Here is a 42,729-nt window from a genome sequence, read left to right as displayed (position 1 = left end):
AAAAGAAATTTGATTAGCTCAAATTGTTTTGCTGGCATCAATTTTGATGTCCAAAATTTTGTTTTGTTCACTAGCTAAGCTAGTTACTTAAAACTTTATTGATTACGTTTTGCTTGTTCAGTTTTCAAGGTTCATGTTGTTTGTTTCACTGTCACCTCTTGGCGACTTATACATAATAACATCGATTATTCATGAAAGTCAACACTAAATCATAAGTTTTTTTAAAGAGACTTATTTTTTATTTAAAATAATAGAAATGAGGTTATTATTATGATCCGTAAAACGTTGATTTCACTGCTTCTAATCGGAATTCTCTTTGTTTTTCTAAAGCCTATAAATTCTACAATGATTTCTGTATTTAATATTGCGAACGCACCAGTTGTCGTTACAAAAGGTCATTACGGCACATCTCTTGTTGTCGAGGTTTCATTCTCTGATGAGTCTCTAATGGATTGGCTTAAAACGGTAAAAGAGCCTTATCCGCTTCTTCTTCTAGATACAGATTGGATCAAGCGTTCCCCAGACCATATAAAAATTATTCAAGAACGGAAATTACCTACAGGACTACTTGGACCAGAGGATTCAATAGAAGAACCTATTAACATTAAGCTTGTACAAAAGGATATAGATATTTATGAACAATATTTCAAGGAAAAGCCACTTTGGTTTGCTACTCGGAATCACCAGTATTCACAAGACTTACAAAAATCTCTGTTTCAGCAACAAATGAATTTGCTATCTCCATCCCTTATTTGGCAGGGTGAGAAAACACCAAAACTCCAAAAAGGGGACTTTGTCTTTGTTCCATTACACCAAGATAGCTCAATTACTTTTAAAGAACTTAATACTTTAATACAGCAACATAAGTTTATGTCAATTGAGGAAAATATATTTGGCTATAAAGTACAAACTAAAAAATCTCCATAAAAAAAATTGCCTCTATTTTGTAGGAGGCAATTTTTTTGCATTTAAGCATTTTTTGCTTGTTCTTGGCGCGCTTTGCGACGTGCTTCTAATTTTTGACGATCCTCATCGGATTTTGCATTATATTTTGGCAATACTAGTAATTGATATGCATTAACCGCCAATAACGGGAATAATAATAACGCGACGTATTCATTGATATTTTCATCACGACCCATTAATGCAATTGTCCATTCCAGAGTTGTAATGACAATCATGAAGAACAGAGCAGAAATGAATACATGTTTTTTCCCTGTTAACTTTACTTTTTGAACGGCCGTAGCTATGGCTCCAAAAATGAGGACGATTAATAATCCAACATAAAACAACCAGCTTTGTCCATCCTTTACACCAGGTACAAAACGGAAGAAAATAATATCAAAAATAGTAATTGCAATGAGTAAAAGCTGCACCCAATTCCACAATGTAAGTGTTCTAAAGATATTTACACCTACTTGATGGAGTGTTAAATAAGCGAAAAAGCCAGCCTGTGCAATAACACTCATTGTAAATCCTAAGAAGACCATCCATAACAGTCCAGCGAAAAATTCTCCCCAATGACCGTTTGCTATGTATGGTTGGAAGAAATCCCAGCGAATAAATAAACTAAAAACTCCGTTGACTCCCCCACCAACGAGCATTGCAAAGAAGAAAAACTTTGCCCAATTTCGTATCGTCACAACTAAAAGTCCCCCAATTTCTCAATATATCTGTCCTTATTTTATCAATGCATTGTTAAAAAAGCTATTTCTCATCTTTCCCAATACATAAAGTCATCAGAAATGTGAACAATAATTGAAAGAGTCTATCTATAGAAAGGACTGATTGTTGATGCGAAAATTCACCTTATTACTGATTCTAATGCTATTTCTTTCTGCCTGTTCACAAGATAAATCCTCTACTATGTCCTATGATGAAATAAAAAAAATTATGATTGACTCTTTACAAACAGAGGACGGTAAAAAGGCATTGCGACAGCTTTTAGAAGAGCCAAGTTTCCGTGAGCTGTTGATTTTAGAGCATGATGAAGTGAAAAAAGCTACTGAGGAAACATTACTTTCCAAGGAAGCTGAAGACTTTTGGAAGAAAACCTTTGAAGATCCAAAGTTTAAGGAAACCGTTGCAAAAAGTATGCAAAAACAGCAACAGGATATTATGAAGGATTTAATAAAAGATCCAACTTTCCAAAAGGATATGGAAGCCTTTTTTGGACAGCCTGATATGCAGAAACAGCTAGAGACTATCCTTAAATCATCCAATATGCGAAAGCAAATGGAGGAAGTAGTGAAGGAAACGATCGAAAGCCCATTAATGCAATCAAAATGGCAAGAGTTAATTAAAAAGAGTGGCGAAACAACTTCATCTGGAAGTGGCGATAAGAAAGAAGCAAGTGGTGGAAGCGGTGGCAGCACTGATAAGGAGCAAAAAGGCACTGAATAACTGTGGATTAAAAAAACGGATTTCCTCCAAAAGGATGGAAATCCGTTTTTTATTATTTATTTAATTTTTCAATGATTGTCGTCGCGATGTCTAAATAAATTTGTCCGGTAGTATGGTTTTCAGCATATACAGATGGTGCAAAATCAGCATCAGTCCAATCTGGTTGACCAAGTGGAATTTGGCCAAGTAGTTCCGTACGAAGCTCTTCTGCTAGTTTAGGACCTCCGCCTTGCCCAAAGACAAACTCTTTTTCACCTGATTTCGATTGGAACCAAGCCATGTTTTCAATAACACCTAAAATTTCATGGTCCGTTTGTAGAGCCATGGCACCTGCACGGGCTGCAACAAATGCTGCTGTTGGGTGAGGCGTTGTGACTACAATCTCTTTTGATGAAGGTAACATTTGATGAATATCTAATGCAACATCGCCTGTGCCAGGTGGTAAATCTAATAATAGGTAGTCAAGCTCTCCCCACTCTACATCACGGAAGAATTGATCTAATACTTTACCTAGCATCGGGCCACGCCATACAATAGGAGCATTATTTTCTACAAAGAAGCCCATTGAAATCATTTTTACACCAAAGCGATCTACTGGGAAAATACGATTATCGACTACTTTAGGCATATCCGTTACACCCATCATATCGGGCACACTAAAACCGTAAATATCTGCATCGATTAAGCCCACTTTTTTGCCTAGACGAGCTAGGGCAACAGCTAAGTTAACCGAAACTGTAGATTTACCTACTCCACCTTTACCCGAAGCAATTGAAATCACTTGAACTGTGCTAAGCGGTGATAAAATATCCTGTGCTTCAGATTCTGTTGCTGTGCCACGGAAGCTTTGAAGCTTTTCTGCTGATAGCTCTTCAAAACGAATACCAACCGTATTTACACCCGCTTCTTTTAACAACTCAACAATCTTCATTTGTAGTTGTAATTGTTCAGGTGTATTCAATTTAGCAATCGCAACTTTTACACTGACATGATTTTTTTCTTCTTTTATTGCTACGTTTGTAATTCCATCTGTTTCTGCAAGCGATTTATGTAAAAATGGATCTTGTAGTTGTCCTAGTATTTCTCGTACTTGTTGTTCAGTAATCACGACGAACACTCCCCTTATATTGTCTCCATGTTAGTATATCATAAATGATTTAATTTACGTTGTGATGTTGCTCTACTCAACTTTGGCTAATAGATACTCTTCTATACCTTCAACAATTGCATCTGCCATTTTTTCTTGGTAGTTCTTATCTGTTAATAATGCTCGCTCTTCATCATTACTAATAAATCCTGTCTCTACTAATGCCGCAGGTACTTCTGCTTTTTTCAGTAAATAAATCTGCTTAATAGACAATGCTTCTCGGTCTGTATTTTTTAAATTAGTACGAATCGACTCTTGAATACTTTTTGCAAGTATCTCACCGTCAGCATGTCCTTCCTTATGATAAAACACCTGTGCGCCACGCCATTTTGTTTCCGGAATAGCATTGGCATGAATGGTAATAAACACATCTGGTTTTTCTTTCTCTACAATATCCTTTCTTAAAAAGATATCTTGTTTTTTACGCTCTCTTAACGTTCCATATTTTTCTGATGGCGCGTGTTCATCAATAACATCACCACTTTTTGTTCTTGTCATGATGACTGTTGCGCCTTTCTTCTTCAATTTCTTCTCCACATGCTGAGAAATTGCAAGTGTAATATCCTTTTCAATAACTTCGCCCTTTGAAGCTCCTCCATCCTCTCCACCATGCCCTGCATCAATGACAATTTTTATGCCACCAAGTGGGTCTGGTAAAAAGAAGTTACGGTCCGAAGCATTTGTTTCATATGCCACGAACACTATACTCATAAGCATAATTACTCCTAGTGCCAGCCAGCGCTTCACCCATATCCACCACCCTTTTACATTTAGTGTACGAAGTTAGTGGATAAACTATGCCAGAAAGAAAAAAAAACTCACAAGTATTCAACTTGAGAGTTTTTAATTTATTTTATATAGAGGGAGGATAAACAATTTTATTGCAGTGTAAATTCTGGTTTAAATTCCCCTTCATATGGTTCATGCTCAACAAACACAGTTATCTCATTTCCATCTTTATCTTTACCTGTTCGTTTATACGTAAACTTCTTCTCATTCATTTCAGTAATTTCTAGAGCCACACCATATTTATTATCACCAAGTGAAACGTGAGCTCTGATTTTATTGTCATGAATGACGTCAAAGTAGCCATAGTCGCCGCGACTCTCGCCTGTTTCAGGGTTAAAGAATTCATATTTATTCGTTTCTGCATCGTATTTTGCAATACTAATGAAATTTGAATTAAATTCCGTTACATCATTACCATCTTCATCTAAAGCAACTGTGCCCTGCCACAATGTATTCGCTAAAATTTCATCACCATCTACATCAGTTACGATATCGCCTGTAGTCGCATTAAGAGTTTTGTCTGGATCTGTAAATGTAAGCTCTTTTTCCTGATAAGGGATATGCTCTACAAAGACTTCTACATCGTTTCCAGCAGCATCTTTGCCCATTCGTTTATAAGTGAAAATATCTTTGTTTAATTCTGTGATCTCTACAAGTGCTTGATAATTTTTGGACTCAGAAATTAAGATTCTTTGTTTTCCATCATTTGTAATGAAAAATGTTCCCTTATCATCACGACTTTCACCAGTAGTAGCATCAAAGAATTCGTAATGACCTGTCTTCACATCATATTTAGCCAAGCCAATAAAGTTTGAGTTTTCCTCAGTTAAATCATTGTTATCTTTATCGTATACTTTTGTACCTTGCCAGTTTGTAGCACTAAGAATAGTAGCCATTTCTTGACCCTTTGTTAGTTCCTCCTGTGCTTGTTCTTTCGTTGTATTATCTGTAGCTGCACTTTCCGTTTTTGTTTCCTCACTATTTGTAGTGTTGCCTTTCGCAGGCTCCTTATCTTGACATGCTGCAAGTAGTGCCATTGCTGCAACAGATATAATCAATAATTTTTTCATACCTACTTACCTCCATTTTTGCTTTATTTTTTTAGTTACACCAGCCTATCTCTTGAAAGGCTTGCTGTAGCTTTCATAATTTATATTAAAATGAATTGTTAAACTCCCTCTAAATAATTTCTTAAAAAAGCATAAACTTATCCGAAAATATTTTTAATAATTTTAAATCTGTGCAGAATTAACAATTATTATGCTAAGAAGACTATTTAAACGTTTTATAAATATACTAAAGAACGTGTTCTACTATATGTAAAAGCTAAGCGTAGTATATTTTTTTCATATTATTCGGGCAAGATGTTACGTGTTACCATATTTTTATAATATGGAAAGAGAAGGTGATAGAGATGAGCGATCATTTGGTTATTGCCGCTGCGAATGGAGAAACTGATAAAGTCCTAACACTTCTACAAGAAGGGGCCGATATCAATGCCACCGATCAATTAGGCAGAACAGCGGTATTAGCAGCCACTTATTATAATCAGGTGGAAACAGTAAGGGCTCTTATTCAGCATGATGCGGACATAAATATTCAAGATAATCATCTAGAAAATGTACTCCTTCATGCAGGGGCATCAGGTTTTCTAGAAATCGTGAAACTAGCCATCGCTGCTGGTGCCAATACGAAATTGACGAATCGCTTCGGAGGAGTGGCCATTATCCCCGCTGCAGAACGGGGTCATGTAGAAGTAGTTCGTGTCCTTTTGAACCATTCAGATATTGATGTCAATCATATTAACAATTTACATTGGACAGCTTTAATGGAGGCCGTCATTTTAGGGAATGGCGGTGAGAGACATCAAGAAATCGTTCAACTATTAGTGGATTATGGGGCAAATTTGAATATTACTGATAGAGATGGAGTCACACCGTTACAGCATGCAAAACAATTAGGTTTTCATAAAATAGAGTTAATTTTAAAAGAGGCTGAGTCATAAAGTTCTAGGAAGAGTTAATATAAGCTGCGAATGGGGAGGTGTTAGCCGAAGATCGAAATCATGTGTCTGGTGGCGACCATACGCAACATCCTGAGTTTGCATTAGCACGTTGGGCAGCTAAACATATGTCCGCTAAGGAAAGAAGTATCACAACGGTTTATACTTCCGGTGAGCACTGCCCTATGTGTGCAGCGCACATGGTTGGGTTGGGTTGTTTTAGGGAGAATTGTTTATGCTTGCTCGTCCAAACAACTTGCACAATGGTTGAAAGATATGGGCATCACTACTGCATCACGTGTTCGTCATTTATCTATTCAAGAAGTGATTCGAGATACACCTATTGATGGTCCAGCTCCTGAACTAGCTGAACGGGTACATCAGCTCCATCGACAATTTCATCAGAAATAATATTGAGCAATCTTCGGACAACAACTCCAAAGATTGCTTTTTATAATGGCTACTCTTTTCATACAAAAAGACCCTTTCCACAAAAGTAGAAAGAGTCTTTGATAGAAAAATTTGAAATTAACGTTTTGAGAACTGAGGTGCACGACGAGCGCCGCGTAGACCTGGTTTTTTACGTTCTTTCATGCGTGAATCACGAGTAAGTAATCCAGCTGATTTTAATGCAGCACGGAAATCTGGGTCTACTTGAAGTAGAGCACGAGCGATACCGTGACGAACAGCACCAGCTTGACCAGTGTATCCACCACCGTTAACGTTTACGTGGATATCATAGCTTCCTGTAGTTTCAGTAGCTACTAATGGTTGTTTAATTACTTCACGTAATGCAGCGAATGGTACGTATTCTTCGATTTCACGTTTGTTGATAACAATTTTACCTGTACCTGGTACTAAACGTACGCGAGCTACAGAGCTTTTACGGCGACCAGTGCCGATGTATTGAACTTGTGCCAAAGTAATATCCTCCTCTTAATTTATATTATCCGCGAAGCTCGTATGCTTCTGGTTTTTGTGCAGCATGTGGATGCTCTGTTCCAGTGTAAACATTAAGTTTAGTGAACATTTTACGACCTAAAGAGTTTTTAGGAAGCATTCCTTTAACTGCTAATTCGATCATTCTTGTTGGGTACTTGTCTAGCATTTCACCAGCAGTACGAGTTTTTAAACCACCTGCGAATTGAGTGTGGTGACGGTAAAGTTTACCTTCTAATTTGTTACCAGTTAAATGGATTTTGTCAGCGTTGATGATGATTACGTGATCACCTGTGTCAACGTTTGGTGTGAATGTTGGTTTATGTTTACCACGTAAGATTGCAGCTACTTCAGAAGCTAAACGTCCAAGAGTTTGGCCTTCTGCATCAACTACTAACCATTTACGGTCTACTTCGTGACCTTTAGCCATGAATGTTGTACGCATGTATATATCCTCCTAATCGATTCGATTACCGTTATTTTTCATTAAACTACACTATAAGTTTTCGGGGCTTATTTGTGGTGGTAATGAAAATACCATCTGTTATCATATAATGAATGACTTTTAAAGTCAAGCAATTTCATTAAACACCTGGTAAAGTTGTTTCGAGGTTGAAAGTGACACTAATAGAACACTTTTTCTAAGTACAAACCTTGTGGTGGCGCGGTTTTTCCAGCTTTATCCCGATCTTCTGAAGCAACTACCAGTGCTATATTTTCAATCGTCCGGCGATCAATACCAACTTCCCACAATGTACCTGCAATAATTCGCACCATATTATATAAGAAGCCACTGCCTTCAATAACCATATGAAGCTCTTCCCCATGCCACTCAAATTGTAGTGAGGTTACTGTCCTTACTTTATCCTGAACACTTGTATTGGATGCGCAGAAGCATGAAAAGTCATGTGTCCCAATGATAGCTTGAGCAGCCTTCTGCATGGCAACTACATCCGGTTTGACCCCGTTTGTCTCAACTGTATAATGTCTCCTAAATGGATTTTGAATAGGCTCACAGGACCAAATATAACGGTATCGCTTCCCAGTTACACTATAGCGTGCATGAAAATCATGTTCTACTTCTTCTACAGACATTACGCGAATATCTCTAGGGAGCTGCACATTCAAAGCTTTGCGATACTTGTCAGCTGGAATGGCTAGTGGTGTATCAAAATGCAATGTTTGCCCTGTTGCATGAACCCTAGCATCTGTACGTCCACTTGCGGTTACCTTCACCTTTTCCTCTTTATGCATAATGGCTAATACACGTTCTATTTCTGCCTGCACGGTGCGTTCCCCAGGCTGTACTTGATAGCCTGAGAAAAGTGTGCCGTCATAGCTAATAATTACTTTTAATCGTCGCATAAAGCATACTCCTTTAGCTTCTATAGAAGAATAGCAATACACCTATTGCTACTAATAATACAAGCGCAAATGTATCACCCATATCCCATTTTAGCCTACGATATCTAGTACGCCCTTCCCCTCCGCGATAGCCTCTTACTTCCATCGCTGTGGCTAAATCTTCAGCCCGTTTAAATGCACTGACAAAAAGAGGTACTAGTAATGGCACTACAGCTTTAATACGGTCTTTTATTGGGCCTGAGGATAGATCAGAGCCTCGTGCCATTTGTGCTTTCATAATCTTATCTGTTTCATCCATTAAAGTTGGAATGAAGCGTAAAGAAATCGACATCATTAAAGCTAATTCATGGACAGGTACTTTCAATACCTTCAGAGGATTTAAAAGGACTTCAATACCGTCTGTAATGGAAATCGGTGACGTTGTTAAAGTTAAGATAGATGTTATAAATACTAATACTAGAAAACGTACTGAAATATAAATCCCCCGTCTAATCCCCTCATCGTATATGGTAATATACTTCGAGTCAAAAACGGGAACGCCTTCCTTCGTCATAAAAATATGAAGCAAGAAGGTAAAGGCCATTAAAAAGAGAACCGGTTTAAGACCATTTATCAAAAAATACAAGCGAATTCGTGATATTAATACAACAAGAAGCGTGAATGCCAAGAGCATAGCATACGTCACTGTATTATTGGCCAAAAATACTATAATAATAAAAGCAAAAACAAAGATTAGCTTAGAGCGTGGATCCAGTTTATGAACGGGAGAATCTCCAGGTAAGTAGCGTCCAAAAATCATTTTTTCCATCATGATTCCGCACGCTCCTCTCCTAGCACTTGAGCAATTTCAGCTGCAAGTTCTTCTTCGGTTAAGCAAACTTTTGATAAGGGTTTCCCCATCATTTGCTCTATCTTTTGTTGAAAGCGTACAATGCGTGGTGGCTCTAAGCGGAAGCTCTTTAATGTATCAACATCCTTAAATATATCTCGCGGTGTTCCACTTAAAACATTTTTACCTTCATGCATAATCACAATATTATCAGCATATCGAGCAGCATCTTCCATGCTATGCGTCACTAGAATTGTTGTCAGGTGACGTTCCTGATGAAGCTGATAAAACATATCCATAATTTCTTTCTGACCACGTGGATCTAAGCCTGCGGTAGGTTCATCCAACACAATTACTTCAGGCTCCATCGCTAAAACACCTGCTATCGCTACTCGACGCATTTGACCTCCCGATAAATCAAACGGAGATTTATCTAGAACGTCTTCTGGTAACCCCACTAAGCTGACAAGTTCTCGTGCCCGATCTTCGGCTTCCTTTTCTGGTACGCCAAAGTTCATGGGACCAAACATAATATCCTTTAACACCGTTTCTTCGAATAATTGATGCTCAGGGAATTGAAAGACGATGCCGACCTTTTGTCGTACAGCTTTTAAATCCTTTGCTTTTTTTCCGGCTACAACTACACGATCCCCGATATGTACTTCTCCTGAAGTAGGTTTTAGAAGCGCATTAAAATGCTGGAGAATAGTTGATTTACCGGAACCCGTATGACCAATAATTGCTTGATAGGTGTGTGATGGGATATCGAATTTTACATCGAATAGTGCCCGTTTTTCAAAAGGCGTCCCTTGTGCATAAGCATAGCTTACTTGTTGAAGTTTGATGTCCATAAATCATTCACCAACTCTTCTTCTGTCATATGTTGTCCCATTAATGGAACACCTTCCTTTTGCAATAGCTTTGATAACTTTAGTGCAAATGGCAAGTCTAGTCCAAATTCCACTAGCTTGTCCCCAAGAGCAAATATTTCAGCAGGGATACCTTCTGCAAACTTCTTCCCATCATTCATAAAGAGTACACGATCTGCTAGCATCGCCTCTTCTAAATCATGGGTGATGGATAGGACAGTAAGTCCTGTTTCAGCACGTAAAGTTTGAACAGTTTGTAATACCTCTCCACGTCCCTGCGGATCTAGCATAGAAGTAGCTTCATCTAATATAAGAAGCTTCGGCTTTAACGCAAGTGCTCCTGCAATCGCGACACGTTGCTTTTGCCCTCCCGATAAATGGTGTGGCTCATGATCTAAAAAGTGGCTCATTTTTACTTGTTCCAGTGCCGCATGAACACGCTGTACCATTTCTTCAAAAGGCACGCCGTTGTTTTCCAATGCAAACGCAACATCATCCTGTACGGTTGCACCGACGAATTGATTGTCTGGGTTTTGAAAAACCATACCCATGAGAGAACGGGACTCCCAAAGGTTTTCTTCACTTAATGGTTCTCGTAAAATGCGGACATCTCCTTTTTGAGGAAATAGCAAACCATTCATCAACTTTGCTATGGTCGATTTTCCAGAACCATTATGTCCTACTATAGCAATCCATTCTCCCTCTTCAACGGCGAAGCTAACATTTTCGACAGCATTACGACTAGTTGGTTCTTCTGGTGTATATGAAAAAGTCACATTATTTAAAGATAAAATTTCAGGCATTTCTAGAACTCCTCTCTACATGCTCAGCTCTACTAACTAACTTACACTTTTTTATGTATGAATTCTACTACAATCCTTATGTCGATAAAAGTAAAATACTAAAATAATGAAACGATCTCGTCATGCTGTGATTGGGGAAAACACGAAACCCATATATTAAAAAAAGCACCACAAATTGGCGCTATCCTTAGTAATAAAAAAGCGCGCACCTCATTCAATAGAAATGCGCTAGTCGTTACATTTTCAAGAAATAAGGGTGCTCAAGCCCTTATCTCTCCTGAATGAGGTGCGGAGAGCTAAACGAGACGCCACACCTTAGTGTCCGCTCATCATAACGCTCAGCTTAATTATTTGTCGTATAAATCATTTATAAAGAAAGAGGGTGGTGATTCCCACCCTCTTCACCACAAGTTTTCTCTTATGATTAAACTAGTTCAATCACAACTACAGGTGCACCGTCACCACGACGAGGACCTACTTTAAGAATACGAGTGTAACCACCTTGACGCTCCGCATAACGTGGTGCAACATCATCAAATAACTTTTGAAGTGCAAATGATGTTGATTCGTTACCTTCTGCATCAGTCGTTGTTACTAGTTCACGACGGATGAATGCAGCAGCTTGACGGCGTGCATGTAAATCTCCGCGCTTACCTAAAGTAATCATTTTTTCAACAGCTTTACGTACTTCTTTAGCGCGAGCCTCAGTAGTTTCGATACGCTCGTTGATGATTAAATCAGTAGCTAAGTCACGTAACATCGCTTTACGTTGAGAACTTGTACGACCAAGTTTTCTGTAACCCATGGATGTTTCCCTCCTTTATAGAAAAAAATCTGACCTTGTTAGTTTTGTTTAAATCGCTTAGTCTTCTTTGCGTAATCCTAAACCAAGCTCTTCTAACTTCGCTTTTACTTCTTCTAGTGACTTACGTCCAAGGTTACGAACTTTCATCATGTCATCTTCTGACTTATTCGCAAGTTCTAGTACTGTGTTAATACCAGCGCGTTTTAAGCAGTTATAAGAACGAACAGAAAGGTCAAGTTCTTCGATAGTCATCTCTAAAACTTTTTCTTTTTGATCTTCTTCTTTTTCAACCATGATTTCAGCAGTTTGTGCCTCATCTGTCATGCCAACGAAGATGTTAAGATGCTCGGTTAAAATTTTTGCTCCGAGCGAAATCGCCTCTTTCGGACCGATGCTGCCATCTGTCCACACATCAAGAGAAAGTTTATCGTAGTCAGAAGACTGACCTACACGAGTATTTTCCACTTGGAAATTGACGCGTGATACTGGAGTGTAAATAGAGTCGATCGGGATCACGCCGATAGGAAGATCCTCACGTTTGTTTTGATCAGCAGGAGTGTAACCACGGCCGCGTTGTGCGTACATACGCATACGTAAATGACCGTTTTTAGCGATTGTTGCAATATATAGATCAGGGTTTAAAATTTCTACATCACTGTCATGTGTAATGTCAGCAGCCGTAACTGTACCATCGCCTTTTACATCAATCTCAATAACTTTTTCTTCGTCAGAGTAGATTTTAAGAGCTAGTTTTTTCACGTTCAAAATGATTGAAGCTACATCTTCTACTACGCCTTCTACAGTTGAGAATTCGTGAAGAACGCCATCAATTTGAATGGACGTGACAGCAGCTCCTGGTAATGAAGACAGAAGGATACGACGTAAAGAATTACCCAAAGTGTTTCCATATCCGCGTTCAAGCGGTTCTACAACAAACTTTCCATACTTGGAATCTTCGCTGATCTCCACCGTTTCAATCTTTGGTTTTTCAATTTCGATCATTTTATTTACCCTCCTTCAAAACATCGAATGTATAGGTTCTTTCCATCATAGATTCGATCGTCAATGACGTATCGTTTATTATCTGCACAAGACAGTCTGTACAAAAAATGATGTTCTCATACAATATGAGACGCACCCATTACACGCGACGACGTTTTGGCGGACGGCAACCATTATGAGGAACTGGAGTAACGTCTTTAATAGCAGTTACTTCTAAACCAGCAGCTTGAAGTGCACGGATTGCAGCTTCACGACCAGCACCAGGACCTTTAACAGTTACTTCCAACGTTTTCAGACCATGTTCAAGGGATGTTTTAGCAGCAGTTTCTGCAGCCATTTGAGCAGCGAATGGTGTAGATTTACGTGAACCACGGAAACCAAGAGCACCAGCACTTGACCAAGATACAGCGTTACCTTGCATATCTGTAATCGTTACGATTGTATTGTTAAATGTAGAACGAATGTGTGCGATACCAGATTCGATATTCTTTTTCACACGACGTTTACGAGTTTGTTGTTTACGAGCCATGTTAAGAAGGAACCTCCTTTACCAATTATTTTTTCTTGTTCGCTACAGTTTTACGAGGACCTTTACGCGTACGCGCATTGTTCTTCGTATTTTGGCCACGAACAGGTAAGCCACGACGGTGACGGATACCACGGAATGAACCGATTTCCATCAGACGTTTAATATTTAATGAAGTTTCGCGACGTAAGTCACCTTCAAGTTTGTAAGAATCTAATTGTTCACGGATTTTGTTTAACTCATCTTCAGTTAAGTCGCGTACGCGTGTATCTTCTGAAATACCTGCGTCAGCTAGTACTTTCTGAGCTGTAGTTTTACCAATACCGAAAATGTACGTTAATGAAATTACCACGCGTTTGTCGCGAGGAATATCAACACCAGCAATACGTGCCATGTACGTTGTGCACCTCCTTTAGAATTAACCTTGTTTTTGTTTATGTTTAGGATTTTCACAGATTACCATTACTTTACCGCGTCGGCGAATTACTTTACATTTTTCGCAGATCGGTTTCACAGATGGTCTCACTTTCATCTAACCTAACCTCCTTAGTAGTCCGGAGCGCAAAAGATTATTTAAAACGGTATGTGATACGACCGCGAGTTAAATCATAAGGAGATAACTCGATAGTAACCTTATCTCCAGGTAGAATACGGATAAAGTGCATACGAATCTTACCAGATACGTGTGCTAGAATCACATGTCCATTTTCTAATTCTACCTTAAACATCGCGTTTGGCAAAGTCTCAACAACTGTCCCTTCGACTTCAATTACATCATCTTTCGCCATCTACTCTGTCTCCTCTCTATATGCAAATTAAAGTTCTCATCGTTACATCAAACGGATATCTGCTGCAACTATAGAAGCAACCTCGTTTCAACATATGTTTGGATTGTATGAGAGATGTTTGAAAGACGCTCGTCTGGTTTCGCTTCACACAATCCACGGAATATCCAGAACCTATAAGGGCACTGTAACTCCCATGTTTACACGAATACCGGAATGTCTTTGATGAGATATTCATACCCGTTACACAGATGCTTCCACGAAACCCATTATACTCCTCCAAAAGATATGTTGCACTTTTTAGAAGAAATATATACCGGGCACAATATGCTTTTGCAACTCTCAAAAAAATTATGTTTCGTTGTTGCTCCCGCATGCCTCCCGCGGAAGCAGTATTCTGCGCCCGGAGCCGGGTATCAGCTGCGGCTGCCCTGTAAAAGAGCATCAAGATCAGCAAACACTTTGTTTATATCTTGCTGTCCATCTATATTAGTTAACACACCTTTTAATTGATAGAAATCAAGTAAAGGTTGTGCTTGTTTCATATTAACTTCCAGACGGTTCGCAACCGTTTCAGGATTATCATCGGCACGTGTGTAAAGCTCGCCACCATCTTTATCACATTTTCCTTCCTCAGCTGGAGGATTGAAAACTAAATGATAGGATGCGCCACAAGTTTTACAAATGCGTCGACCTGAAAGACGAGCAATTAACTCATCCTTTTCAACTTGAATGTTTAAAGTATGTTCTATTGCCTTACCAAGATCAGCAAGAATGCTATCTAAAGCTTCAGCTTGAGGAACAGTACGTGGGAAACCATCTAATAGGAAGCCCTTTTCACAATCAGGTTTAGCAAGTCGCTCACGAACAATACCAATCGTTACTTCATCCGGTACTAGAGCACCTTGATCCATAAACGACTTAGCTTGTAAGCCAAGTTCTGTACCTTCTTTAATAGCAGCACGGAACATATCGCCTGTAGAAATATGAGGAATCGCGTACTTCTCAACAATTTTATCTGCCTGAGTACCTTTACCAGCACCTGGCAGACCCATTAAAACGATATTCATTAGGAAATATTCCTCCCACCAAAGGTTTGCTGATTTAAGGAAACGATGGAACGTTCCCTAAAAACCAACATTATTTCATAAAGCCTTTGTAGTGACGTTTAACAAGTTGAGATTCTAGCTGTTTCATCGTTTCCAGCGCTACGCCGACTACGATAATAATACTAGTACCACCGATTTGCACTGAGGCAGGTAAATTCATAAAGTTAATGAATAAAATCGGCATTACAGCAATAACAGTTAAGAATATCGCACCAACAAATGTTAGACGATATAACACGCTTGTTAAATACGCTTGAGTGTTTTCACCAGGACGAATACCCGGAATATAAGCACCTTGTTTTTTCAAGTTGTCTGCCACATTTTCAGGATTCACTTGTACGAATGCATAGAAATATGTGAACGCGACGATCAATGCAACGTAAATAATCATTCCAACAGGTTTCGTATAATCAAACGTGTTTTCAATGAAAGTTGTTACGTCATTTTGACCAAAGAACGTAGCTAACGTACGTGGTGTAACAATAAACGCTACTGAAAAGATTACCGGAATAACCCCTGCAGCATTTACTTTTAAAGGTAAATGTGTTTGTTGACCACCAGTTTGTTGATTACGTCCAGTAACTCGTTTTGCATATTGAATTGGAATTTTACGAAGTGCTTGTTGCACGTATATAACTCCAACTACAACTGCGAGTAAAACCAATACAAGCAATGCAAGGACTACAATATTGATAAATAATTTATCACCAGCACCCTCGATTTGCTGTGCAAAGATTTGGTTCATTCCTGTAGGCAATGCTGCGACGATACCTGCGAAGATTACAACAGATATACCATTACCAACACCATGTGCAGTAATTTGCTCTGCAAGCCATACAAGGAAAGCTGTCCCCGCTGTCAATACAATGGCGATTGTAACATATGTTAGAATCCCTTCTTCTTTAATCAATGATCCGCCATACATTCTATTAAAACCGAATGACATTGCGAATGATTGGATGAAAGCAAGAATAATAGTAAAGTAGCGAGTGAATTGTGCAAGTTTACGTCTTCCGACTTCACCTTGCTTTGCCCATTCAGCAAACTTCGGTACTACGTCCATTTGCAATAACTGAACAATAATTGAGGCTGTGATGTAAGGCATAATTCCCATCGCGAAGATAGAGAAGTTCTTTAAAGCACCACCGCCAAAAGTATTCAGGAAACCAACGAGGTTAAACTCATCAGTTGCCTTTAATACATTTGCGTCAACGTTAGGCACTGGAATGAATGTTCCAATACGGAAAACGATTAACATTAAAAGTGTGAAAATGATTTTATTTCTTATATCTCGAACACGCATAAAGTTAGAGATTGTCTGAAACATTAAATCACCTCAGTAGTTCCGCCGGCATTCTCGATTGCTTCTTTAGCTGAAGCTGAGAATTTATGAGCTTTTACAGTAAGCTTTTTGTTAAGAGTTCCGTTGCCAAGAACTTTAATTCCAGCTTTTTCATTACTCACAAGACCAGTTTCAAGTAATAATGCAGTTGTTACCTCTGCACCGTCTTCGAAACGGTTTAAAGCATCAAGGTTAACGATCGCGTATTCTTTACGGTTAATGTTCGTAAAGCCACGTTTTGGTAAACGACGGAATAATGGGTTTTGACCGCCTTCAAAGCCTGGGCGTACACCGCCACCAGAACGAGCGTTTTGACCTTTATGACCTTTACCTGCTGTTTTACCGTTACCAGAACCGATACCACGACCAACGCGGTTGCGTTGCTTACGAGAACCTTCTGCTGGTTTTAACTCATGCAGTTTCATAGTGGGTGGCACCTCCTTGTTCATTAATTAGAAATTAAATTTCTTTTACAGTAACTAAGTGAGCTACTTTATCAAGCATACCGCGAGTAGCTGCGTTATCAGCTTTCTCTACAGTTTGGTGTAATTTACGTAAACCTAGAGCTTCAACAGTTTTGCGTTGAGCAGGTTTAGTACCAATCACAGATTTAGTAAGGGTGATTTCTAATTTGTTAGCCATATTATCTTTCCCCCCTTATCCTAATATTTCTTCCACTGATTTACCACGTAATTTTGCTACGTCCTCTACGCGTTTTAATTCAGTTAAACCTTGAACAGTTGCACGCACCATGTTGATTGGTGTGTTAGATCCAAGAGATTTTGAAAGAATATCAGTAATACCAGCAAGTTCTAGTACTGCACGTACTGGACCACCAGCGATAACCCCTGTACCAGGAGCAGCAGGTTTAATTAGGATTTCTCCTGCACCGAAGCGACCAAGCACTAGGTGTGGAGTTGTTCCACCAACACGTGGCACTTCTACTAAGTTTTTCTTCGCATCTTCAACAGCTTTACGGATAGCATCTGGAACCTCTTGAGCTTTACCAGTACCGAAACCTACATGACCGTTTCTATCGCCAACAACAACAAGTGCTGTGAAGCGGAAGCGACGTCCACCTTTAACAACTTTAGCAACACGGTTAATAGTAACTACGCGTTCTTCAAGTTCTCCAAGTTTGTTTGCGTCAATTCGACTCATGAAATGTGTCCCTCCTTCTTATTAAAATTCTAAACCATTCTCACGTGCAGCTTCAGCTAAAGCTTTCACGCGTCCATGATATAAGTAACCACCACGGTCAAAAACTACAGCAGTAATATTTTTTTCCGCAGCGCGTTTCGCGATTGTTTCACCGATTTTTGATGCAGTTTCAACATTGCTACCAGCACCTTCAAAACCTTTTTCTTGAGAAGATGCGCTAACAATTGTTACGCCTGCTACGTCATCGATAAGTTGAGCGTAGATGTTCTTGTTAGAACGGAATACGTTTAAGCGTGGACGCTCAGCAGTACCCGAAATTTTAGAACGTACTCGCGCATGACGTTTTTTACGAACTTGATTTTTATCCTGTTTCGTAATCACAAGGGTCACTCCTTTCTAATGCTTAAGCAGCATTATTTACCTGTTTTACCTTCTTTACGACGAACGTATTCGCCTTCGTAACGGATACCTTTACCTTTATATGGCTCTGGTGGACGAACGTCACGGATGTTAGATGCTAGAGCACCAACGCGCTCTTTGCTAATACCTTTAATGATGATTTTAGTGTTAGAAGGAACTTCAATTTCAAGACCATCTTCAGGTGTGAACTCTACTGGGTGAGAGTAACCTACGTTAAGTACAAGTTTTTTGCCTTGTAATTGCGCACGGTAACCAACACCGATAAGTTCTAAAGCTTTTTCGAAACCTGCAGAAACTCCAGTAACCATGTTCGCTAGAAGCGCACGAGTAGTACCGTGGTTTGTGCGGTGTTCTTTTGATTCAGAAGGACGTGATACTGAGATTACGTTACCTTCTTGCTCAATTTTCATATCTTGGTGGAAAGAACGAACAAGTTCGCCTTTAGGACCTTTAACAGTAACAGTGTTGTCAGCTGCAACAGTAACAGTTACGTTAGCTGGTACCTCGATAATTTTTTTACCTACACGAGACATTTAGTTGCACCTCCATTCATTTATTGCTAATTACCAAACGTATGCTAGAACTTCGCCGCCAACTTGTTTAGCGCGAGCTTCTTTATCTGTTAATAAACCTTGTGAAGTTGACACTAAAGCGATACCAAGACCGTTCAGTACTTTAGGAACTTCATTTGTTTTTGCGTATACGCGTAGACCAGGTTTAGAAATACGTTTTAAGCCAGTGATAACACGCTCGTTATCTTTACCATATTTTAAGAAGATACGGATAATACCTTGCTTGTTGTCTTCCACGTATTCTACGTCACGTACGAAACCTTCACGCTTTAAAATTTCAGCGATTTCTTTTTTCACGTTGGAAGCTGGTACTTCTAACTTCTCGTGACGAACCATGTTCGCATTACGAATGCGAGTAAGCATATCTGCAATCGGATCAGTCATTGTCATTACATTTACCTCCTTCCCAAATTAGGGGATTACCAGCTGGCTTTTTTCACGCCAGGAATTTGTCCCTTATATGCAAGTTCTCGGAAACAAATACGGCAAAGTTTGAATTTGCGATATACAGAGTGTGGACGGCCACAGCGTTCACAACGTGTATATTCTTGCACTTTAAACTTTTGCTTACGTTGTTGTTTAACGATCATAGATTTTTTAGCCACGTTTTCGCCCTCCTTGTTTGATTACTTTTGGAACGGCATACCGAATTGTGTCAATAACTCGCGAGCTTCTTCGTCAGAGTTCGCTGTCGTTACGATCACGATGTCCATACCGCGTACTTTTGAAACTTTATCGTAATCGATTTCTGGGAAAATTAATTGCTCTTTAACACCTAGAGTGTAGTTACCGCGACCATCGAATGCTTTTTTAGAAACACCACGGAAGTCACGTACACGAGGAAGTGAAATTGAGATTAATTTGTCCAAGAATTCATACATACGCTCACCGCGTAATGTAACTTTAGCACCGATAGGCATACCTTCACGTAAACGGAAACCAGCGATCGATTTTTTCGCTTTAGTTACTACTGGTTTTTGACCAGTGATAATTGTTAATTCTTCTACAGCTGCATCTAATGCTTTAGAGTTTTGAACAGCATCACCAACACCCATGTTGATAACGATTTTGTCAACTTTCGGCAATTGCATAACTGATTTATATCCAAATTTGCTCATAAGAGCAGGAGAAACTTCGTTTAAATACTTTTCTTTTAGGCGGCTCATGTGTGTACCTCCCTTCTTTTATTTACTAATTAGTCGATTACTGCACCTGATTTTTTTGCAACACGAACTTTTTTACCGTTTTCGATTTTATAACCTACACGAGTCGGCTCGCCAGATTTAGGATCGATTAGCATTACGTTCGAAACGTGAATTGCAGCCTCTTGGCTTACAATCCCACCTTGTGGATTCAATTGGTTAGGTTTAACGTGTTTTTTCACGATATTAACACCTTCAACAAGAACGCGATCTTGTTTAGGGAAAGCAGCTAGGATTACTCCTTCTTTGCCTTTGTCCTTACCAGTGATAACCTTAACCTTGTCACCTTTTTTTACATGCATGCTGTCGCACCTCCTTGATTGGCACTATCATGAAATTAAAGAACTTCTGGAGCTAGAGAAACGATTTTCATGAAGTTGCTGTCACGTAATTCACGTGCAACAGGTCCGAAAATACGAGTTCCGCGTGGTGATTTATCATCACGAATAATTACACAAGCATTTTCATCAAATTTGATGTACGTACCGTCTTTACGACGAACGCCTGATTTAGTACGAACGATAACAGCTTTAACAACGTCACCCTTCTTGACAACGCCACCTGGTGTTGCTTTCTTAACTGTACAAACAACGATATCACCGATGTTAGCAGTTTTACGGCCAGAGCCACCAAGCACTTTAATTGTAAGAACTTCACGTGCACCTGAGTTGTCAGCAACTTTCATACGACTTTCTTGTTGGATCACTTAGGTTACCTCCCTTCGGAAATGGTTGTTCCGAAATAGTTATTAAATAATAACCGCTTTTTCTACAACTTCAACTAGACGGAAACGTTTAGTAGCTGATAGCGGGCGAGTCTCCATGATACGTACGATATCACCGATTTTCGCTTGGTTTTGCTCATCATGAGCTTTAAACTTTTTAGAGTATTTTACACGTTTACCGTAAAGCTTGTGCTTTTTGTGAGTTTCAACTAAAACAGTAACAGTTTTGTCCATTTTATCTGAAACAACGCGGCCCGTGTAAACTTTGCGTTGGTTACGCTCAGTCATACTTGAAAACCTCCTTTATCAGTTATTTGCACTGATTTCTCTTTCACGAATAACAGTTTTCATACGCGCGATTGCTTTACGCACTTCACGAATACGAGCTGTGTTTTCTAATTGACCAGTCGCCAATTGGAAGCGAAGGTTGAAAAGCTCTTCTTTCAGTGATTTCACTTTTAATTCAATTTCAGAAGTGGCAAGGTCACGGATTTCATTAGCTTTCATTAGATTCACCACCAGTTTCTTGACGTTTTACGATCTTACATTTAACAGGAAGCTTATGTGATGCTAAACGAAGTGCTTCGCGTGCGATCTCTTCAGATACACCAGCAATTTCGAACATAATTTTTCCTGGTTTTACTACTGCTACCCAACCTTCAGGAGAACCTTTACCAGAACCCATGCGGACTTCTAGAGGTTTTTTAGTGTAAGGTTTATGTGGGAAGATTTTAATCCAAACTTTACCGCCACGTTTCATGTAACGAGTCATCGCGATACGTGCAGATTCGATTTGACGGTTAGTAATCCAGCTAGCTGTTTGAGCTTGTAAGCCCCATTCGCCGAAAGATACTTCCTTGCCGCCTTTCGCTTCGCCACGCATGTTTCCGCGGTGTTCACGACGGTATTTTACGCGTTTAGGCAATAACATATTATTTGCCTCCTTCCACAGATTTCTTCGTAGGAAGAACTTCACCACGGTAGATCCATACTTTAACGCCTAATTTACCGTAAGTAGTGTCAGCTTCTGCGTGTGCATAATCAATGTCAGCACGTAGAGTATGAAGTGGAACAGTTCCTTCACTATAGTGTTCAGCACGCGCGATATCAGCGCCACCTAAACGACCAGATACTTGTGTTTTAATTCCTTTTGCACCAGCACGGATTGTGCGTTGGATCGCTTGCTTTTGCGCACGACGGAATGATACACGGTTTTCTAATTGACGAGCGATGTTTTCAGCTACTAGACGAGCGTCAAGATCTGCACGTTTAATTTCAATGATGTTGATGTGTACACGTTTACCAGTTAACTCGCTAAGGTATTTACGAAGATTTTCAACTTCAGTACCACCTTTACCGATTACCATACCTGGTTTCGCAGTGTGAATTGTAATGTTTACACGGTTTGCAGCACGTTCGATTTCCACTTTAGAAACAGAAGCGTCTTTAAGAGCCGTTTCAATATATTTACGCACTTTGATGTCTTCGTGAAGTAGAGTTGCATAGTCTTTTTCAGCGTACCATTTTGACTCCCAGTCACGAATAATACCAACGCGTAGTCCTATTGGATGTACTTTTTGACCCACGGATTAACCCTCCTTCTTCTCAGATACCACTAGAGTGATGTGGCTTGTGCGTTTGTTAATTGCGCTTGCACGTCCTTGCGCACGTGGACGGAAACGTTTTAAAGTTGGACCTTCATCAACGAACACTTCAGAAACTACTAAAGAGTTGATGTCAAGATCGTAGTTGTGCTCAGCATTAGCAACTGCAGATTTTAATACTTTCTCAACGACTGGAGACGCCGCTTTTGGAGTATGACGTAAAATTGCAACTGCCTCACCAACTTGCTTGCCTCGGATTAAGTCTACAACTAGACGTACTTTGCGAGGAGCAATGCGTACTGTACGAGCGATAGCTTTAGCTTGTGTCATTAGGATTTACCTCCTCTCAAAATTAGCGTCTTGTTTTCTTGTCGTCTGCACCGTGACCTTTGTAAGTACGTGTCGGTGCGAACTCACCAAGTTTATGGCCTACCATATCTTCTGTTACGTATACAGGAACATGTTTACGTCCATCATATACAGCAATCGTTAAACCGATAAAGTTCGGAAAGATTGTAGAACGGCGTGACCAAGTTTTGATAACTTGTTTTTTCTCAGAAGCCTCTTGTACTTCCACTTTTTTTATTAAGTGGTCATCGACAAAAGGTCCTTTTTTCAAGCTGCGACCCATGTAGGAACCTCCCTCTGTGATTCCACCACGGCTCTCACATAGAACCGTAGTTTAACCACTTTATTTTTTACGACCACGGATGATAAATTTATCCGATTTGTTTTTCTTCTTGCGAGTTTTGTAACCAAGTGCTGGTTTACCCCAAGGAGTCATTGGTGATTTACGTCCGATTGGAGAACGTCCTTCACCACCACCGTGTGGGTGATCGTTAGGGTTCATTACAGAACCACGAACTTCTGGGCGTTTACCTAACCAACGGCTACGACCTGCTTTACCGATGTGTACAAGTTCGTGTTGTTCATTACCAACTTGACCGATTGTAGCGCGGCAAGTAGCTAACACTAAACGTACTTCACCAGATTGAAGACGAACGATTACGTACTTTCCTTCACGACCAAGTACTTGAGCAGAAGTACCAGCAGAACGTACTAATTGTCCACCTTTACCAGGTTTTAACTCGATGTTATGGATTGTAGTACCCATTGGAATGTTTGCTAATGGTAAAGCGTTACCTACTTTAATATCAGCATCCGGACCAGAAACGATTGTTTGACCAACCTCTAGACCTTTAGGTGCTAAGATATAAGCTTTTGCTCCATCAGCGTAATTGATTAATGCGATATTCGCAGAACGGTTTGGATCATATTCAATAGTAGCAACTTTTGCCGGAATGCTATCTTTAACACGTTTGAAATCGATAACACGGTATTGCTTCTTATGACCACCACCATGATGACGAACAGTGATTTTACCTTGGTTGTTACGACCAGCTTTGCGTTTAGTTGGTTCAAGCAATGATTTCTCAGGCTTGTTAGTTGTAATTTCCGCAAAGTCTAATGACGTCATGTTACGACGACCATTAGAGGTAGGTTTATACTTTTTAATCGCCATTGTGTTTTCCCTCCTTCTTGAGTGTTCAAATCATAAATCCACTAGGGATTACATTTCGAATAATTCGATTTCTTTGCTATCAGCAGTTAATTTAACAATCGCTTTACGACGTTTGTTAGTGTAACCACCGTAACGGCCAACGCGTTTGAATTTACCTTTGTAGTTAAGAACGTTTACTTTCTCAACATTTACACCAAAGATTTCTTCTACAGCGTCTTTTACTTGAGTTTTATTAGCGCGAGTGTCTACTTCGAAAGTATACTTTTTCTCTGCCATAAGTTCTGAAGAACGCTCAGTAATGACCGGACGTTTTAAAATATCACGTGCTTCCATTATCCAAGCACCTCCTCAACTTTTTCTACTGCAGATTTAGTGAATACAACTTTTTCGTGACCTAAAAGATCAAGAACGTTGATTCCATTTGCAGTTAAAACTGTTACACCAGGGATGTTACGAGCAGATAATGCTACGTTTTCATCTAGGTCAGCAGTTACGAATAAAGATTTTTTCTCTAAAGAAAGATCTTTAAGGATTTTTGTGAATTCTTTTGTTTTTGGTGCTGCTAGAGTTAGAGCATCAAGAACTAAGAAGTTTTGTTCTACTACTTTAGCTGATAAAGCAGATTTAAGAGCTAAGCGACGAACTTTTTTAGGTAATTTATAAGAATAGCTACGTGGAGTAGGACCGAATACGATACCACCGCCGCGCCATTGTGGAGAACGGATAGAACCTTGTCGAGCACGACCAGTTCCTTTTTGACGCCATGGCTTACGACCACCACCAGCAACTTCAGAACGGTTTTTAACCTTGTGATTACCTTGACGTAGAGAAGCGCGTTGAGCTACTACTGCGTCGAATAATACTGCTTCATTTGGCTCGATTCCGAAGATCGCATCGTTTAATTCGATTTCACCAACTGAAGCACCTGTTTGACTAAGTACAGATACTTTTGTCATTCCTGTTTCCTCCTTTCCTTAAATGATTACTTAGCTTTAATTGCAGTTTTTACTGTAACTAGAGCTTTTTTAGAACCAGGAACATTACCTTTAACAAGTAGTAAGTTACGATCTGTATCAACTTTCACGACTTCTAAGTTTTGGATTGTAACTACATTGCCACCCATTTGACCAGGTAATTTCTTTTGTTTAAATACGCGGTTCGGAGCAACTGGACCCATTGAACCAGGACGACGGTGGTAACGAGAACCGTGGGCCATAGGACCACGAGATTGTCCGTGGCGTTTAATTACACCTTGGAAACCTTTACCCTTAGTAACACCTGTTACATCGATTACATCGCCTTCTGCGAAAATTTCTACTTTGACTTCTTGACCAACTTCGTACTCTTCCACGTTCACGTTGCGGAATTCACGAATGAAGCGCTTAGGAGCAGTGTTCGCTTTTGCTACGTGACCTTGTTGTGGTTTGTTAGAAAGCTTAACGCGCTTATCTTCGAAACCAACTTGAATTGCTTCGTAGCCGTCTGTTTCAACAGTTTTCTTTTGAAGTACTACGTTTGGAGTAGCTTCGATAACTGTTACCGGGATTAAATCGCCGTTTTCAGCGAAAACTTGTGTCATACCAATTTTTCTACCTAAGATTCCTTTAGCCATTTGTCACACCTCCTGTAAGTTTTAAAAAGTTATATTGTTTTTACCATTAAAGTTTGATTTCGATATCAACGCCAGATGGTAAATCAAGTTTCATTAACGCATCAACAGTTTGTGGTGTTGGGTTAACGATATCGATCAGACGTTTATGCGTACGCATTTCGAATTGTTCACGAGAATCTTTGTACTTGTGAACAGCACGAAGAATTGTGTACACAGACTTCTCAGTTGGAAGTGGAATCGGACCTGATACACTTGCACCTGAACGTTTTGCAGTTTCCACAATTTTCTCAGCAGATTGATCTAAAATACGGTGATCATACGCTTTTAAACGAATACGAATCTTTTGTTTTGCCATTATTTTCCCTCCTTCTCGCCTATTTTCTAGACATTCTCCACGAAAATTTTCCCACACACCGCCATGGCAAAGCGGCCGGGTGTGTCGGCAACCTCTCGCTTCATCGCAGTCAAAGACCAACATTCAACATTATATACAATAAAAAAAGAATAAGCAAGTCTTTTCGCTAAATTCTTTTAAATGTTGCAGATATTCTTAGTACTACTATTACTTCGCTTTGTTAAGCCGTTTATTAGTATATAAAATTTCACTACATATTGCAACACCTAAGGTTATCAAGCAACAATGTCGAACATTTCAAATAACTATGAAGTCTTTTTAAATAGTAGTACCCCTTTAGTACCCCTTCTTACTTCTATAGAAAGAACACACATGCAATCCAACCAAATAGAATTAGTGGAATGTTAATGAATATAAAAGTAGGAACACAGGTGTCCCAAATATGATGATGTTGTCCATCTACATTTAATCCTGCTGTTGGACCTAATGTAGAATCTGATGCTGGAGAGCCTGCGTCGCCTAAAGCTCCTGCTGTACCTATTAAACAGAGGATCGCTAATGGGCTCATTCCTAACCCTTGTGCAAGAGGAACAAATAGTGTCGCGATAATTGGCACTGTTGCAAAGGAAGAACCAATCCCCATTGTCACAACTAATCCTATGACTAACATAATAAATACCGCTAAACTTCTATTTCCTTTTAAAATAGTTATAGAGCTTGTAATTAAGCTATCCACATGTCCAGTAGCATTAATGACCGCAGCAAAGCCATTTGCGGCAATCATAACAAATCCTATAAAGGCCATCATCTTCATTCCTTCAGATAGAATGTCATCTGCCTCTTTCCATTTCAGCGCCCCTGTAAAATACATAACCATAATACCTGCAAAGGAACCAACAATCATAGAATCTGTTAACACTTGAGCACATAATGATACGACTAATGCAAAGGCTGTGGAAAACATCACAAATTTGCTGACATTAACATGAAGAGAATCAGCCTCTATTTCATTATTTTTATAATGCCTTGGCTTACGATATACAATAAAGGCTGTAAATAATCCAACCAACATACCTAGCACTGGAATCGCCATTGCCACAGGAACATCACGTGAGGATACTACCATCCCAGCCTCAGACACCTGTGTAGCAACGATATCTTGAAAGATCGCTCCAAAGCCAGCTGGTACAAAGCTATAAGTACCGATTAAGCCCACTGCAATTAAGGTTGCCACTAGACGTCGATCGACCTCTAGCATATTTAAAATTTTTAAAACAGGAGGAATCAATAGTGGAATAAAGGCGATATGAATAGGTATGACATTTTGAGATAAAATGGACATCAAGAAAATAAGGAAAAAAATTAAGACCTTTACTAAACCTTTGCGATTGCTTTCACTATTTAAAATCTTTAGCATCCCTGTAATCATCAATTCAGGTATCCCTGTTTTGGCAATGGCGATGGCAAAGGCGCCAAGTAAGCCATAGCTTAATGCTATCGTTGCACCTGCCCCTAACCCTTCTGTAAATGATTCTACTGTTGCCTCAATGCTCATTCCGCTTGTAAGGCCGCCTACAAACGCTCCTAGCACTAAAGAAAGAACGACATTGATGCGAAGTAGGCTTAATATTAACATAACGGCTACCGCCACTATTACTGCATTCATTGTTACACTCACTTTCATACACTAAATTACTAACATGTTAAAGATTATTATTCTGATAATTGAAAGTCAAGGTTTTTCATCGTTCGAAGCAATAAAAAAAACAGTATGATCTATTTAGCATCACACTGTTTCTAAGTTTTACTTATTTAATTGTTACAATGATTCTCGAACGACTTTTTTATAATAGCCTACCGACAGAATGGCAAAAATCGTATACAACGCTATATAACAGCACATTGCAATCCACAAGGGTGCCGTTAACTCTGTACCAAATAAAAACCATCCTGATTTAACAGCAAAATAACTATGCAATAGTCCAATTATTAAAGGGACTCCAAAATTAAAGGCTTGTTTCATATATATGCCTCTCATAATATCTTTTTCTGCAAAGCCAATTTTTCTGAGGATTGTATAGGAACCACGCTCTTCCTCTGCCTCAGACATTTGTTTGAAGTACAGAATGCTACCAGTTGTCATTAAGAAGGCTAATCCTAAAAAGGCAGTTGTAAAAATAGTGAGACCTAATGATTCAATATTATCTTTACGCTTCTCTTCATATGAAGATTGAGTATATTGCTGTGTTTTACCTTCATGATCTTTAGTTATAATCACCCCGGCATTTGTCTGTACATATAATTTTTCTGCCATTACTAAGTCTTCTTTTGAATTAATAGTAATAGATGATTGTTGATGCCAAGGGTAATGCTCTGATTGCGTAGTTAGACTTTTAAACATGTCATCTGTTATAACAAAGATGGGCCCGCCACCTCCAGCTGTAACAATACCACTAATAATACTTTTATCGTGTACATCTACAACATGAAAAGTTTCTTCAAACTCCCCTGCAGAAACTACTACATCACGATCTTTCTCTAATGGGAACATCTCAGCCATATACCCGCCATAGTTTGTTAAAATCACTTCATTTCCTGATAGTGAGGCTTCAGGAACACTCTTCTTGTAATCAGAAAGTGGAATCGTATAAATTGTTCCTTCCATATCATATAAAGGATTATCCTGCTGCTTTTTAGACATTAATTGTCCTACGGAAGCTGTTACTCCCTGCAAACGATAAACTATCTTATCGTAGACTATGTTATTTTCCTCTAACGCATGTAAGAAAGACATCCCCTGCTCTTCTAGCAAGATAAAATCACCTGGTACTTGGCTATATGCTGATGCTTCTGAGGAATAGTAGGAGATATAGGATAATGTCGTCACACCTAGAGATACACCTGTTAATACGGTTATAAGCGTTAATGACTTAGCATTGCTCTTCATACGATGCATAATAGGCGTTAATGCCAATACATCCTGAATGGAAAGATGCCCTTTTTTCTTTAAGCGAATTGTGTTCATAATAAACGCTACAGAGAATCGAAAGACCAGAAATGTTCCACCAATTGTAGTAGCTAGAATAATAATCATATTAATAAATAGGTTACCGGCTGATTCAATATCAAACAGCTTTGTTGAAGCATAGTAGCCATAAACAATTAAAACTAGCCCCATAAAGCCTATGGCCATTTGTAATGCACTAAAACGTCTTACACGTTCATCTGCTTGTTTAGCTGCGGTAAATAGTGATAGTAAAGAAACGCGATGGATCATCCAGGCCATTTGTATAAGGACAATCAACAAAAGTATAGTAAATACAATCATGGATTGCTGTAATGCCTGCGTACTAAATGTCATGGTTACAAGAGCTTCTTTCTCAAGTACACGCAATAAAATCATTGCAAACACACGTGAACTAAAGAAACCGGCCAGCATACCTAAAATTACAGCTCCTACAAATAGTAGAATATTTTCGATTGCTAATAGGCGTACAATCAATCCCTTGGTCATGCCAATCAATTGGTACAAGCCTATTTCCTTACTACGACGCTTCATAAATAAATGATTGGCGTACAAGACGAAGAACAAGACGATAAAATATAAAATATAAGTTGCTGCTTTAAATCCAGCTGTCGCCGTTCCACTCATTTGAACAGCATCCCATACTGCAGAATTATTTTGTAATGTTACAAAGGAAAAATATAAAGTAACGCTAAAAATAAGCGCAAAGAAATATAAATAGTAGTGCTTCATATTTTTCTTCATGCTTCTTAACACTAGCTTACTAAGACTCATAACCATCACCGCCTAGCACACTTTGCGTATGCATGATTTCCTGGAAAAAAGCCTGTCTTGATTTATCCCCTTTATAAAGCTCACTATAAATAAGACCATCCTTTAAAAATAAAACACGTGTACAGAAACTTGCAGCTACTGCATCATGCGTAACCATCATGATTGTCGCTTCTTTTGTCTCATTAATATTTTGTAGATTTTGAAGCAAGGCTGTTGCTGATTTGGAATCTAATGCACCAGTAGGCTCATCTGCAAATACCAATGATGGATTTGTAATAAGTGCACGCGCAGCGGAAGTACGCTGTTTTTGCCCTCCGGATATTTCATTGGGATATTTATTTAAAATTTCTGTTATGCCTAGTAAGGATGTTAACTCCTTTACACGGCTTTCAGCAACTGCTCTAGGCAATTTACTGATTGCTAAGGGGAGAAGAATATTTTCCTTTACAGTTAATGTATCTAATAAATTATAATCTTGAAATATGAAACCTAATTGCTCTCTACGGAAGTTGGCCAAAGCCTTTTCCTTCATTCCCCGTAAATTATGACCGTTTATTTCAATGACTCCTTCTGTTGCAAAGTCGATTGAACATAAGACATTTAAAAGTGTTGTTTTTCCTGATCCAGAAGGTCCCATAATACCTACAAATTCACCTTTACTTACTTCCAAATCAATACCCTTTAACACTTCCTGAGCCGTTGATTTCTTTCCATAAACTTTTTTTATTTTACGACCAATTAACACTGTCACTGATAAACGCCCCCTCTCTATATTCCAAGTGTACCCTGTTGCACCTATTCATTCGTGCGTTTTACATGACAATATAAAAAGGTAGGTGACATTTTCGTCATCTACCTGTTAGTTTGACATATTCATTTTGTAATGGGAACCGTAGCGTAAATAATGAACCCTCACCTACATTCGATTGAACATTTATACGGATACCTATTTTTTGCGCCACATTATATGATAAGTAAAGACCCATACCAGTAGACTGAGTAGATTCTCTCCCTACGTTACCTGTATATGACTTTTGAAAAATTCTAGGTAAATCCTCCGAAGGTATGCCAATACCCATATCTTTAATATGTAATAAAGTCGCACCTGCTGGGTCAAGTTCAGTAAAAATCGTTACCTCTGAATTGGCTGAACTATATTTTATGGCGTTCGAGAGAATTTGACGTACAATAAATGCTAGCCATTTACCATCTGTCATCACCTTTTCAGTCAGTTCATCTATTTCAAAACCAATTCCCTTTTCTATACACCAGGCTTGCATAGCTCGAATCTCTTTATAAACAATTGGTTTCAACTCAATTTCAGTTAAATAATTGTCCTTTTCTATAGAAGTAAGTCTAGTTTGGTGCAGCTGTTGATCGACTAACAGATGTAGTCTTAACCATTCATTTTCTAATTTTCGACGTGTGGATAAATCCTCCACATGGTCTAACATTAGATTAATAGTTGTTAAAGGTCCTTTTACTTCATGAACCCATGCCAGCAACTCATCTGAATACTCTTGGAGCTGCACTTTGGCCTGATTCAATTCCATATTCTTTTCATGAAAGACATCCTCCATTTTTCGAAAGCCCACTTCTTGAAAAGGTGATAATGATAAGCTACTTTTATGGGCTTCATCAAGATGACTATCCATATTTCCCAGGAAATCATTTAATTTCCCAACTTCAGCGATAAAGCGCCATACGAAAAAGAGTGCGAAACTAACAAGCAAACTAACATTTACATACCAAATAGACACACTATTTAAACCAACATCTAAAGAAAATAGCACGTTTAATAGTACCATTATAAATGCAAAAAAACCGATCCATGCAAAGCGCTCTTTTATAAATAATAGTAACAAATTAGTTCACGTCCCTTGGGTTACTGCTATATAGCCAAGTCCCTTTTTGGTTAGAATCACTTCATGTAGGCCAATATCCTCTAGCTTTGCACGTAAACGGTTAACATTCACCGATAAAGTATTATCGTTTACAAAACGTTCATCATCCCACAGTTTTCGCATTAATTCATCTCTTGAGACGATATGATTAGCCTGTTCCACTAAAATGCGCAATATAAAGAGTTCATTTTTTGTTAAGGAAGCTATAGCTCCATCACACATAATTTCACTCCTTGCATAATCAATAACGGCTTCGTTAAAGCGTGTAACATCCATCTTTGCTTCAACATAGTCATATGTTCTTCGTAAAATAGCCTGTGCTTTAGCGAGTAATACTTCCATATGAAAGGGTTTTTGTATAAAATCATCTGCTCCCATTTGCATGGCCATCACCATATCCATTGGATGATCTCTCGAGGATAGAAAAAGGATTGGCACATTGGAGAGATGACGAATTTCTCGACACCAATGAAAGCCATCATAGGCAGGCAACTGAATATCAATTAGCACAAGATGTGGCTTCACTTCTATAAAATCATCCATCACCTTTTGAAAATTTTTAGGTCCAACAACTTGTAATGACCATTGTGCAAAACGTTCTTCAATCATACTAAATATCGACGGATCATCTTCTATCAGTAAAATTTTCATCTCCATATTCAAATCCCTTTCTGCTTAATTATTTAACCTAGATGACATGCTGGCTGTTATGTATTCATACACTAATTAAAACCTTAATTACTTTTATTTTAACATAAAAAACCAATCTGTAAGCGTCCCTACAGATTGGTTTGACTATTAGCGAAAGCTAAAATTATTTTTGGATAGAAGCAACTACGCCAGCGCCTACAGTACGGCCACCCTCACGGATAGAGAATTTAGTACCTTCTTCAAGAGCGATTGGAGCGATAAGTTCAACTGTCATTTCGATGTTATCACCAGGCATTACCATTTCAACGCCTTCTGGTAAGTTACAGATACCTGTTACGTCAGTTGTACGGAAGTAGAACTGAGGACGGTAGTTAGAGAAGAATGGAGTATGACGGCCACCCTCTTCTTTTGATAAAACATAAACTTCAGCTTTGAAGTTAGTGTGTGGAGTAATTGAACCTGGTTTAGCTAATACTTGACCACGTTGGATTTCTTCACGAGCAACACCACGAAGTAAAGCACCGATGTTGTCACCAGCTTCAGCATAGTCTAATAATTTACGGAACATTTCTACACCTGTTACAGTAGTAGATTTAGCTTCTTCAGCGATACCGATGATTTCAATTACGTCACCAACTTTAACTTGACCACGTTCAACACGGCCAGTTGCAACTGTACCACGACCAGTGATAGAGAATACGTCCTCTACTGGCATCATGAATGGTTTGTCAGTTTGACGTTCTGGAGTTGGGATGTAAGAATCTACAGCGTCCATTAATTCAACGATTTTTTCTTCCCATTCTGCTTCGCCTTCAAGAGCTTTAAGAGCAGAACCTTTGATTACAGGAATATCATCACCTGGGAAGTCATATTCAGATAGTAGGTCACGGATTTCCATTTCTACTAATTCTAATAATTCTTCGTCATCAACCATATCACATTTGTTCATGAATACTACTAAGTATGGAACACCTACTTGACGAGATAAAAGGATGTGTTCACGAGTTTGTGGCATTGGGCCATCAGCAGCAGATACTACTAAGATACCGCCGTCCATTTGTGCAGCACCAGTGATCATGTTTTTAACATAGTCAGCGTGTCCTGGGCAGTCAACGTGTGCATAGTGACGAGTTTCTGTTTCGTATTCTACGTGAGAAGTATTGATTGTGATACCACGCTCTTTTTCTTCAGGAGCGTTATCGATGTCAGCGTATGATTTAGCTGTACCACCCATTTTTTTAGAAAGAACTGTAGCGATTGCAGCAGTTAAAGTAGTTTTACCATGGTCAACGTGTCCGATTGTACCAATGTTAGCATGCGTTTTAGAACGGTCAAATTTTTCTTTAGCCATTAGAGATTGCCTCCTCAAAATTATATGTTTTATTTTTGAAATTTATAGAATGAATGCTGATAGAGAACGGGCCCATCCCCTATCCTGCAATCATAGCTTACAAATTAGTTATACTTTATGCAAGATGAAAATTCAATTATTCACCTTTATTTTTTTTGATGATTTCAGCAGCAATTGATTTTGGTACTTCTTCATAATGATCGAATGTCATTGAGAATACACCACGACCTTGCGTTGCAGAACGAAGAGTCGTTGCATAACCAAACATTTCTGCTAAAGGAACCATTGCACGAACAACTTGTGAGTTACCGCGAGCATCCATACCCTCAACGCGACCGCGACGAGAAGTAATGTTACCCATGATATCACCAAGGTATTCTTCTGGAATTACAACTTCTACTTTCATCATTGGTTCTAAGATAACAGCATCACATTGTTTAGATGCTTCTTTAAGAGCCATAGATGCAGCAATTTTGAACGCCATCTCATTCGAGTCAACGTCATGGTAAGAACCGAATACTAATTTCGCTTTAATATCGATTAGAGGGTAACCAGCTACTACACCGCGGTCAAGAGAGTCACGAAGACCAGCTTCAACTGCAGGAATGTATTCACGAGGAATTACACCACCAACGATAGCGTTTTCGAATTCAAAGCCTTTACCTTCTTCATTTGGAGAGAACTCAATCGTTACGTCACCATATTGTCCACGACCACCAGATTGGCGAGTGAATTTACCTTGAACTTTTGCAGAGCCACGGAATGTTTCACGGTAAGATACCATTGGAGCACCTACGTTAGCTTCTACTTTAAATTCACGGCGCATACGGTCAACTAAGATATCAAGGTGAAGTTCACCCATACCTGAGATGATTGTTTGTCCAGTTTCTGTGTCAGTGTGAGCACGGAAAGTTGGATCCTCTTCTTGAAGTTTTTGTAAAGCTTGACCCATTTTATCTTGGTCAGCTTTTGATTTTGGTTCTACAGAAAGAGAAATTACTGGCTCAGGGAATTCCATTGATTCAAGAATAACTAGGTTTTTCTCGTCACAAAGAGTATCACCAGTAGTAGTATCTTTAAGACCTACTGCTGCTGCGATGTCCCCAGCGAATACTTTAGAAATCTCTTCACGAGAGTTAGCGTGCATTTGTAGGATACGACCTACACGCTCACGTTTACCTTTAGAAGAGTTTTGTACGTATGAACCTGAATCTAATGTTCCAGAGTACACACGGAAGAACGTTAATTTACCTACGAATGGGTCAGTCATAACTTTGAATGCAAGAGCTGAGAATGGCTCTTCATCAGAAGATTTACGTTCTAACTCTTCGTCACCATCAACAGAAGTACCTTTGATTGCTGGTACATCTACTGGAGATGGTAAGTAATCGATAACAGCATTTAACATTGGGCGTACACCTTTGTGTTTGAACGCTGTACCACAGATTACTGGGTAGAATTCTACTGCGATTGTAGCACGACGGATTGCCGCTTTAAGTTCCGCAACAGAAATTTCTTCGCCTTCTAAATATTTTTCCATGATATCTTCATCAACACTTGCAACAGCATCGATTAATTTTTCACGGTATTCTTCAGCTTGTGCGCGGTATTCTTCAGGAATTTCTCCCTCAGTTACTGCTGTACCTTTTTCGTCACCATAGAAAGTAGCTTTCATTTCAACCAAGTCAATGATTGCAGAGAACTGATCTTCAGCTCCGATTGGTAATTGAATAGGGTGAGCGTTTGCTTGTAAACGATCATGTAGAGTTCCTACAGAATATAAGAAGTCTGCTCCTGTTTTATCCATTTTGTTAATGAATACAATACGTGGAACACCATAAGTTGTAGCTTGACGCCATACAGTTTCAGTTTGAGGCTCAACACCAGATTGAGCATCTAGTACTGTAACAGCACCGTCAAGTACGCGTAATGAACGTTCTACTTCTACAGTGAAGTCTACGTGTCCAGGCGTATCGATGATGTTTACACGATGGCCTGCCCATTGGGCTGTTGTTGCTGCAGAAGTGATTGTAATACCACGTTCTTGCTCTTGCTCCATCCAGTCCATTTGAGAAGCGCCTTCATGAGTTTCACCGATTTTGTGAATCTTACCAGTGTAATAAAGGATACGCTCAGTTGTTGTTGTTTTACCAGCATCAATGTGAGCCATGATCCCAATATTACGAGTATTCTCAAGTGAGAATTCGCGTTTCATAGGAAATTTCTCCTTCCATATTGGGGTAAAGACGATAAAGACTGTATAAGAGACCTTGTGCTAACCAATCCGTTAACACATAGGTTATATTACCAGCGGTAGTGAGCGAATGCTTTGTTCGCTTCTGCCATTTTGTGCATATCTTCACGTTTCTTAACTGATGCACCAGTGTTGTTAGAAGCATCAAGAATTTCGTTAGCTAAACGCTCTTCCATAGTTTTTTCACCACGAAGACGAGCATAGTTAACTAGGTAACGAAGACCTAAAGTTGTACGACGTTCTGGACGAACTTCAACCGGTACTTGGTAGTTAGAACCACCAACACGGCGAGCGCGTACTTCAAGAACTGGCATTACGTTATTTAGAGCAGCTTCGAATACTTCAATTGGATTTTCACCAGAACGTTCTTTAACAATTTCGAACGCACCGTATAAAATCTTTTGAGAAGTACCTCTTTTACCATCAACCATCATTTTATTGATTAAACGAGTTACTAGTTTTGAACTATAAATTGGATCTGGTAACACGTCACGTTTGGAAACAGGACCTTTACGAGGCATGTGTTTTCCTCCTTTCGAATAAATATCGATTATTTTATAAGTTAGCCTTTTTATATTCGTCAATCAAATATCAAATCTGCTAGCAAGATTCGATATTTGTGACAATTAGTATAAGGCTCAGTTTTAAATAACGTTATTGAACGTTAAATTATTTTTTTTCTTTAGGGCGTTTTGTTCCGTATTTAGAACGTGATTGTAAACGACCGTTTACACCAGCTGTATCAAGAGCTCCACGTACGATATGGTAACGAACACCCGCTAAGTCTTTTACGCGTCCGCCACGGATAAGAACAACACTGTGCTCTTGTAAGTTGTGGCCTTCACCTGGGATATAAGCTGTAACCTCAATTTGGTTAGTTAAACGTACACGAGCGTATTTACGTAACGCTGAGTTTGGTTTACGAGGTGTCATTGTACCAACACGAGTACAAACACCACGTTTTTGAGGAGATTTAACATCAGTTAAAGATTTTTTAAATGAGTTATATCCTTTGTTTAACGCTGGTGATTTTGATTTCGTGCTTTTAGATTGACGAGGCTTACGTACTAATTGGTTAATTGTAGGCATCGATTTTTCCTCCCTTCATTTATTCCTTGTTAATACCACACATCCAGGTGGTTCATTTTTTGGGTAAAAACAAAGTCTTTGTGTTTAATACACAAAAACTACTCTCCAGTAATTGCAACTACCGCAGCTCCAACGTGGATTCCACAGGCCTTGCCCAGTTCCTTTTTGGACTCAACAAGAATAACTGGTATACCGATTTCTCTCGCGAAAGATATGGCCAAATCGGTTACCCAATTGTCTGCGTCAAGTGCCACAAGGAGTTCTTTCACTGAACCGGCTCGCATTGCTTTTACTGCTTGCTTTGTACCTATGATTGTTTGACTAGTCCTTACTTTATCATAAGACATTTTCATATCCTCCGAAGTATAGACAGTTAACTATCAACCTTCAATATATTATCATTACCATTTTATACTGTCAACTAATATCTTTAAAAAGTCCGAAGAGATGGCGTAATTCCATCTCTTCGGCACTATTTTTAATGTTTATTCAGCAGAAACGACTTCTGTGTCAAGCTCATCTTTTTCGATGCGGATTTGACGGTAACGTTGCATACCAGTACCTGCAGGAACAAGTTTACCGATAATTACGTTCTCTTTTAATCCAAGAAGCTCGTCACGTTTACCCTTAATTGCTGCATCTGTTAACACACGTGTTGTTTCTTGGAACGATGCTGCAGATAAGAATGATTCTGTTTCAAGAGAAGCTTTTGTAATACCTAGGATTACAGGACGACAAGTAGCTGGGTTTTTGCCATTCATAACAGCATCTGCGTTAGCCTCTGCAAATTGGTGGATATCTAGTAATGAACCTGGTAATAAATCTGTATCTCCAGCTTCAATTACACGTACTTTACGAAGCATTTGGCGAACCATTACTTCGATATGTTTATCTCCAATTTCTACCCCTTGCATACGGTATACTTTTTGAACTTCTTTTAATAAATATTCTTGAACAGTTGAAACGTCTTTGACTTTTAACAATTGTTTTGGATCGATAGAACCCTCTGTTAGAACCTGACCACGCTCTACATTATCACCTTCGATAACTTTTAGACGTGCATTATAAGGCGCTTGATACTTACGAGTTTCTACGTCACCTTGAACAGTGATTTCTTTTAAGCCCTCACGGATTTCTGTGATATCTGAAACAGTACCTGCGATCTCTGAAATAACAGATTGACCTTTTGGATTACGTGCTTCAAAGATCTCTTGGATACGTGGAAGACCTTGTGTAATATCGTCCCCGGCAACCCCACCTGTATGGAATGTACGCATTGTTAACTGTGTACCCGGTTCACCGATTGATTGAGCAGCAATAATACCAACTGCCTCTCCTACCTCAACCTTTTCACCTGTTGCTAAGTTCATGCCGTAACATTTTTTACATACGCCATGTTTTGTATTACATGTAAATGCTGAACGGATAGTCACTTCTTCAATACCAGCTTCGATAATTGCTCGAGCCACATCTTGATCGATTAAACCATCTTTGTTTAGAATCACTTCACCAGTTTCAGGGTGTAAGATTGTTTTCTTCGTATGACGACCAACAATACGCTCATCTAGAGCCTCGATTAGCTCTGTGCCTTCCATTAATGCACCAATTGTTAAACCACGGTCAGTACCACAGTCATCTTCGCGCACAATTACATCCTGTGCAACGTCAACAAGACGACGTGTTAAGTAACCTGAATCGGCAGTTTTTAGGGCTGTATCGGCAAGACCTTTACGAGCACCGTGAGTTGAGATGAAGTACTCTAATACTGTTAAACCTTCACGGAATGAAGATTTAATTGGTAGTTCGATGATACGACCAGCCGGGTTGGCCATCAGACCACGCATACCTGCTAACTGTGTAAAGTTAGATGCGTTACCACGGGCACCTGAGTCAGACATCATGAAGATTGGGTTTGTTTTCTCAAGAGACTTCATCAGTTTCGCTTGGATTTCATCTTTGGCAGCACTCCAGCTTGAGATAACACGGTCATAACGCTCATCCTCTGTGATGAAACCACGGCGGAATTGCGCTTGAACTTTATCTACTTTTTCTTGAGCTACTGCTAAAATTTCACCTTTGTCAGGTAATACGACGATATCAGATACACCTACAGTAATACCAGCACGTGTTGAATACTTGAATCCAAGGTTTTTCATGCGGTCAAGCATTTTAGATGTTTCAGTAATGTGGAAACGTTTAAATACTTCAGCAATGATATTTCCTAAGAACTTTTTACGGAATGGATTTACAACTGGTACAGATTCAAAATGCTTGCGCAATACAGCTGTACGTTGTGCGTCAATTTTCCCTTTTTCATCAAGGCTATTATAAGCACTATCTGATTCAAGCTCTTTTAGTGTGTCTTCGTCAATTGTTAATTTCGCAAAGTATTTTTCTGGTGTCACTTGCTCTAAGTTAAAATCAGTCGGCTCATTGATATAAGGGAATGATTCAGGCAAGATTTCGTTAAAGATTACTTTACCGACAGTCGTTAATAGGAACATATTATTTTGTTCCTCTGTAAATGTTGGGTTATTTAACGAACTAGCTTTAATAGCAATACGTGTATGCAAATGCACATGACCTGTATCATATGCGATTAAAACTTCGTTTGGACCGTAGAAAATAGTACCTTCTCCACGTGCATTTTCACGTTCAAGCGTTAAGTAGTAGTTTCCTAATACCATATCTTGCGAAGGTGTTACTACTGGTTTACCGTCTTTTGGATTCAGGATGTTTTGCGCAGCAAGCATTAGAAGACGAGCCTCAGCTTGAGCTTCAGCAGACAATGGTACGTGAACCGCCATTTGGTCACCATCGAAGTCAGCGTTATATGCTGTACATACTAATGGGTGAAGACGAATAGCACGACCTTCTACTAGTGTTGGTTCAAATGCTTGAATACCAAGACGGTGTAGCGTTGGTGCACGGTTAAGTAATACTGGATGCTCACGGATAACATCTTCTAATACATCCCAAACGTCGTTGTTTAAACGTTCGATTTTTCGCTTAGCAGATTTAATGTTATGAGCAAGACCACGTTCTACTAGTTCCTTCATAACGAACGGCTTGAATAATTCAATAGCCATTTCTTTAGGTAGACCACATTGGTACATTTTTAAGTTTGGACCTACTACGATAACGGAACGACCAGAATAGTCAACACGCTTACCAAGTAGATTTTGACGGAAACGACCTTGTTTACCTTTCAACATATGTGAAAGTGATTTTAGTGGACGGTTACCAGGACCTGTTACAGGACGTCCGCGACGACCATTATCAATTAACGCGTCAACAGCTTCTTGTAACATACGTTTTTCGTTTTGTACGATGATGCTTGGAGCACCTAAATCTAATAAACGTTTTAAACGGTTATTACGGTTGATAACACGACGGTATAAATCGTTTAAATCTGAAGTTGCAAAACGTCCACCATCTAATTGCACCATTGGACGAAGCTCAGGTGGAATTACAGGAAGTACATCTAAAATCATCCATTCAGGTGAGTTACCTGAGTTACGGAATGATTCAACAACCTCTAAACGTTTGATAGCACGAGTACGTCTTTGACCTTGTGCAGATTTTAACTCTTCTTTTAAAGAATGCGTCTCATCCTCTAGGTCAATTTTGCCTAATAATTTTTTAATTGCTTCTGCACCCATTGCAGCTTCGAATGTATTTCCGAATTTTTCGCGGTATGCACGGTACTCTTTTTCTGAAAGTAACTGTTTGCTTTCTAAATTCGTCGCACCAGCCTCAATCACAACGTATGAAGCAAAATAAATAACTTCTTCAAGTGCACGCGGTGACATATCTAAAATTAGACCCATACGGCTAGGAATACCTTTGAAGTACCAGATATGAGAAACTGGTGCAGCTAATTCGATATGACCCATACGTTCACGACGAACTTTAGCACGCGTTACTTCAACACCACAGCGGTCACAAACTACACCTTTATAGCGAACACGTTTATATTTACCACAATGACATTCCCAATCCTTAGTTGGCCCAAAAATACGCTCACAGAATAAACCATCTTTTTCTGGTTTTAACGTACGGTAGTTAATTGTTTCAGGTTTTTTAACCTCACCATATGACCAAGAGCGAATCTTGTCAGGGGATGCTAAACCAATTTTCATATATTCAAATTCATTAACGTCTATCAAGGAGCCTACCTCCCTCTAGTATAGGTCTTTATAAAGACTCTTTACGCAGCTCGATAATCGTTTGCAAAGAATTTCCTCTTTGACAAAGGATTAGAAATAGAATGATTTATTAAAAGAAAAAGCCAGGCAGGGCGTTAAATCCTGCCCGGCTAATTTGAAAAATAAGTTTGACCTTATTCACAATTGTGAATGTTGGTTTCCATTATTCAAAAGACTCTACTGGCTCTTCTTGAGTATCTGGCTGTGGTGCGATGTTAAGTGCATCAGCTGGTTGAAGATCTTCTTCTTCGTCTAAATCACGAAGCTCTACTTCTTCATCATTAACTGTTAGCATCTTAACGTCCATACCAAGAGATTGAAGTTCTTTAATCAATACTTTGAATGACTCAGGAACGCCTGGCTCTGGTACACTTTCACCCTTAACGATGGCTTCATATGTTTTTACACGACCAACAACGTCATCGGATTTAACTGTTAAGATTTCTTGAAGGGTATAAGCGGCACCGTATGCTTCAAGTGCCCATACTTCCATCTCACCAAAACGTTGTCCACCAAATTGCGCTTTACCACCAAGTGGTTGCTGCGTAACAAGTGAGTAAGGACCTGTTGAACGCGCGTGAAGTTTATCGTCAACCATGTGAGCAAGTTTGATCATATACATGATCCCAACAGATACACGGTTATCAAATGGTTCACCAGAACGGCCATCATACAGGATTGTTTTACCGTCACGGTTCATCCCTGCTTCTTCCATCGTTTCCCAAACGTCTTCTTCATTTGCACCATCAAATACTGGTGTTGCCATGTGGACGCCTAGATAGCGAGAAGCCATACCTAAGTGTAATTCTAAAACTTGTCCGATATTCATACGAGAAGGTACACCAAGTGGATTTAACATGATATCTACAGGCGTGCCATCTGGCATGAATGGCATATCTTCTTCTGGCAAGATACGAGAGATAACCCCTTTGTTACCGTGACGTCCGGCCATTTTGTCCCCAACGCGAATTTTACGTTTTTGAACAATATAAGCACGAACTAATTGGTTAACACCTGGTGGTAATTCATCGCCATCTTCGCGGTTAAATACTTTAACATCCAGAATGATACCGCCAGCACCGTGTGGTACACGTAATGATGTATCACGAACCTCACGAGCCTTTTCACCGAAAATAGCATGTAATAAACGCTCTTCAGCCGTTAATTCTGTAACTCCTTTAGGCGTTACTTTCCCTACAAGAATATCACCATCGCGTACTTCCGCACCGATACGGATAATACCACGTTCGTCTAGGTTACGAAGTGCATCTTCACCGACATTTGGAATATCACGAGTGATTTCTTCAGGTCCAAGCTTTGTATCACGAGACTCTGACTCATATTCTTCAATATGAACAGATGTATAAACATCATCTTTTACAAGGCGCTCACTCATAATAACAGCATCCTCATAGTTAAAGCCGTTCCAAGTCATGAATGCAACAAGTACGTTACGTCCAAGAGCTAATTCGCCTTTTTCCATTGATGGACCATCTGCTAAAATATCGCGAGGCTTCACGCGTTCGCCAACTTTTACAAGTGGACGTTGGTTATATGAAGTACCTTGGTTTGAACGAATGAATTTT

At 39.3% G+C, this 42,729-nt stretch carries 53 protein-coding genes and 3 pseudogenes (1 of these 56 cut by a window edge); 4 read left to right on the top strand and 52 right to left on the bottom strand.

Annotated elements, in window-relative coordinates:
- The first annotated feature begins 270 nt into the window (after positions 1-270).
- Positions 271-927, top strand: coding sequence for a hypothetical protein (locus tag AC1Q6O_RS19375; RefSeq protein WP_043989957.1), 657 nt, complete (start codon positions 271-273; stop codon positions 925-927).
- 41 nt (positions 928-968) lie between these two features.
- Here the strand turns inward: AC1Q6O_RS19375 and AC1Q6O_RS19370 are convergent, their stop codons facing one another.
- On the bottom strand, positions 969-1,643 hold the full coding sequence (locus AC1Q6O_RS19370) for a KinB-signaling pathway activation protein (RefSeq protein ID WP_107922715.1): 675 nt from the start codon (positions 1,641-1,643) through the stop codon (positions 969-971).
- A 151-nt stretch (positions 1,644-1,794) separates the two neighbouring features.
- Between AC1Q6O_RS19370 and gerD the strand changes: the two genes are divergently transcribed.
- A complete protein-coding gene (gene gerD / locus AC1Q6O_RS19365; protein ID WP_043989959.1) occupies positions 1,795-2,403 on the top strand; it encodes a spore germination lipoprotein GerD in 609 nt (202 codons plus the stop codon).
- A 52-nt stretch (positions 2,404-2,455) separates the two neighbouring features.
- Here gerD and AC1Q6O_RS19360 read toward each other — a convergent pair whose 3' ends face one another.
- From AC1Q6O_RS19360 to AC1Q6O_RS19350, 3 genes and pseudogenes are all read right to left on the bottom strand, one after another.
- Entirely contained in the window at positions 2,456-3,511 is a 1,056-nt protein-coding gene (locus AC1Q6O_RS19360; RefSeq protein WP_043989963.1) for a P-loop NTPase, read from the bottom strand.
- A 72-nt stretch (positions 3,512-3,583) separates the two neighbouring features.
- Positions 3,584-4,297, bottom strand: coding sequence for an N-acetylmuramoyl-L-alanine amidase (locus tag AC1Q6O_RS19355; RefSeq protein ID WP_008175554.1), 714 nt, complete (start codon positions 4,295-4,297; stop codon positions 3,584-3,586).
- 131 nt (positions 4,298-4,428) lie between these two features.
- Positions 4,429-5,307 (bottom strand): annotated as a pseudogene (locus AC1Q6O_RS19350) (DUF4822 domain-containing protein); the annotation flags it as partial.
- Between the two features lie 446 nt (positions 5,308-5,753).
- Here AC1Q6O_RS19350 and AC1Q6O_RS19345 point away from each other — a divergent pair.
- Both AC1Q6O_RS19345 and AC1Q6O_RS19340 read left to right on the top strand, forming a co-directional pair.
- Complete coding sequence (locus AC1Q6O_RS19345) at positions 5,754-6,344, top strand: ankyrin repeat domain-containing protein (RefSeq protein WP_089986387.1); 591 nt, start codon at positions 5,754-5,756, stop codon at positions 6,342-6,344.
- Between the two features lie 23 nt (positions 6,345-6,367).
- Positions 6,368-6,752 (top strand): annotated as a pseudogene (locus AC1Q6O_RS19340) (nucleoside deaminase); the annotation flags it as partial.
- Between the two features lie 117 nt (positions 6,753-6,869).
- Here the strand turns inward: AC1Q6O_RS19340 and rpsI are convergent.
- The 48 genes and pseudogenes from rpsI to rpoB all read right to left on the bottom strand — a co-directional run.
- The gene (gene rpsI, locus AC1Q6O_RS19335; protein ID WP_004233744.1) at positions 6,870-7,262 is read right to left on the bottom strand and encodes a 30S ribosomal protein S9; all 393 of its coding nucleotides are present in this window, start codon (positions 7,260-7,262) and stop codon (positions 6,870-6,872) included.
- A gap of 25 nt (positions 7,263-7,287) precedes the next feature.
- Entirely contained in the window at positions 7,288-7,725 is a 438-nt protein-coding gene (gene rplM / locus AC1Q6O_RS19330) for a 50S ribosomal protein L13 (RefSeq protein ID WP_004233742.1), read from the bottom strand.
- Between the two features lie 179 nt (positions 7,726-7,904).
- The gene (truA, locus tag AC1Q6O_RS19325; protein ID WP_090002638.1) at positions 7,905-8,645 is read right to left on the bottom strand and encodes a tRNA pseudouridine(38-40) synthase TruA; all 741 of its coding nucleotides are present in this window, start codon (positions 8,643-8,645) and stop codon (positions 7,905-7,907) included.
- Positions 8,646-8,658: 13 nt separating this feature from the next.
- Entirely contained in the window at positions 8,659-9,456 is a 798-nt protein-coding gene (locus tag AC1Q6O_RS19320; RefSeq protein WP_008181921.1) for an energy-coupling factor transporter transmembrane component T family protein, read from the bottom strand.
- A complete protein-coding gene (locus AC1Q6O_RS19315; RefSeq protein WP_008181920.1) occupies positions 9,453-10,325 on the bottom strand; it encodes an energy-coupling factor ABC transporter ATP-binding protein in 873 nt (290 codons plus the stop codon). The genes AC1Q6O_RS19320 and AC1Q6O_RS19315 overlap by 4 nt, the downstream gene beginning before the upstream one ends.
- On the bottom strand, positions 10,301-11,146 hold the full coding sequence (locus AC1Q6O_RS19310; RefSeq protein WP_036121589.1) for an energy-coupling factor ABC transporter ATP-binding protein: 846 nt from the start codon (positions 11,144-11,146) through the stop codon (positions 10,301-10,303). Before AC1Q6O_RS19310 ends, AC1Q6O_RS19315 begins: the two co-directional genes overlap by 25 nt.
- Before the next feature lie 424 nt (positions 11,147-11,570).
- Positions 11,571-11,951, bottom strand: coding sequence for a 50S ribosomal protein L17 (gene rplQ / locus AC1Q6O_RS19305; RefSeq protein WP_008181938.1), 381 nt, complete (start codon positions 11,949-11,951; stop codon positions 11,571-11,573).
- 57 nt (positions 11,952-12,008) lie between these two features.
- Complete coding sequence (locus AC1Q6O_RS19300; RefSeq protein ID WP_004233733.1) at positions 12,009-12,953, bottom strand: DNA-directed RNA polymerase subunit alpha; 945 nt, start codon at positions 12,951-12,953, stop codon at positions 12,009-12,011.
- A 139-nt stretch (positions 12,954-13,092) separates the two neighbouring features.
- On the bottom strand, positions 13,093-13,482 hold the full coding sequence (rpsK, locus tag AC1Q6O_RS19295; RefSeq protein WP_004233731.1) for a 30S ribosomal protein S11: 390 nt from the start codon (positions 13,480-13,482) through the stop codon (positions 13,093-13,095).
- A 25-nt stretch (positions 13,483-13,507) separates the two neighbouring features.
- Positions 13,508-13,873: a 30S ribosomal protein S13 gene (rpsM, locus tag AC1Q6O_RS19290; RefSeq protein WP_004233729.1), complete on the bottom strand. Its 366-nt coding sequence runs from the start codon at positions 13,871-13,873 to the stop codon at positions 13,508-13,510.
- A gap of 24 nt (positions 13,874-13,897) precedes the next feature.
- Positions 13,898-14,011 carry a 50S ribosomal protein L36 gene (gene rpmJ, locus AC1Q6O_RS19285; protein WP_000868344.1) on the bottom strand — a complete coding sequence of 38 codons (114 nt, stop codon included), beginning with the start codon at positions 14,009-14,011 and terminating at the stop codon, positions 13,898-13,900.
- 37 nt (positions 14,012-14,048) lie between these two features.
- Positions 14,049-14,267, bottom strand: a complete 219-nt coding sequence (gene infA, locus AC1Q6O_RS19280; protein ID WP_004233690.1) for a translation initiation factor IF-1 — start codon at positions 14,265-14,267, stop codon at positions 14,049-14,051.
- An 86-nt stretch (positions 14,268-14,353) separates the two neighbouring features.
- Positions 14,354-14,431, bottom strand: a pseudogene (locus AC1Q6O_RS19275) (type I methionyl aminopeptidase); the annotation flags it as partial.
- Between the two features lie 249 nt (positions 14,432-14,680).
- Positions 14,681-15,334, bottom strand: coding sequence for an adenylate kinase (locus AC1Q6O_RS19270; RefSeq protein ID WP_008181705.1), 654 nt, complete (start codon positions 15,332-15,334; stop codon positions 14,681-14,683).
- 70 nt (positions 15,335-15,404) lie between these two features.
- Positions 15,405-16,700, bottom strand: a complete 1,296-nt coding sequence (secY, locus tag AC1Q6O_RS19265) for a preprotein translocase subunit SecY (RefSeq protein WP_008181706.1) — start codon at positions 16,698-16,700, stop codon at positions 15,405-15,407.
- Positions 16,700-17,140: a 50S ribosomal protein L15 gene (gene rplO / locus AC1Q6O_RS19260; RefSeq protein WP_008181708.1), complete on the bottom strand. Its 441-nt coding sequence runs from the start codon at positions 17,138-17,140 to the stop codon at positions 16,700-16,702. The genes secY and rplO overlap by 1 nt, the downstream gene beginning before the upstream one ends.
- Before the next feature lie 34 nt (positions 17,141-17,174).
- Positions 17,175-17,357, bottom strand: coding sequence for a 50S ribosomal protein L30 (rpmD, locus tag AC1Q6O_RS19255; protein ID WP_004233668.1), 183 nt, complete (start codon positions 17,355-17,357; stop codon positions 17,175-17,177).
- Between the two features lie 15 nt (positions 17,358-17,372).
- A complete protein-coding gene (gene rpsE / locus AC1Q6O_RS19250) occupies positions 17,373-17,876 on the bottom strand; it encodes a 30S ribosomal protein S5 (RefSeq protein ID WP_008181711.1) in 504 nt (167 codons plus the stop codon).
- Between the two features lie 21 nt (positions 17,877-17,897).
- Positions 17,898-18,257 (bottom strand): 50S ribosomal protein L18, encoded by a 360-nt coding sequence (gene rplR, locus AC1Q6O_RS19245; RefSeq protein WP_008181713.1) that lies wholly within the window; start codon positions 18,255-18,257, stop codon positions 17,898-17,900.
- 32 nt (positions 18,258-18,289) lie between these two features.
- Positions 18,290-18,829 carry a 50S ribosomal protein L6 gene (rplF, locus tag AC1Q6O_RS19240; protein ID WP_008181715.1) on the bottom strand — a complete coding sequence of 180 codons (540 nt, stop codon included), beginning with the start codon at positions 18,827-18,829 and terminating at the stop codon, positions 18,290-18,292.
- Between the two features lie 30 nt (positions 18,830-18,859).
- Positions 18,860-19,258, bottom strand: coding sequence for a 30S ribosomal protein S8 (rpsH, locus tag AC1Q6O_RS19235; protein WP_008181717.1), 399 nt, complete (start codon positions 19,256-19,258; stop codon positions 18,860-18,862).
- A gap of 29 nt (positions 19,259-19,287) precedes the next feature.
- Entirely contained in the window at positions 19,288-19,473 is a 186-nt protein-coding gene (locus AC1Q6O_RS19230; RefSeq protein WP_004233656.1) for a type Z 30S ribosomal protein S14, read from the bottom strand.
- 21 nt (positions 19,474-19,494) lie between these two features.
- On the bottom strand, positions 19,495-20,034 hold the full coding sequence (gene rplE, locus AC1Q6O_RS19225; RefSeq protein WP_008181719.1) for a 50S ribosomal protein L5: 540 nt from the start codon (positions 20,032-20,034) through the stop codon (positions 19,495-19,497).
- A 29-nt stretch (positions 20,035-20,063) separates the two neighbouring features.
- Complete coding sequence (gene rplX, locus AC1Q6O_RS19220) at positions 20,064-20,372, bottom strand: 50S ribosomal protein L24 (protein ID WP_004233652.1); 309 nt, start codon at positions 20,370-20,372, stop codon at positions 20,064-20,066.
- A 35-nt stretch (positions 20,373-20,407) separates the two neighbouring features.
- Complete coding sequence (rplN, locus tag AC1Q6O_RS19215) at positions 20,408-20,776, bottom strand: 50S ribosomal protein L14 (protein WP_004233650.1); 369 nt, start codon at positions 20,774-20,776, stop codon at positions 20,408-20,410.
- 42 nt (positions 20,777-20,818) lie between these two features.
- On the bottom strand, positions 20,819-21,082 hold the full coding sequence (gene rpsQ, locus AC1Q6O_RS19210) for a 30S ribosomal protein S17 (protein WP_008181723.1): 264 nt from the start codon (positions 21,080-21,082) through the stop codon (positions 20,819-20,821).
- Positions 21,083-21,100: 18 nt separating this feature from the next.
- Positions 21,101-21,301 carry a 50S ribosomal protein L29 gene (gene rpmC, locus AC1Q6O_RS19205; protein WP_004233646.1) on the bottom strand — a complete coding sequence of 67 codons (201 nt, stop codon included), beginning with the start codon at positions 21,299-21,301 and terminating at the stop codon, positions 21,101-21,103.
- Positions 21,291-21,725: a 50S ribosomal protein L16 gene (rplP, locus tag AC1Q6O_RS19200; RefSeq protein WP_025116437.1), complete on the bottom strand. Its 435-nt coding sequence runs from the start codon at positions 21,723-21,725 to the stop codon at positions 21,291-21,293. Before rplP ends, rpmC begins: the two co-directional genes overlap by 11 nt.
- A gap of 1 nt (position 21,726) precedes the next feature.
- Positions 21,727-22,380, bottom strand: coding sequence for a 30S ribosomal protein S3 (gene rpsC, locus AC1Q6O_RS19195; RefSeq protein ID WP_025116438.1), 654 nt, complete (start codon positions 22,378-22,380; stop codon positions 21,727-21,729).
- Positions 22,381-22,383: 3 nt separating this feature from the next.
- Entirely contained in the window at positions 22,384-22,728 is a 345-nt protein-coding gene (gene rplV, locus AC1Q6O_RS19190) for a 50S ribosomal protein L22 (protein WP_004233639.1), read from the bottom strand.
- 22 nt (positions 22,729-22,750) lie between these two features.
- Entirely contained in the window at positions 22,751-23,029 is a 279-nt protein-coding gene (gene rpsS / locus AC1Q6O_RS19185; protein ID WP_089986390.1) for a 30S ribosomal protein S19, read from the bottom strand.
- 60 nt (positions 23,030-23,089) lie between these two features.
- Positions 23,090-23,920: a 50S ribosomal protein L2 gene (gene rplB / locus AC1Q6O_RS19180; RefSeq protein WP_008181913.1), complete on the bottom strand. Its 831-nt coding sequence runs from the start codon at positions 23,918-23,920 to the stop codon at positions 23,090-23,092.
- 48 nt (positions 23,921-23,968) lie between these two features.
- Positions 23,969-24,253, bottom strand: a complete 285-nt coding sequence (gene rplW / locus AC1Q6O_RS19175) for a 50S ribosomal protein L23 (protein WP_008181914.1) — start codon at positions 24,251-24,253, stop codon at positions 23,969-23,971.
- Entirely contained in the window at positions 24,253-24,876 is a 624-nt protein-coding gene (gene rplD, locus AC1Q6O_RS19170; protein WP_012296062.1) for a 50S ribosomal protein L4, read from the bottom strand. The genes rplW and rplD overlap by 1 nt, the downstream gene beginning before the upstream one ends.
- Positions 24,877-24,902: 26 nt before the next feature.
- The gene (gene rplC, locus AC1Q6O_RS19165) at positions 24,903-25,532 is read right to left on the bottom strand and encodes a 50S ribosomal protein L3 (protein ID WP_025116441.1); all 630 of its coding nucleotides are present in this window, start codon (positions 25,530-25,532) and stop codon (positions 24,903-24,905) included.
- A 46-nt stretch (positions 25,533-25,578) separates the two neighbouring features.
- The gene (rpsJ, locus tag AC1Q6O_RS19160) at positions 25,579-25,887 is read right to left on the bottom strand and encodes a 30S ribosomal protein S10 (RefSeq protein ID WP_004233624.1); all 309 of its coding nucleotides are present in this window, start codon (positions 25,885-25,887) and stop codon (positions 25,579-25,581) included.
- 355 nt (positions 25,888-26,242) lie between these two features.
- Positions 26,243-27,553 (bottom strand): Na+/H+ antiporter family protein, encoded by a 1,311-nt coding sequence (locus AC1Q6O_RS19155; protein WP_036147910.1) that lies wholly within the window; start codon positions 27,551-27,553, stop codon positions 26,243-26,245.
- Positions 27,554-27,706: 153 nt separating this feature from the next.
- A complete protein-coding gene (locus AC1Q6O_RS19150) occupies positions 27,707-29,686 on the bottom strand; it encodes an FtsX-like permease family protein (RefSeq protein WP_492401983.1) in 1,980 nt (659 codons plus the stop codon).
- Complete coding sequence (locus tag AC1Q6O_RS19145; RefSeq protein WP_089986393.1) at positions 29,676-30,437, bottom strand: ABC transporter ATP-binding protein; 762 nt, start codon at positions 30,435-30,437, stop codon at positions 29,676-29,678. The genes AC1Q6O_RS19150 and AC1Q6O_RS19145 overlap by 11 nt, the downstream gene beginning before the upstream one ends.
- Before the next feature lie 97 nt (positions 30,438-30,534).
- A complete protein-coding gene (locus tag AC1Q6O_RS19140; protein WP_258954958.1) occupies positions 30,535-31,494 on the bottom strand; it encodes a sensor histidine kinase in 960 nt (319 codons plus the stop codon).
- Positions 31,495-31,557: 63 nt separating this feature from the next.
- Entirely contained in the window at positions 31,558-32,247 is a 690-nt protein-coding gene (locus AC1Q6O_RS19135) for a response regulator transcription factor (protein WP_008181776.1), read from the bottom strand.
- A 157-nt stretch (positions 32,248-32,404) separates the two neighbouring features.
- Entirely contained in the window at positions 32,405-33,592 is a 1,188-nt protein-coding gene (tuf, locus tag AC1Q6O_RS19130; protein WP_008181778.1) for an elongation factor Tu, read from the bottom strand.
- Between the two features lie 136 nt (positions 33,593-33,728).
- Entirely contained in the window at positions 33,729-35,807 is a 2,079-nt protein-coding gene (gene fusA, locus AC1Q6O_RS19125; protein WP_025116447.1) for an elongation factor G, read from the bottom strand.
- A gap of 89 nt (positions 35,808-35,896) precedes the next feature.
- On the bottom strand, positions 35,897-36,367 hold the full coding sequence (gene rpsG, locus AC1Q6O_RS19120; RefSeq protein WP_025116448.1) for a 30S ribosomal protein S7: 471 nt from the start codon (positions 36,365-36,367) through the stop codon (positions 35,897-35,899).
- A 148-nt stretch (positions 36,368-36,515) separates the two neighbouring features.
- The gene (gene rpsL, locus AC1Q6O_RS19115; RefSeq protein WP_008181595.1) at positions 36,516-36,935 is read right to left on the bottom strand and encodes a 30S ribosomal protein S12; all 420 of its coding nucleotides are present in this window, start codon (positions 36,933-36,935) and stop codon (positions 36,516-36,518) included.
- Positions 36,936-37,033: 98 nt separating this feature from the next.
- Positions 37,034-37,282 (bottom strand): ribosomal L7Ae/L30e/S12e/Gadd45 family protein, encoded by a 249-nt coding sequence (locus AC1Q6O_RS19110; protein WP_025116449.1) that lies wholly within the window; start codon positions 37,280-37,282, stop codon positions 37,034-37,036.
- Between the two features lie 138 nt (positions 37,283-37,420).
- A complete protein-coding gene (gene rpoC, locus AC1Q6O_RS19105; protein WP_008181592.1) occupies positions 37,421-41,104 on the bottom strand; it encodes a DNA-directed RNA polymerase subunit beta' in 3,684 nt (1,227 codons plus the stop codon).
- Positions 41,105-41,306: 202 nt separating this feature from the next.
- Positions 41,307-42,729 carry the final stretch of a DNA-directed RNA polymerase subunit beta gene (gene rpoB, locus AC1Q6O_RS19100; protein ID WP_008181590.1) on the bottom strand. 2,153 nt of this gene lie beyond the right edge of the window, so only the last 1,423 of its 3,576 coding nucleotides appear in the window; the start codon falls outside the window, past its right edge; its stop codon occupies positions 41,307-41,309.

The sequence above is a fragment of the Lysinibacillus sp. GW823-FHT06C08 genome (assembly GCF_058795135.1).
This window is presented reverse-complemented; position numbering and strand designations above follow the sequence as displayed.

Bases quoted from the DNA above. Each gene is read 5' to 3' on its own strand.
- AC1Q6O_RS19270 (WP_008181705.1), bottom strand. From the start codon at position 15,334: ATGAATATCGTTTTAATGGGTCTGCCAGGTGCTGGTAAAGGTACTCAG.
- tuf (WP_008181778.1), bottom strand. From the start codon at position 33,592: ATGGCTAAAGAAAAATTTGACCGTTCTAAAACGCATGCTAACATTGGT.
- rplQ (WP_008181938.1), bottom strand. From the start codon at position 11,951: ATGGGTTACAGAAAACTTGGTCGTACAAGTTCTCAACGTAAAGCGATG.
- rplM (WP_004233742.1), bottom strand. From the start codon at position 7,725: ATGCGTACAACATTCATGGCTAAAGGTCACGAAGTAGACCGTAAATGG.
- rpsL (WP_008181595.1), bottom strand. From the start codon at position 36,935: ATGCCTACAATTAACCAATTAGTACGTAAGCCTCGTCAATCTAAAAGC.
- rplV (WP_004233639.1), bottom strand. From the start codon at position 22,728: ATGACACAAGCTAAAGCTATCGCTCGTACAGTACGCATTGCTCCTCGC.
- rpmC (WP_004233646.1), bottom strand. From the start codon at position 21,301: ATGAAAGCTAATGAAATCCGTGACCTTGCCACTTCTGAAATTGAATTA.
- rpsH (WP_008181717.1), bottom strand. From the start codon at position 19,258: ATGACAATGACTGATCCGATTGCAGATATGCTTACTCGCATTCGTAAT.
- AC1Q6O_RS19375 (WP_043989957.1), top strand. From the start codon at position 271: ATGATCCGTAAAACGTTGATTTCACTGCTTCTAATCGGAATTCTCTTT.
- truA (WP_090002638.1), bottom strand. From the start codon at position 8,645: ATGCGACGATTAAAAGTAATTATTAGCTATGACGGCACACTTTTCTCA.
- secY (WP_008181706.1), bottom strand. From the start codon at position 16,700: ATGTTTCAGACAATCTCTAACTTTATGCGTGTTCGAGATATAAGAAAT.
- rplF (WP_008181715.1), bottom strand. From the start codon at position 18,829: ATGTCTCGTGTAGGTAAAAAAATTATCGAGGTACCAGCTAACGTAACT.
- rplP (WP_025116437.1), bottom strand. From the start codon at position 21,725: ATGTTATTGCCTAAACGCGTAAAATACCGTCGTGAACACCGCGGAAAC.
- AC1Q6O_RS19310 (WP_036121589.1), bottom strand. From the start codon at position 11,146: ATGCCTGAAATTTTATCTTTAAATAATGTGACTTTTTCATATACACCA.
- fusA (WP_025116447.1), bottom strand. From the start codon at position 35,807: ATGAAACGCGAATTCTCACTTGAGAATACTCGTAATATTGGGATCATG.
- AC1Q6O_RS19300 (WP_004233733.1), bottom strand. From the start codon at position 12,953: ATGATCGAAATTGAAAAACCAAAGATTGAAACGGTGGAGATCAGCGAA.
- rpmJ (WP_000868344.1), bottom strand. From the start codon at position 14,011: ATGAAAGTGAGACCATCTGTGAAACCGATCTGCGAAAAATGTAAAGTA.
- AC1Q6O_RS19315 (WP_008181920.1), bottom strand. From the start codon at position 10,325: ATGGACATCAAACTTCAACAAGTAAGCTATGCTTATGCACAAGGGACG.
- rpsS (WP_089986390.1), bottom strand. From the start codon at position 23,029: ATGGGTCGCAGCTTGAAAAAAGGACCTTTTGTCGATGACCACTTAATA.
- rplD (WP_012296062.1), bottom strand. From the start codon at position 24,876: ATGACAAAAGTATCTGTACTTAGTCAAACAGGTGCTTCAGTTGGTGAA.
- rplC (WP_025116441.1), bottom strand. From the start codon at position 25,532: ATGGCTAAAGGAATCTTAGGTAGAAAAATTGGTATGACACAAGTTTTC.
- rpsE (WP_008181711.1), bottom strand. From the start codon at position 17,876: ATGAGTCGAATTGACGCAAACAAACTTGGAGAACTTGAAGAACGCGTA.
- AC1Q6O_RS19135 (WP_008181776.1), bottom strand. From the start codon at position 32,247: ATGGAGATGAAAATTTTACTGATAGAAGATGATCCGTCGATATTTAGT.
- rplX (WP_004233652.1), bottom strand. From the start codon at position 20,372: ATGCATGTAAAAAAAGGTGACAAGGTTAAGGTTATCACTGGTAAGGAC.
- AC1Q6O_RS19110 (WP_025116449.1), bottom strand. From the start codon at position 37,282: ATGTCTTATGATAAAGTAAGGACTAGTCAAACAATCATAGGTACAAAG.
- rplE (WP_008181719.1), bottom strand. From the start codon at position 20,034: ATGAGCCGCCTAAAAGAAAAGTATTTAAACGAAGTTTCTCCTGCTCTT.
- rplW (WP_008181914.1), bottom strand. From the start codon at position 24,253: ATGGAAGCACGTGATATTTTAAAACGTCCGGTCATTACTGAGCGTTCT.
- AC1Q6O_RS19320 (WP_008181921.1), bottom strand. From the start codon at position 9,456: ATGATGGAAAAAATGATTTTTGGACGCTACTTACCTGGAGATTCTCCC.
- rpsG (WP_025116448.1), bottom strand. From the start codon at position 36,367: ATGCCTCGTAAAGGTCCTGTTTCCAAACGTGACGTGTTACCAGATCCA.
- rpsJ (WP_004233624.1), bottom strand. From the start codon at position 25,887: ATGGCAAAACAAAAGATTCGTATTCGTTTAAAAGCGTATGATCACCGT.
- rplO (WP_008181708.1), bottom strand. From the start codon at position 17,140: ATGAAACTGCATGAGTTAAAACCAGCAGAAGGTTCTCGTAAGCAACGC.
- rplB (WP_008181913.1), bottom strand. From the start codon at position 23,920: ATGGCGATTAAAAAGTATAAACCTACCTCTAATGGTCGTCGTAACATG.
- AC1Q6O_RS19345 (WP_089986387.1), top strand. From the start codon at position 5,754: ATGAGCGATCATTTGGTTATTGCCGCTGCGAATGGAGAAACTGATAAA.
- infA (WP_004233690.1), bottom strand. From the start codon at position 14,267: ATGGCGAAAGATGATGTAATTGAAGTCGAAGGGACAGTTGTTGAGACT.
- AC1Q6O_RS19150 (WP_492401983.1), bottom strand. From the start codon at position 29,686: ATGAGTCTTAGTAAGCTAGTGTTAAGAAGCATGAAGAAAAATATGAAG.
- rpmD (WP_004233668.1), bottom strand. From the start codon at position 17,357: ATGGCTAACAAATTAGAAATCACCCTTACTAAATCTGTGATTGGTACT.
- rpsM (WP_004233729.1), bottom strand. From the start codon at position 13,873: ATGGCACGTATTGCTGGTGTTGATATTCCTCGCGACAAACGCGTGGTA.
- rpsK (WP_004233731.1), bottom strand. From the start codon at position 13,482: ATGGCTCGTAAACAACAAACTCGTAAACGTCGTGTGAAAAAGAATATC.
- AC1Q6O_RS19140 (WP_258954958.1), bottom strand. From the start codon at position 31,494: ATGGTACTATTAAACGTGCTATTTTCTTTAGATGTTGGTTTAAATAGT.
- AC1Q6O_RS19155 (WP_036147910.1), bottom strand. From the start codon at position 27,553: ATGAATGCAGTAATAGTGGCGGTAGCCGTTATGTTAATATTAAGCCTA.
- rpsQ (WP_008181723.1), bottom strand. From the start codon at position 21,082: ATGACTGAGCGTAACCAACGCAAAGTTTACACGGGCCGCGTTGTTTCA.
- gerD (WP_043989959.1), top strand. From the start codon at position 1,795: ATGCGAAAATTCACCTTATTACTGATTCTAATGCTATTTCTTTCTGCC.